The following is a 57,671-nucleotide window of genomic DNA, read 5'->3' on the forward strand; positions in this document are numbered from 1 at the left end:
ACCATGCCGCCAAGGCCAACCAAAGCCCCTATCCCTGGGCGCAGACCATCGTCACCGTGGGACTGCTCAAGTCCGTCCAGGGCCGCTGGGCCTGCGTGCCCCTGGCGTTTGCCTATTTCCTGCGGGCCAAGACCACCGTACTCCAGAACCTCTCCCTGTATGGCAGGCACCTGCGCTACCAGTCCAAGTTCCGCCAGGCCGTGGACATGATCGAGCGCATCAGCCAGGTGTTCACCGACGCCCCGGTGCTGGTGGTGGCCGATAGCTGGTTCGGTAATCAGGGCCTGATGCAGCCCCTGAGGATTGCTCTGGGCAACCGGGCCCATCTACTCTCGCGCCTGCGCGTCAACGCCGTCATGTACGATCTGCCCAAGACCCAACCGGGCAAGGCCGGACGGCCTCGCAAGTATGGGCAGCGCCCAGACCCAGACTCGCACGCCCGAGGCGGTCACCAACCACCTGCATTTTTGCATGATGGCCACCACGCTCACCTGGGTGTACGGCCAGCACCTGGAAAAGGCGCCACCACGCCGTTACGCTACCCAGGAACGGTCCGAATATGCGTTCGCCGACCTGCGCCGTGCCTTGGCGCGTGATCTCAGTAACGAGGGTTTTGGTATCCGTTGCCCGGATTCGCCAAAATCACCACAAAATACCCTGATCTCACGGCTACTGGCGCTCGCAGCGTGAGGGAAATTCGGAAACTTCAGACCTCAATTATCCTCGGTGATAGTGTGTGGATGTATTGCCCGATGCCATGCCCTGATCATGTGGGCGGGCCTGTACGGATCAGGTCTCAGGACGCAGGGCCGCCATCACCGGCCCGGTGTCGGGCTGGCAGCCGCGCCACAGGGCAAAGGCTTCCGCTGCCTGTGCCACCAACATGCCCAGGCCATCCCGGGTCCAGCCGGCCCCCTGGGACTGCCCCCAGCGCACAAAAGCGGTGGGGTTGTCGCCGTACATCATGTCGTAGCACCCCCCTCCGGGGGTGAGCAGACCGTCGGGTAAATCGGGCACCTGATCGTTCAGTCCTGCCGCTGTGCCATTGATCACCAGATCAAAATGACGGCCCTCCAGTCCATCCAGGCCACCACCGGATACCGGTCCCAGGTCAGCAAAGTCCCGGGCCAGGGTTGAGGCTTTCTCCGGGGTGCGGTTGGCCACATGCAGACTGGCAGGATGCTCTGCCAGTAGGGGGGCCAGTACGCCGCGCACCGCCCCCCCGGCTCCCAGCAGCAAAATCCGGGCACCCGCCAGGGTCACACCGGGAACGGCCTGCAGGGCGTTGACCAGTCCCGCCCCATCGGTGTTGTCACCAAACAGCCCGTCTGGCGTCACCTGCAGGGTATTGACCGCCCCGGCCCGGCGGGCCCGCTCACTGAGCCGGTCTGCCACGGCAAAGGCCTGATGCTTGAACGGCACAGTGATGCTAAAGCCCCGATAACCCTGGGCCACCAGACGACGCAGGGTGCCGGCAAAATCGTCCGGTGGCGCCAAAATGGCCTCGTAGACGAGATCCTGACCCGTTTGCCGGGCAAACAGGCTATGAATCTGGGGCGATTTGCTGTGCCCGATGGGGTTGCCAATGACGGCGTAATGATCCATGACAGGGGCTCTCTTTGGAACGATCAGTCCATCCACTCCACCGCCTGACGGGCATAGTAGGTGAGAATGCCATCGGCGCCGGCCCGCTTCATGCAGATCAGGGCTTCCAGCACACAGGCTTTTTCGTTGATCCAGCCGTTCTGACCCGCCGCCTTGAGCATGGCGTACTCGCCGCTTACATGGTAAGCAAAGGTGGGCACACCAAAGGTGTCCTTCACCCGGCGCACGATGTCCAGATAGGGCATGCCGGGCTTGATCATCACCATGTCGGCCCCTTCCTCCAGATCCATGGCCACTTCATGCAGGGCCTCGTCGGAGTTGTGGGGGTCCATCTGGTAGGTGTACTTGTTGCCGGCCCCCAGATTGGCGGCAGAACCCACCGCATCACGGAAGGGCCCGTAGAAGCTGGAGGCGTACTTGGCGGAATAGGCCAGGATGCGGGTATGGATATGACCGCCTTCCTCCAGCACTTCGCGGATGGCGCCGATGCGGCCGTCCATCATGTCGGAAGGGGCCACCACGTCGGCGCCGGCATCGGCATGGGACAGGGCCTGCTGGGTCAGCACGTCCACGGTTTCGTCATTGAGCACGTAGCCGGTGTCGTCGATGAGTCCATCCTGGCCGTGGGTGGTGAAGGGATCCAGGGCCACGTCGGTGATCACGCCCATGTCCGGCACCGCATCCTTGATGGCACGCACGGCATTCTGGGCCAGACCATTGGGATTGTAGGCCTCGGCGGCGTCCTCGCTCTTCTTCTCCATGGGGACCACGGGGAACAGGGCCATGGCGGGAATGCCCATCCGGGCACAGACACGGGCCTCCTCCACCAGCAGGTCGATGGACAGGCGCTCCACCCCCGGCATGGAGGGTACCGCCTCCCGCTCGCCCTTGCCTTCCAGCACGAAGACGGGATAGATGAAATCATCCGGGGTCAGCCGGTTTTCCCGCATAAGACGGCGGGAGAACTCATCCCGCCGCATGCGGCGGGGACGGACCAGGGGATAGTAACCTTTGAACTGGGACATTGATGGCTCCACACTATGATCTGAAGCTGGACGAATCGACCGGGCAAAGCATAACGGATTCATGCCCGTCGGGCACGGCTTCCCTGGTTCTACCGCCTGCACTAGACTGCAGGACAGTCTGAAGCGAGTCACAGCCGATGTCAGAATCCTTAACCTCCGCCGGGGATGACTACGCCGATCGAGGATATCGCCAACTCAGGGATATCGGGCGCCATGTCCTGTTGATCAATCTGGGGGGGGCGCTGACCCTGTTTTTCGGGGTCTGGGCCAGTTACGACGCCGTCAGCCAGTGGAGCGAATACTGGCCCGGCTCCACCGCCCTGCATATGGGGATACTGGCGGCGCTGCTGCTGATGGTCTTCCACGCGCTGACACTGGCCATCGGGCGCTGGCGCTTAAATCGGGTCTGGAAGCGCATCCAGTGTAATTTTCACGACAGCCTGCTGCGCATGGCACGCCTGGAACTCAAATCCGCCGCCATGGCCGAGCTGCTGGACCAAAGTGGCCAGATGGATCACGCCTTCGATGCCAGCTTGCGCACCAGCCTGATGGAAACCAGCACGGCGGCCCAGGACATCATTGGCCGGGTATTCAGTCTGGATCAGGATGCCCAGCAGTTGCTGGGGTATCTGAATCGCGCTGATATGGAAACCGCAGACCTGGAAAGGGATATTCAGGACAGCACCCGGATCATCGAGCGCATCGGCGAATTCATCCGCACCCTGCCGGAGCGACTTCAGGAGGAGCAACAAAAAATGCACCTCATCGTCGACGACATCAGTGAGCTCACCAGTCTGGTGCAGGTGATCAAGGACATCAGCCGGCGCACCAACCTGATTGCCCTCAATGCCGCCATCGAGGCGGCCCGGGCCGGGGCATCCGGGCGGGGGTTTGCCGTGGTCGCGGAGGAAGTGCGGGGTCTGGCCATCCGTTCCACCGAAGCGGTCACCCTGATCGAGGAGGGCATCGGTAAGGCCAACAGCACCGTCCAGTCACAATTTAGCGATAACTATCAACATACCGTGGACGAAGAACTGCACGAGGCCACCAGCCTGGCCAACTCGGTCAGGCGACTGCAGGAAAACTATGAGGATCTGCGCCAGTACCACAAGACCCTGTTCTCCGTGGTCACCCATCACAATACCCGGCTGTCGGATCAGATCGTGGCCCTGCTGGGGGCCATTCAGTTCGAGGATGTCTTGCGTCAACGGATCGAACGGATGCAGGATACCCTGCGCCAGCGTCTGCAGGCCTGGGAACAGGCTGCGGCCCAGTTGCGACAACCGGGCTGCGACGATTGTGGATTGGACCATGACGTGGAAACGCTGCTGACACGTTATCAGGAGGGGGAGCGCCAGCATGCCAGCGCCATCAGTACCCCGTCCGCCGAGGACAATAACAGCGGCCCGAGAATCGAGTTATTCTGATGCCTACCCCTTCCCTGGATACTGTCGTCATCCATACCGGCGACGCCCCCCGATCCTGCATCATCTGGCTGCATGGCCTGGGGGCCGATGGCCATGATTTTGAACCCATCGTACCGGAATTGTCCCTGCCGCCGGATCTTCCGGTGCGCTTTGTCTTTCCCCATGCCCCGGTGCGGCGGGTGACCATCAACAATCACATGCCCATGCGGGCCTGGTATGACTTTCTCAGTCTGGACCCAGGTCGGGGCGAGGATCATGCCCAGGTGGCCGAGGCGGTGTCCCTGATCCAGGCCATGGTGGACACGGCCCGCCAGGATCATGAGCGGGTCTTGCTGGGGGGCTTTTCCCAGGGGGGCGCCGTGGCCCTGCTGGCGGGACTGTCGGAAGGCCCGGCGGTGGACGGCATCTTTGCCCTGTCCACCTACATGCCCGACGCGGATCAGGCCGGGGTGGGTCTGTCCCAACGGGCCCAGGGGATGCCCGTGTTCATGGGCCACGGCAGTCTGGACCCGGTGATCCCGGTGGATTTTGGTCGCCATACCGCCAAACGGCTCGGCAGCCTCGGCGCCGTGGTGCAATGGCATGAATACCCCATGCCCCACAGTGTCTGTGCCGACGAGGTCCGGGATCTGAGCGGCTGGTTCGGCACGCTGCTGGCATAAGCCGCCTCAGTCATCGCTGACCTCGGGAGACCGGGGCACCGGCAGGGTGAACATGAAACGGCTGCCCTGACCAGGCTCGGTCTCCACCCAGATCCGCCCCCCCAGCCGCTGCACGATATTCTTGCAGATGGCCAGCCCCAGGCCGGTGCCCTCCGGCTTGTCGGTGAGGGCATCGCCCACCTGACAGAATTTTTCGAACAGGGTGGGCAGGGCCTCCGCCGGAATCCCTGGGCCATTGTCCTCCACGGCCACCTGTACCCCGCCATCGGCCATGGGTGTCAGGCGCAGCACCACCTGCCCTGTGTCCGGCGGGGTGAATTTTACCGCGTTGGAGAGCAGGTTGATGAGCACCTGCATCAGCCGGTCTCGATCCGTGGGCAGCCAGACCGGCTGTGCCGGCAAGGCCAGGGTCAGATCCACCTTCTTGTCCCGGAACAACTGGCCCATGGCGGCGGCGGCTTCGGTCAGGATTTCCACCAGATCCAGCCGACGGATGTACCAGCGCATGGCCCCGGACTCCAGCTTGGCCAGGTCCAGCACCTGGTTGATCAGCCGGGTCAGACGCTCGCTTTCGCTGATGATGATACCCAGAAACTCCTGGCGCTTTGCCGTCTCCAGGTCAGGATGATCATGGAGGATTTCAGCGAAGGAGCGGATGGAGGTCAGCGGGGTGCGCAGCTCGTGGGTGACGGTGGAGATGAAGTCATCCTTCATCCGGTCCAGTTGCTGCAACTGGGCATTGGCGGCCCGCAGTTCGGCGGTGGCCGCCTCCAGTTCCCGGGACTTGGCCTCCAGTTGCTGACTGTAGGTGATCACCTGGCTGGCCTCGTCGAGGATTTCCATCACGTCCTCCAGTCTGACCACATTTCCCCTGGCCACATTGGACACCATGATCCGGGCCGAGGCGGTGCCGATGGAACCGGCCAGCAGGCGCTCGCACATGAGGATCAACTCACCGTCTGCCTCCCGCATCTGCCCCATGTCCAGACCACGGGCCTGGGCGTATTGCTGGAAAGCCTGCTGTGCCCGTTCTTCCCCCACGAACCGTTTGAGCAGATCCTGCAGAGCCTTCACCGATGTGCTGCCCCCGGGTCAGGCACCGCTCTGTCATCCTCTGGTGGCAGTGGTGGCTTCACGGCCTCACACCCCCACGGCCGACCCATTGCCGTTCTGGTGGCTCAGGGTATGTTCCCGCTGGCGCAACTGGGCCGCCATGTTGGAAGAGCGCATCACCTCGCCAAAGGTCTTGAATCCCTGGGACTGCAGGCGCTCGATCAGACGCACCAGCAGTTCGGCGGTGGCCACCGCATCCCCCAGGGCGGTATGACGCCCCGAGATCTGGATGCCGTAGCGCTCCAGCAGGGCATCCAGGGAATGGTCTTCCTCCTCGTCCTCCACCATCACCGACAGCAGCAGGGTATCCAGCACCGGATTGGGGAAACTGATCCCGCACCGGGTTTCCTTCATGCTGATGAACTTCATGTCGAAGGCTGCATTATGGGCCACCATCACCGCATCCCCCACAAAAGCCTTGAACAAGGGCAACACCTCGGTGATCGGCGGCTTGTCCCGCACCTGATCATCGGTGATACCGTGGAAGCGGATGGAAGCGGTGGGGATGGGGAAGCCCGGATTGATCAGGCGCTCGAAGGTTTCTCCGCTGAGCACCCGGCCCTTGACCACCCGGATACCGGCGATGGAAATGATCTCGTCGCCCCCCACCGGGTCCAGACCGGTCATTTCGCAGTCGAAGACCACGAAGGTCAGATCTTCCAGCAGCACGTCGGCCAGTTCCGGGGTGCCTTCATGCTCGCGCATGATGCCAAAATCGTAGAACTCGGGCCGGGGCGGCAGGCGCTCCCCCTCGGGCAGGAACTGGGGTCGCTTGGGCACGATCAGGGGCAGGCGCAGCAGGGCCTCGCCGGGCAGTCCTGCCTGCTGGCTCCACAACTCGATGCCATGACGGTCCATCACATCCCGCACGGTACGGTGCTCCAGTTCCTCGCCACAGGACATGTCCAGCCACTGATCCAGTTGCTTGGCCGGCACCACCGGTCCCTTCCAGGAAAGATCCAGATAGATGCGCCGATCCCCCAGCAGGGTTTCCACATGGAAGGTGTCGGCACCGGAAAAAACGTGCAACTCCCGTAGCAGGCATTCCAGCACCCGTACCAAGGAAAGACTGTCCCCCTGTACCCACAAAGGCTGGCCCACAGGGACCAGACGCAGTTCAGGCAGGTCATCTTCCAGACGCCGGGCCACGCAACTGATCAGGTCAGCACTGAAAATGTCGGACATGGGCCAGCGTCCCAGGGCATGGCCGCGGAAAATGGCGGCCAGTTCTTCCAGGCGCCGGCTGAGTTGCCGGGCTTCGGCACACATCATCTGCTGGAACCGCTGCCGGTCTTCAGTGGTCATTTGCGGATGGGCGTCCACGGTTTCGGCGGCGGCCCGCAGGCTCCCCACTGCACTTCGCAGTTCCATGGTCAGGGCACGGCGAATGACATCCACATGGGTGATGGCTTCCACATCGGTGGAAATATCCACCAATGTGATCAGATAGGCGCTGGTTTCCCCTCTGGGATCAAGGATCAGGGCCATGCGACCCTGCAGGATACGGGTGGCATCGGTGTTGGTGCAGACGAAGGATTCCGACAAATCCGCCTGGGTTTCGCCCCGGGTACAGCGCCGCCATTCCAGACGATCCAGGGTATGCATCACCGGCGCCCTGGAAACCACCTCGAACAGGGGGCGGCCCAGGCCCACCCGCTCAGGTTCGTTGAGGATGGTGATGGCCGATTGGTTGTAGAGCAGCATCTGGTGATTGCGGTTGCACACCAGCACGCCTTCGGTCAGCCCCTGCAGGATGACTTCCAGCCAGGTTTTCTGCTCGTTGATCTGGGCCGTGGCCGAGGCCATGGCGCTGCGAATTTCCCGCCGGGAGGCCCGCAGGGCCACTGCCAGGGCGCCCACATTGCCCGGCAGGCTGCCCATGGCATGACGGGTGGGCAGGGTGATTTCCGCCTCGGCAGAGCGGGATTCCAGCAGGGCACGAACATCCCGGCTCAACATCCGGGCTGGACGAAACACCAGCCGCCGCAGGGTGAACCAGGTCAGGTATACCGGGATGGCAAAGATCAGGGTTGCCAGCAGGGGTACACCAAACCACTGGGTCGGGATCCCCCCCTGGCGCAGGGTGTCGATGTCCGCCACCACCACCATGCCCAGATAGGCAAACAGGACCAGGGACCAGAGCAGCAATGCGACCAGGGTGCGCTTGTCCACAGGATCAGCACCTCAGTCGCTACTGGTTGGCATGTAGGCACGGACCCGCTCCACCACCTCACGGGTGGAAAAGGGCTTGGTGATGTAGTCATCCGCGCCCATGGCCAACCCCTTTTCCTTCTCGATCTGCCGCCCCTTGGCAGTGAGCATCAGGATACGGATATCCTTCCATTGGGGATTGGCGCGGATGGTCTGGCAGACATCGTAGCCGTCCCGTCGGGGCAGCATGACATCCAGCAAAATCACCTGGGGTGGGTGTTGACGCACGGCTTCCAGTGCGCTTTCGCCATCGCGGGCGATACGCACATCAAATCCGGCCTCCTTCATCAAAAATTCCAACGAGAGAACGATATTGGGTTCATCGTCCACCACCAGCACGGATTGGTGCGTCATCTCATCCTCCTCCTGCGTATCATTTTTTTGAATCCGGCTCACGGGCCAGTTTCAATAATGCCTTTTTAACCTATGGCTATAAACCCAAAATAACACAGGCGAACGAGGGCGTCATGACGCGTCTGCGTCATGCCCTCTGGCAGGGAGGGCATGACGGCATGGACTTGGAAAAATCACCGAAAATCAGTCCCTGGCCAGCCGGTCCCTGGCGCTGGCGATTCGTAGCCGAACCTGCCGGGGGGCGGTGCCGCCGTGGAGGTCACGGGCAGCCAGGGAGCCTTCCAGGGTCAGCACGTCATGGACATCCGCCTCGATGATGTCGGCAAACCCCTGCAGTTCTTCCAGGGGCATGTCTGCCAGGTCCCGGCCTGTCTCTACCCCCCGGCGCACCGCCCGCCCCACCACTTCATGGGCATCCCGGAACGGCATGCCCTTGCGGACCAGATAGTCGGCCAGATCGGTGGCGGTGGCAAACCCGCGGCGGGTGGCGGCGGCCATGGCATCGGCCCGCACCTGGATATGGGGCACCATGTCGGCAAAGGCCCGCAGGCTGCCAGCCAGGGTGTCGATGGTATCGAACAGGGGTTCCTTGTCTTCCTGATTGTCCTTGTTGTAGGCCAGGGGCTGGGCTTTCATCAGGGTCAGCAGGGCGATCAGGTTGCCATTGACCCGGCCACTTTTGCCCCGTACCAGTTCGGGCACATCGGGATTTTTTTTCTGGGGCATGATGGAAGAGCCGGTGCAGAACCGGTCTGGCAGATCCACGAAACCGAACTGGGCACTGGCCCAGAGGATCAATTCCTCGGAAAAACGGGACAGATGGGTCATGATCAGGGCGCCAGCGGCACAGAACTCGATGGCAAAATCCCGGTCACTGACCGCATCCAGGGAGTTGTCGGTGATCCGCTCAAACCCCAGCAGTTCGGCGGTGTAGTGGCGATCCAGGGGGTAGGGGGTGCCGGCCAGGGCAGCAGAACCCAGGGGCAGCACATTGACCCGCCGGCGGCAATCCACCAGACGGTCATGGTCCCGCTCCAGCATCTCGAACCAGGCCATCATGTGATGGCCGAAGGTCACCGGCTGGGCGGTCTGCAAATGGGTAAAGCCGGGCATGACCGTCTCGGCCTCACGTTCTGCCAGATCCAGCAATCCCTGCTGCAGACGCCGGATTTCCAGCAACAGATGATCAATGGCCTCCCGCAGGTAGAGGCGGATGTCCGTGGCCACCTGATCATTGCGGGAACGGCCTGTGTGCAGCTTCTTGCCCACATCACCAATGCGCTCGATCAGCCGGGCTTCCACGTTCATGTGGACATCCTCCAGGCTCACGGACCACTCAAACGCTCCCCGCTCCACCTGGGCCAGGATGTCTTCCAGACCCTCTACGATGCGTTGACATTCCTCTGTTGTCAGCACGCCGACCTTGGCCAGCATCCGGGCATGGGCACAGGAACCCTGAATATCATGCCGGTACAGGCGGCGATCAAAGGCCACCGAGGCGGTGAATGCCTCCACGAAGCTGTCGGTAGGCTCGGAAAAACGGCCACCCCAGAGTTTGTCTTGTGATGCTTTGGTCTGCATATCCGCCTCTTTGAACGCTGGTCCACAGTATAAGATAATGCGTATCCCATGCGCAGACCCTCCTTGTCTACCGGCACCGGCAGTCCCACCACCGTGACCGGTTTTTTGCCCGATTTTGGTCGTCGTCAGACCCTATTGCTGGTGATCCTCAGCGGACAGGTGCTGGCTTTTCTGCTGGCCCTGGCCTCCAGCACCGATGGAACCGGCCTGTGGATCAACCTGCTGCTGATTTCCCTGTTTGTACACACTGTTGCCCTGAGTATGGTGTGGCTGCTGTGCTGGCTACGTCCCTGGCTGGCTACCCTGGCTGATCTGCTGGCGGCGGTGGCCACCTGGGGGATCATGGTTGCCATCACTGGTCTGTTTACCCTGCTGACGTTATGGCTTGACCAGTACACCGGCTGGGTCTTGTCCCGTTCCGGGCTGTCGGCGGAAGGATTCCTGTTACGCACCCTGGGCATCAGTGCCATCGTCAGTGCGGTTGCCCTGCGTTATCTGTATGTGCAAAAACAATGGCAGAACAACGTCAAAGCCGAGGCGCGATCCCGGGTTCAAGCGTTGCAGGCGCGGATTCGCCCCCATTTTCTGTTCAACTGCATGAACACCATTGCCAGCCTCACCCGTACCCGCCCGGAAGTGGCGGAAGCCACCGTGATGGATCTGGCCGACCTGTTCCGGGCCACATTGTCCACCAGGGACATGGTCACCCTGGAAGAGGACATTGCACTGACTCAAAATTACCTGCGTATCGAGGCATTGCGACTGGGGGAGCGGCTGCGTGTGGAATGGCAGGTGGCATCAACGGTACCCCTGCACGGTCCGGTTCCCAGCCTGACCCTGCAACCCCTGCTGGAAAATGCGGTTTATCATGGCATCGAACCCCTCACCGAGGGTGGGGTGATACGGGTACACATCAAGGAGATGGGAGACCGGCTGTATATCAGCATCGAAAACCCCATGCCACCAGAGCAGGAACGCCGTCGGCGGCCAGGCAATCGTCTGGCCCAGGACAACATCCGCCAGCGACTGGCCCTGGCTTACCGGGGGCGGGCGCAGATGACCACCCATCAGGCCCCGGATCGCTACCGGGTAGACATAACTTTGCCGAGATGAATTGATGAAACGATCAGTCACATTACTCTTTACCCTGCTCATGGTCCTGATGACGGGACTTACCGGATGTTTTTCCCCGTCGGATTCCGAACCGGGAGGGCAGGTTGGGGCAGATGCTGCCCTGATCGTGAAGGATGTGCGGGTCCATGACCTGGATGGCCGCCTGGCGTTTCAGGGGGATGTGGATCTGGCGCCGGAGCTGGCCCGCATCGAGCGCGGCGAGCGCGACCCCCATCGCAATGACGGCAGCGTGTTCCAGAACCGGGAAGGCAGGCTGCCGGCCAGGGAAAGGGGCTATTACCGGGAATATGTGGTGAGAACCCCCGGTATCCGGCATGCGGGACCCCAGCGCCTGGTGATCGGCCAGGAAGGGGAGGTTTACTATACGGCGGACCATTACCGGACGTTTACAAGGATACGCTGATGCAGCCCGAAGCGATTGTCGAGGCCGTCCTGCACGGCACATACCCCATCATCGAAGCCCCCCTGGAGGGAGAGCTGGAGGCCCTGATCAAGACCCTTCAGGACCGGGGCCTGCAGGTGGTGTGGGTGGACCGGGCGCCGGTGTTCGACAAGGACACCCTGCTGCATGCTCTCTATCAGAGCTGCGGCCTGCCCGCCTGGTTTGGTTTCAACTGGGATGCCCTGGCCGATACCCTCGGCGATGACGAGATCCATGAGGCAAAGTCGGTGGTCCTGGTATTCGGGCACTTCTCCCTTCTCCGGCAGAGAAGCCCCGACACCTGCGACACCTTCCTGGACATTCTGACGGAAGCCACCGACCTGCCCCACGGCTGGGTCAGGCAGGCATTGCTGCTGAACTGACCGGCAAGCTCACCCCTCCAGCCGGGCCGCCAGGGGCCGGTACTGGAGGGCGTGGAACATCTCCAGGTAGCGCCGGGTCTCCGCCCGCTCCAGGTTGGTGACGTATTTCCAGAAGCCGTAGATCCGCGACAGGGTCATCATGCGCTCAGCATAGCGTTGCCAGGTATAGCGTGCCTCCACCCGGCGCATGCCGGCCTCGGAGATCCGCGCCCAGTGGTTGGGGTCTTCGGCGCAGCGCTGGAAGAACGCCATCAGGATCCGGGCCGCCTCGTCGCCGTGGTTGGGATCGATGTGGTAGCCGGAACGGCCGTGCTCGATGATCTCCAGGGGACCGCCATAGAGGGTGGCGAAGGTGGGCAGACCGGACACCATGGCCTCGATCACCGTCAGGCCGAAGGCCTCGAACAGGGCCGGTTGCACGAACACCCCCTTGCGGTCGGCGATGAAGCGATACAACTCACCGGACAGCACCTTGTCCAGACGCACCCCCAGCCAGCGCACCTGCCCATCCAGGCCGTGTTCGTCGAACAGGTGATGCATGTGGCCGATCTGTTCCTGCTCTTCCCGATCCGACGAGCGTGAACCGTCCACATAGCCGGCGATCACCACCAGGTTGGCCTGCTCCCGCAGCTCGGGGCTGTTGGCGTACCAGGACACCAGCCCGGTGATGTTCTTGATGCGATCCAGTCGGGCCATGGTGAAAATCACCGGCTTGTCCGGGTCCGCCAACACCCCGCGCCCTTCCGGATGAGGACCGCCGAAGAGCATCTCCTCCAGCTCCTCATGCAGGCCCCGGATGCGTCGCTCGGTGTCCTGATAGGAGAAGTAGACCTCCGCGTCCGCCCCCGGCGAGACGATATTGAACCGAGGGTCGAAGACATCCACCCCCTTCACCACCCGGTACAGGTCCGGCAGGGTGAAGGCGTCGTAACTCTCGTACTGGCCGATGGCGTGGTCGGTACCAGCGATCTCCTGATAAGTGCTGGTGATGATGAAGTCCGCCGCGTTCATGGCGATCAGGTCGGCGGTGAACTGGCAGGAGAAGTGATACTGGTCCTCGTTGTCCTTCCAGTACAGGTCCGAGTAGAGGTACTTGGTCTTTTCCAGGGCGTGGGCGATGTTGCACTGGGTGACCTGCATGCGCGCGGACAGCAGGGTGGCCACCAGGTTGCCGTCGGAGTAGTTGCCCACGATCAGGTCGGGACGCCCCCCCAGTTCCGCCTTGACCCGGGTCTCCACATCATCGGCATAGCGCTCCAGATAGGGCCAGATCTCAAAGCGGGAGATCCACTGGGACACCACCTCGCCGTCCCGGTTGCGAAAGGGCACCCGCAGGATTTTGGCATTCTGGGTGCCGGAGATGGCCTCCTCCGGCTGATCGCAAGTGGTGCCCCGGGCCTCGGGAATCAGCCGGGTCATCACCAGGATGCGGGGCTGGATGTCCAGCCCCTGTTCCTTCAGGCGGCGGTGCATCTCCCGCTCCAGGGCACGCACTTGGTCGAGGATGTAAACCACCTGCCCCCCGGTGTCCGGCAATCCCAGCACGTTGGCCTGACCGAAGAAACCGTGGGGCGACAGGATCAGCATGCTGAAGATCATGGGGATGCGGGCCAAAAACCGCTCCAGGGTCTCCGGCGACGGCGCTTCCAGCAGATCCGACAGCAGTCGCAGACTTTCCAGCACTCGCCCTACATCCTTGCCCCAGCCGGGTTCCAGGCCCAGATCCTGCAAGGCGTGGGCCACATCTGCCCAGGGGGTGTCGGGGCTGTGGGTCCGCAACCGTTTTTCGGCGGCGCGAATGGCGGAGCGCAGGGCGTCCACGTCCCGCAGCCGGTCGTTGACCATCAGTTGCTGGCCGTTGCTGCGGTGCTCGCGCAAAAACAGGAACAGCTTGTGCAGCCCCACCCCATCCCGGTCGAAGAGCTGGCTGGAGAGCTTGCGATTGAGGAATTCCAGACCACGGCCAATGGAGCGGGATTCACGCATGCTGGGGAAATTGCGCTGAAAAGCGCCGATATCAAACTCCAGGGGCTTGTCATGGCATTGCCGGGGACTGACCAGATGTTCCTTGAGGGCCAGGAATTCACTGACGGTCAATGGCTCCACCGCCAGTTCATCGGCATGGATGCGCAGATACCACCAGCGCCCTACCCTGGGGCGCACCGACAGGCACACCCAGGGGGCGGCAATGATGGCCTCCTGAACATCTTCCACCAGTTGCACCAATGGGCTATGTGTCGGCGGTGGCTCGGGATGTTCTGACACCAGTGCCTGATATTCATCCTGCAGGTCGGAACGCAACACGAAGGCGCGCCCCATGCCCTGAAACCGCCGCAGCAGCAGGTAAGAAAATTCCCGGTGGGTCGTGATGTCGTTGCGCAGGGATTCCAGCATACGTGCCCCCTTCTGATTTGTGTCATTCGGTGGAGTGATGTTATTGTACAAAAACACTTTGTGCAAAAAGATCGCCTTGGCCATGGTGCAAACCGACCCTTCTGTCCCCTTTTCCCCGACTGGCAACGATGAGCGGGTCCAGCGGGTCATCCAGCATTTGCGGGTGCTGTTTCGTTCCCTGCAGGCCCATTCCCGGCGCATCAGCACCGATTGCGGGGTCAGTGCCGCCCAGCTCTGGGCCCTGTGGGAAATGCACCTGGAACCGGGTCTGAACGTGAGCGATCTGTCCCAGCGCCTGTCCATCCATGCCTCCACCGCCTCCAACCTGCTGGATAAACTGGAATCCAGAGGGTTGATGGAGCGCCGTCGGACGGGCAGGGATCAGCGGGTGGTCAGCCTGTATCTGACTGCCGACGGACAGGCATTGCTGGATCATGCCCCCGCCCCGGCCCAGGGCGCCCTGAACCGGGCCCTGCGGACCATGCCGGCGGCGGAACTGGCCCGTCTGGAAGCCGGCCTGGGCCTGCTGCTGGATGCCATGGAGGCCCGCGACCACCAGGCCGCCCTGCGTCCCATCGCCGACGACTGATCCCCCGACACCCTTTTCCGGGAGTGCCCCATGACCCATGCCCATATCAATTTCCAGCGCTTGCAGCAGGATATTCAGGAGCTTTCCGCCATTGGCCGGGATGCCGACCGGGGCATCCATCGCATGGCCTTCAGCGAGGGGGATCTGGCCGGGCGACGCTGGTTCAAGGAACGTATCCTGGCCGCCGATCTGGATTTTTATGAGGACGGCGCCGCCAATCTGCACGGTCGCCTGGACTGGGACGGCAGTCGCCCCAGCGTGATGATGGGCTCTCATCTGGATACGGTACCCGGCGGCGGCCCCCTGGACGGCGCCCTCGGGGTGCTGGTGGGGCTGGAGGTGTTGCGCACGGTCAAGGAATCCGGCATCACCCTGCGTCATCCCCTGGAAGTGGTGAACTTCACCGACGAGGAGGGGCGCTTCGGCGGTCTGTTCGGCTCCCAGGCCATGGCCGGCCAGCTCAGTCCAGCCCAGGTCCACAATGCCCGGGATCTGGACGGCATCAGCCTCACCGAGGCCATGGCGGCCTGGGGCCTGGATGCCAATGCCGCCCTGTTCGCCCGCCGCTCCAAGGAATCCATTCACGCCTATCTGGAACTGCACATCGAGCAGGGACCGGTGCTGGATCGGGGCGATATCAGCGTTGGCGTGGTGGAGGCCATCACCGGTCTGTTCAAGTGGGAGATCCAGCTCAAGGGTCAGACCAATCATGCGGGCACCACCCCCATGGACATGCGCAACGACACCTTTCAGGGGCTGGCGGAATTTGCCAGTGAGATTGGCCGTATCCTGGAAGAGCACGGCAGCCCCCACAGCCGGGCCACCATTGGCCGGGTGGAACTGCGCCCCGGTGCCGCCAATACAGTGCCCGGCCATACCACCTTTTCCCTGGATGTGCGGGACACGGACCCGGACACCCTCAAGGGGCTGTCCGATGCCTTCCGCCGCACTCTATCCGCCATGGCCCGGCGCCGGGGACTGATGTTTGAATTCGAGGTGCTCTCGGAACTGCCACCCCAGCGCTGTGATCCGGGCCTGGTGCAGTTGCTGTCGGAGAAGGCGGATGCCCTGGGCTTTGCCCATCTGCGCCTGCCCAGCGGCGCCGCTCATGATGCCCAGATCATGTCTGGTATCGCCCGCACCGGCATGGTGTTCGTGCCCAGCCTGGAAGGACGCAGCCATTCCCCCGCCGAGTGGACCAATTGGGAAGACATTGAACGGGGCGCCAACCTCATGCTGCAGGCAGTGCTGTCGCTGGCGGCCCAGGATAAAGAGACATTGCGATGAACAAAGACACTTCTGGCCGTGATCCGGTCTACGACAATATCGACCCGCTGCGGGAGCAGTACCGGGAAACCCTGATCACCAACCGGGCCCTGAACCGGGCCTTGATCTCCCATCATGCGGCCCTGCTGTGCATTGATCTGCAGTACCTGGATGCAGCCCGAGGCTGGGGGGTGTTCGCCGATGCCGAGCGCTCCGGCCTGCCGCCGGCAGCCCAGGATTACTACTTCGACCGCCTGGACCGCCTGGTGCTACCCAACGTGCGCCGGCTGCAGGATGGTTTCCGGTCCCTGGGCCTGGAGGTGATCCATACCCGCATCCAGTCCCTGACCCGGGACGGACGTGACCGGGGGCCGGGACACAAGCGTCTGGGTCTGCATGCCGCGCCCGGCTCCAAGGAAGCGGAGTTTCTGGAGACCGTGGCACCCCAGGGAGACGAGATCATCATCAACAAGACCGCCAGCGGGGTGTTCACCGCCACCAACCTGGAATATGTGCTGCGCAACCTGGAGGTGACGGCATTGTTCGTGGTGGGGGTCTACAGCAACGAGTGCGTCTCCACCGCCATCCGCGATGCCTGCGACCTGGGTTTCTACGTCACCCTGATCGAGGACGCCGTGGCCACCGTGACCCCGGAACTGGATCGGGCCACGATCCTCACCATGAAGGACCGCTATGCCCGGGTGATGAGCACGGAGCAGGCGCTGGCGGAAATTTCCAAGGTGGAAGGGGCCGCCTGAGATGGCCATGCCTTCCCCCCTCGCCCCTCGGGAGGGGGGCTTTCAAGACCCATCAGGAGATACACAACCATGGTAGTCGACGCCCAGCTGCAAAAGCCGCTCAGACCCAAGGACGGCACCGCCGGCATCGAGCGCCCCAAGGCGCTCATGGACAGCATCGCCGAAGACCCCCGGCATCTGGTGGCCCTGTCCAGTCGCCATGTGGTGTCCTCGCGCCAGTTCGACCGGGATACCCTCACCCAACTGTTCCGCCTGGCGGCCCAGTACGAGAGCACCCCGGCGCTGATGCACCTGCCCCTGCAGGGCAAGATCCTCATCAGCGCCTTCTACGAGCCCAGCACCCGCACCCGGCTCTCCTTCGAGAGCGCCTGGCACCGGCTGGGGGGCGACATCATGTCCATCACCGATCCCAAGAGCACGGGCATGGCCAAGGGAGAATCCCTGCCGGACATCGCCGAGATGTTCAACAACTATGGTGACGTGATCGTCCTGCGCAGCAACCAGGACCGGGCCATCTACGAGATGCTCGACACCCTGCGCATCCCCATCGTCAATGCCGGCAACGGCATCGACGAGCATCCCACCCAGGCCATGGCGGACCTGTACACCATCTTCAAATGGCGACCGGAACTGCTGGACCCGGAACTGCCGGCGAACCGGCGGGTTCGGGTGGGCATCATCGGCGTCCCCAACCGCATGCGGACCGTGCGCAGCCTGCTGCTGTTGCTGGCCCGGTTCTCCAGCGCCTTTAGCGAGGTGGTGATCCTCACCGACGAGGCCCAGCCCTTTGATCCGGGTCAACAGGAAGAACTGGCCGAACAGGGCCTGTCGGTGCGGGTGGCCCAGCACCTGAACGCCGAACTGCCGGGGCTGGATGTGGTGTATATCAACGCCATTGCCTGGGTGGGTGACAGCTACGAGGCCATGGGCGCGGACCTCAAGCTCTCCACCGCCTCGCCCCTCAAGCAGGAGGCCATCATCCTGCATCCCCTGGCGCGGGGGGAGGAGCTGTCCACGGATCTGGACGGCACCCCCCACAACTGGTACTTCGCCCAGGCCCGGGGGGCGGTGTTCATCCGCATGGCCCTGCTCACCTGCATCGTCCGTCGCATCAGCGAAGTGATGGACACCCCCTGATCCCGCCTTCCCGTGGGGGCCATCTGGCCCCCACGCCGACCTGGCATTCATTATTTCCAAGGAGTTGCCCTATGTGTGGTATCGCCGGCGTCATTCATGCCGACCCGCAAAAGCCCGTTGACCCCATGAATCTGGTGGCCATGGCCGCCATCCAGCACCATCGCGGCCCCGATGGTTTTGGTTACAAGGTCCAGGACGACCGGGGGGTGGGTTTTTCCCATGCCCGCCTGACCATCATCGACCTGGACGAAAACCGGGGCCGCCAGCCCTTCCTGTCCGATGACGGCAACCTGATGCTGGCGGTCAACGGTGAACTCTACGACTACAAGCGCATCCGTACCGACCTCACCTCCCGAGGGGCCAAATTCCGCACCAAAAGCGATTCCGAGATGGTGCTGCACCTGTATCGGGGCCAGGGTCTGGAAGACATGCTGCCCCAACTGCGGGGTGAGTTCGCCATCGCCCTCTATGATCGCCAGCGGGACCGCCTGATGCTGATCCGCGACCGCTTCGGCGTCAAACCCCTGTACTGGACCGAGGTCAACGGCAGCGTGGTGTTCGGTTCCGAACTGAAGGTGCTGTTTGCCCATCCGGACGTGCCGCGCCGGTTCGAGTCCCGGGGCCTGTATCACCAGCTGATGCAGACCATGGTCCCCGGCAGTACCGCTTTTGAGGGCATCCATCAGGTCAAGCCCGGACACGTGGTCACCATCGAGCGTCGTCACGGCAAGTTCCAGATCCGCGACGACCGCTACTGGGACATGGACTTTCCCCTGCTGTCGGAGCGGGGCGAGGAAAAGGACGAGGGGTTCTACATCGAAGGCATCCGGGAAAAGCTCATGGAGGCGGTGCAGTTACGCCTGGAGGCGGACGTGCCGGTGGCCTGCTATCTCTCCGGTGGCATCGACTCCTGCATCACCCTGGGCCTGTCGGCCGCCCACCAGCAGTCGGCGGTCAAAGCCTTCACCATCGGCTTCGACAACGCCGACTACGACGAGACCGCCATTGCCCAGGAGATGGCCCGCAGCGTGGGGGCAGACCAGGACATCATGCGCCTGGATGCCAGTCATCTTTACGACAATCTGGTGGAAACCCTCTGGCACGCGGAACGCACCATCTACAACACCCTGGGGGTGGCCAAGCTCCTGATGAGCCGCCATGTGAACCGGGCCGGCTACCGGGTGGTGGTCACCGGGGAGGGTTCCGACGAGCTGTTTGCCGGCTACCCCTCCTTCCGTCGGGACATGTTCCTGCATGGCCTGGACACCCTGTCTCCGGCGGAGCGGGCCAGTTGGGAACAGCTGCTGGCGGAGAGCAACCAGCTCTTCAAGGGCGCCATGCTGGCGGAAAACGAACTGCATGACCCAGCTCTGGATGCCCTGGTGGGCTTCACCCCGTCCTGTCTGCAGCCCTGGCTGGCCAGCGCCGCCCATGCCCCGGGCCTGATGGCCGTCCATCACCGGGATGCGGTCCGGGGTTACGAGCCGGGCCGCGCCATTGCCGAGGCCCTGGACGGCGACATGATCGAAGGCCGCCATCCCCTGGACAAGGCCCAGTACGTCTGGATCAAGACCATGCTGGAAGGTCAGATCCTCACCTGGGGCGGTGACCGGGTGGACATGGCCAATTCCATGGAAGCCAGGCCGCCGTTCCTGGACCATCATCTGGCGGATCTGGCAGTGCACCTGCCGCCGTCCATGCGCATCAAGGGCCGGACCGAGAAGTACGTGCTGCGGGAGGCCATGAAGGGACTGCTGCCCAAGGTGCTGTATGAGCGCGAGAAGTTCGCCTTCATGGCCCCGCCGGCCCACACGGACCCGAAGAAGTGGGCGGCGATGAAGGCCCTGGCGGACCAGTACCTGTCGGATCAGGCCATCCAGGACGCGGGCCTGCTGGACCCGGCTGGCGTGAAGGCCCTGTTCGCCCTGCATGAGGATCCCGAGACTTCTGCCTCCACCCAAGTGCAGCTGGATGCGGTGATCAATCACATGATCGGGGTGCAGGTGTTGCACAGCCACTTCGTGGCCCAGGACATCCCCGCCCTGGCCCGACGCCGGGCCGAGGCGCTGGGCTGGAGGGTCTGATCAGGGCATCTCCCCCGGGAGAAGGACCGGGGATGAGGCCCCACTGCCGTCACTCCCGCGAAAGCGGGAGTCCGGAACTTCCGGGCCGGGCTGGGACGCATCAAGACCCTGCCCATCAAGCAGTGGGAGGTGGGACGGGAGTTCCTGCGACGGGTGAAGCAGACCTTTGATGCCGAGGGCGTGGAAATCCCCTTCCCCCATCGGACCTTGTACTTCGGTGCCGCCAGCCGGCCGGAGCTGGCGCAGATTCTCAATGAAGATCACAGCCGCCAGCGCACAGGCAGTTGAGATTTCATGTGCGCCGTCAGGCATTCCACTGACTTGGACCTTAAGCCGGATCGGACCAGCATGAACAGATCCGTGGGCATGATTTCCCAGTCCGCCAGTATCCGGGCCAGTCTGCCTCGCATGATCCCGTGCCTGGGACATTCAGCAACCCAGGCCGGCAACATCCCGACGCCATATCCCCGTGCAATGCCATCGGCCAGGGTCTGCAGGGAATTAACCCGCAACCGGGCATGGGGATTGATGTACCGGGAATGCCCGGAATCCCTGTGGCGCAGATGGATGGCTTCCGATTCACCGGTCAGCTCTATCCAGGCGCAACGCTCTATCTGATCCGGATCCTCAAGGTGACAGCAGCATGCATCCGGGTCGCTGGCGGCGTAGAGACGACGCTGCCAGCGACCCAGAGGCTGACAGGCCAACCCATGGGCCTGAACCTGGCCGCAGGCCAGCCAGACATCCACCTCATCAAGCGGCGGTTGAGCGCCCGGTAGCAGCACCCTGGCTTCCAGGGAATATTCCGGATAACGGGCCAGGAAATCGTTCATCACCCAGATCGCCCATCCCCAGGCCATTTCATGGCTGATCCAGACACACAGATTGCGGCGCCTGTCACTGGACAGGGATTGCGCCGCCTCGCGTGCCTCCTCGGACAGCGAAAGAATTCTTTCCCCATAGTCCGCATAGCACTGACCCACCTCGGAAAGGCTCAGCCGGCCCCCTGACTGGCGGGTGAGCCGCAACCCCAGATCCTGTTCCAGCATCATGGTGGTATCGGCTCACTGGATCCCGATCTGCTGAAACGGGTGGAAGTGCTGGCCGGCCCGGGGGCTGACCGGGGGGCCGGAGCGCTGGGAGGGGCAATACGATTCGAGACCGTCGATGCGCAGGATCTGCTGTCCCCTGATCAGCAGTCAGGTGCAATGATAAGGGCAGGCTATTACACCGCTGACCGCTCCGATCACGGTGCCGCAACCGCATATACCCGGCTGGGCAGTCACAGTGGATTGATGGCTCATATCAAGGGCGTCAATCGCGAAGATTATGAAACTGGCGGAGGCGACAGGGTACACGGCTCCGCGGGGCGGGATCGCCATTACTTTATCAAGTTCAGCCTTCTGGAAAATGAAGGTCATTCACTCCGGCTAAGTGCTGAAAGAAGCCGAAACAGTGGGCTCTATCGCTGGGGAGCGGGTGATACCGCATATAACCCGGACGCACCACTTGAGTATCAAGTCAACGACAGGGATGCCTACGTAGTTAACTATCGATATCACGCACCGTACACACCTCTGATTAATCTATCATTGAATTTTTTCAATAATGAAAACGCCTTGAACAATCAGACTAGAAACAATGAAACCACCAGTACCGGAAAAGGTTTTGAACTGAGAAACAATGCCGTTATCGACTGGATTTCAAGCACACACAATCTGGTAACAGGCATCGACTATTACACGGAAGATGGAAAGATCTACAACAATGGCGAACGCCAGGGACACAGAAACAACCTGAACAACCTGGGCTTGTTCATTCAGGACCATGTCTATATCGGCAGACTGACACTCTCCGGCGGAGCAAGGTTTGACCGTTATGAAACCGACTACGGCCGCATCGCAATCAGTGGCAACGAAATCTCCCCCAATGCAGGTATCGAAGTCAACATTGGCAAGGGCTGGAGTACGTTTGCCAACTACGGAGAAGCGGTGCGCAGTACCGGCGTCATACCCATCGGCTGGCTGGCATCAGCCGTGGACACACCCACATTCAATGCACAAGCCGGCAAACGCAGTTTCGGTCGAAGTTTCAGACCGGAAAGCTCACAGCAGAAGGAAGCCGGCTTTCGCTATCAGGCACGGGGCCTGATTCACGATGCCGATCGTTTCGATGCCTCCCTGACCTATTTTCATAATGACATTGACAATCTGATCGTTCAGATAGGTGGTAGCCGCGGCCAGCCAGTCACGGGTTTTTATAACGATGACCGGGTCACCAGCAAGGGGTGGGAAGCCAGGACCTCCTGGCAGAGCGGTCGTTATCAGACAACCCTTTCATACCTGCATGCCAAAACGGTGGATCAGAACGGTGACCGGATCACAACCATTCGGCGCGTGGGTAGCAATACCGGCGATCGACTGGTCTGGGATCATGTCTGGCGAATCGACAAAAATATGACCATGGGGTACACCCTCGTCGCCCAGGCAGGACTGGAAGACGGTGAGATTGACCGTTCCGGCCATACACTCCATCACGTACAGGCCCAATGGCAGCCTGTAAGCATACCTGCATTATCACTATCGCTGGCAGTGAGAAACCTGTTTGATCGCAGCTATAGCGAACAGACCACCATCGGGGATGACGGCGCCACGCTGGAACCGGGGCGAGACATCAGAATGATGGCCCGTTATCAGTTCTGACATTCACTCCTTCAGGGATGTACTGAATCTTTAATTCCTGCTCAGCAGGATTCCAATGATCAGTCACAAGCCCGTGCCTCCCGCTTTCAAGGGGGGGCACGGCCGGGGCTTGCCCCGTAGTTTCCATTCTTTGGTGCTTTCTTAATCAATCACGCTCACAACAGGTGGGATTCATCCATGCTTATTTTCAACCTCCCATGCAGAAACCGGCTTTTTGGTGCATCCATCCTTCTGATGATGCTTTGTTCACCCCTGTCTCTCCAGGCACAGACACAGAAAACCGGTGGCGGACTCTTTCTGGTCAGCACAGGTACCGGAGATATCGGGCACATGACACAACGGGCCGTGGAAATCATCCAGGGCGCAGATATCATCTTCACCATGCGGCAACCACGGGAAAAATTTGAACATCTGCTCGATGGCAAGGAGATTCACGACGCCGGACACGGCCTGTTCCAGAGCCTGGCCAGGAGAGATCTGAGTGACGCGGATGCGGATGTCATGGAAAACAATGTTCGGGCCATCATTCGTGACGCCATCGCACAAGGCAAACGTGTCGTGATTCTGGATAACGGCGATCCCACCCTCTATGGCCCCCATATGGGATACGTTAAGGAATTTCATGACCTGTCGCCGGTCATCATTCCGGGCATGTCCAGCTTCAATGCCGCCAACGCCGCCATGGGACGGAGCGTCATCGGATCCGGGCGGCACGCCTCCATCACCATCACCAGCGCGCGGACTGAAGTGGAAAACCTGCGCAAACTGGCCGATGCCGGGTCAACCCTGGTGATCTTCATGAATCGGAATCTGGACGAATTCACCGACAGGCTCCAGCCCCATTTTGCCCCGGATACCGCCATCTCCATCGTGACTCACGCAGGCGATTCCGGACGTGAACAGGTGACCCATGGCACTTTGAGCAACATCGTCGAGAAGGCGGCAGACCGGATCCATGGCCCACACATCATCTACATCTGGAGCAGCCTCTGATGTCGGATGGCCACGGCTCCAGGGATGGTCTCGGGCGTGAGATCGGACTCACCACCGCAACTGTCATTGTCATCGCCAACATGATAGGCAGCGGCATTTTCACCACGTCCGGCTTCATGATGGGAGAGTTGGGTCATCCCGGCATCGTCATGGCATGCTGGGTCCTCGGCGGGCTGTTTGCCCTGACCGGGGCGCTTTGCTACGGAGAACTGGGGGCCATGATCCCCCGGGCCGGGGGGGAGTACGCCTATTTGCGGGAAGCCTTCGGGCCATTACCTGCATTCCTGTCAGGCTGGATATCCCTGATCGTGGGGTTCTCCGCCCCCATTGCGGCCGCGGCCATCGCCTTCTCCGTCTATTTTCTGGGAGGGGAAGCCATGAAGCCCTGGCTGACCCTGGACATCGGTCATCATACCCTGGTGACCTTCTCCACCGCTTCAGTCGTGGCGTGCAGCGTTATCCTGGTGCTGTCCCTGATCCACCTGCATAGCCTGAAGCTGGGAGCCGGCACCCAGAACCTGCTCACCGCCCTGAAAATTCTGTTTGTGACCACCTTCATCATTGGAGGACTGGCCTTCGGTGCGGGCAATACAGACCATTTTTCGCAAACGATCGCGGATTTCCAGTTGACCGGAGAAGGTCTGGCCGTCTCTCTGGTATTCGTCCTGTTCGCGTACAGTGGCTGGAATGCTGCCGCCTACCTGGGCGGCGAGATCAGGAATCCGGGGCGTAACCTGCCCCTGTCCCTGGCAATCGGCACCCTGCTGGTCAGTGGTCTGTATCTGCTGATCAATATCGTCTATATCTACGCGCTGCCACCGGAGCACATGAGCGGCGTGCTGGATATCGGGAATGCCGCGGCTACCGCGCTCTTTGGCGATGAAATCGGCACACTGTTCAGCCTGGGCATCGCACTGGGACTGCTGTCCGTCATCAGCGCCATGATCATGGCAGGTCCCAGGGTCTATTTCGCCATGGCGCGGGATGGTGTCTTTTTCAGGCAATGCGGCGAGGTCCACCGAACACACCGCACTCCCGCATGGGCCATTGCCTTTCAGGGCATCCTGGCCACCATCATCATCTTGACGACCAGTTACGATGCCCTGCTCATTTACATCGGCTTTACCCTGTCCATCTCATCCAGCGGGGCGGTACTCGGCCTGATGTATCTTCGGCACAAGCAGCCACAACGCCAGCGGGCCTACAGAACCCTGGCCTACCCTTGGACACCGCTGATCTTCATCGCCGGTAACGGCTGGATCATCGGATACGTTCTCTACAGCAGGCCAAGCGTGGCCCTGTACGGGCTGCTCACCATCATGGCCGGTATCCTGCTGTACTACCTGTTTGCCGGCCGCACCGTGAAATCGGACATGGATACGGAAACCTCATGAGGCCTTCCACGGATTGACGCTTCCCTGATAAAACCCCCGATCCTCCGTGGTGGCCCCGTGCAGGGTACAGACCCTGGCGGCAAAATCCGCCGCACGGGTCAGGATGGTTTCCCAGTTCCAGCCCTGCAGGATGCCGGTCAGGGTGACGGCACTGAAGGCGTCTCCGGCCCCCACGGTGTCCACCAGCCCCGTCACCGGCGGGGCTGGTCGCTGGTGAAGCTCACCCTCGCGGGTGAGCACCATCGCCCCCTCCGACGCCCGGGTGACGATCACCGCCGACAACCCGTACCGTTCCAGGGTAAGACGGGCCTGCACCAGCAGATCCGGCTCATCGGGTGCCGGGGACAGTGCCGTCAGTTCATCCTGGTTGAGCTTGACCCAGTGGGCATGGGCCATCCACCCCTGCACGGTGTCACGATCCCACCATGGGGCGCGCAGGTTCACGTCCATGAACACCGGAGCCGACAACTGCTCCCGCAGTGCTTCCAGGGTCCGCCGGGAAACAGGATCGCGCAGGGCCAGACTGCCGTGGTAGAGCACTCCGGCCTCCACGGGGGCTGCCGCCAGGGCCGGGGCCGTGTCGATGTGGTCATAGGCTTGATCAGGGAGGATATCGTAGCGGGGTTCGCCGTCCTTGAGGACCACTTTCACCTGACCGGTGGTACGACCGGTGGCCGTTTGCAGCCCTTCCTGACGCATGCCCCAATGATTCAGGGCCTGTATGACGCGGCGACCCAACTCATCATCCCCTACGGCACCGACAAACACCGGATCAATTCCCAGTCCCTTGAGATTCCAGGCCACATTGAAGGGGGCACCCCCCAGGATGGAATGATCCTCAAAGGCATCGAACAAGACTTCGCCAAAAATCACGGGTTGATTCTGGGATGTACGGGTCACAGGCGCCCTCCCTCCGTCGGTGCGTGGCCTTTCAGCTTAGGCGGGGGCATGGTCAGGTGCAACCCAGGGCGTATCTTGCCCAGGATGATTGTCAGGCGCTATGCCGACGGAGCAATCTGCGCCAGATCAGGACAGTCCACACCCGTGCCCCCCAGTCCGCAGTAGCCACCAGGATGCTTTGCCAGATACTGCTGATGATCGGCTTCTGCAAAATAAAAATGGGGCGCCGGCAGAATTTCGGTGGTGATGGTGCCCAGATTCCGGGCCTTGAGGGCCGCCTGAAATACAGCACAAGACTGTGTTGCCCAGGTTGCCTGCGCCTCTCCGTGGACGTAGATGCCCGAGCGGTACTGGGTACCTATATCGTTACCCTGACCCATCCCCTGGGTGGGATCATGGGACTCCCAGAATACCTTGAGCAGATCGATATAACGAATCACGGCAGGATCAAAAACCACCTGAACCACTTCATTGTGGCCGGTCATGCCAGTGCAGACTTCCCGATAGGTGGGGTTAGGAGTCAATCCAGCGGCATAGCCTACCGCAGTGGTATGAACGCCTGCCAGGGTCCAGAATCGACGCTCGGCACCCCAAAAACACCCCATACCGAACAGGGCCGTCTCCACGTGTTCGGGAAAGGGGGGCTTGAGTGGCGTGTTCAGTACATAATGACGCTCAGGTACTGGCATGGCTTCCGAACGGCCCGGCAGGGCCTGATCCGGGGTGGGCATGGCAGTCTTGCGCAGAAAAGAGAACATGACGGTCTGCTCGGCATGGGTTCCGTACCATCATAGTTGATATTTTTAGTCAGGAAAATGATTCTTCAGCCAGATCTGGCCGGGGGGCCAAAGTCAGAGCACTGGTATCTATCGGCGGCGGTGGTATCTGGCGCGGTTCCACAAGCACCACCCCTGGGGGGTCCAGGGTCAGGCCCGATAGATCCACCTGCAGATCGGGAGGCGGTGGCCGGTCACTCAGACGGCTACCCAGGGGGGCCAGGCCCAGGCCCGATGCTTGTTCCGTTCCGGGAGCGGCATCCGCCCTGTTGCCTGAAGCCTGGGGAAGGTCTGGTGTGTCCACTACCATTTTGGCGGCAACACCGGCTTGCTGCAGTCGCGCCAGATACCGCTGAGCGGTGGCTTGATCCATACCCTTTTTCACCACCACCGGCTTGCCTGCCAGCATCCCCTCCACCCGCGCCTCCGGCACCTGAAACAACGCCGCCAGAGCCGCCAGGGCCGTGGCCCTGTCAACACCGTCCAGTGGCACACCGGACATGACCACCCAATAGGTATTATCCATCGTCTGGTACCTGCTATCCGTTGTTGCTGTTTCCGATCCCCATGGGGCCGGCTCCCGCCAGGACCCCATGGGGCCGGCTCCCGCCAGGAGAACCGGCCAACCGAAGATGGACTCAGGTATCGCTCGTCACAGGGTCAGGTTGGGGTTTGCCTCGGGTCACTTTTCGTTGCCACAGGAACAGGACCACCGCCAGACCCAGACCCACCAGATCGGTGATCAGATCCCCGGAGATGGCCATCAGCGCACCGACAAACAGCAATACGCGGACGACCCGTCCCGCCAGACCAAAGAACCAGCCCTGAGCCGCCGCCGCCAGCATGAAGACGCCGATCATGGCAGTGGCAAAGCTCTGGGCGATCTCGGTCCACTCACCTTCCATCAGCAGGGCCGGGTGATAGAAGAAGATGAATGGCACGATGAATGCCGCCAGACCGATCTTGAAGGCGGTCACCGAGGTGCGCATGGGTTCAGACCCGGCAATCGCCGCCCCCGCATAGGCCGCCAGGGCCACCGGCGGGGTGATGGCGGAGATCACCGCAAAGTAGAACACGAAGAAATGGGCCACCAGCGGGGCCACGCCCATCTGGATCAGACCCGGCGCCACTACCGAGGCCGCCACCGCATAGGCCGCCGTGGTGGGCATGCCCATGCCCAGCAGCACGGAGATGCACATGGCAAACAGCAGGGCCAACAGCTGGCTGTTCTCCGCCACGCCCAGCAGCAGGGAGGAGAAGCGCAGACCCACCCCGGTCAGGCCGATCACACCCACGATGATCCCGGCACAGGCACAGACGGCGATCAGCTGGATGGACATGCGTGCCGCCAGCTCCAGGGCGCGAGCAGACCCGAACAGCCCGAGACGGAACGGCGTCAGCCAGCTCACCACCACGGCACTCATCAGGGCCACCGTACCGGCGCGAATGACCGAGTACCCCATGAACAGGGCGCCGATGAGGATGATGATGGGGGCGAACAGATAGACCTGACGCAGCAGCTTGCCGATCTGGGGCAGCTCCTTGGAGGGCAGCCCCTTCATGCCGGTCTTGGCCGCCTCCATGTCCACCATGAAGTAGACGGAGGCAAAGTACAGCAGGGCCGGGATCAAGGCGGCAATGATCAGGTCGGTATAGGGAATCCCCGTCACCTCCGCCATGATGAAGGCACCCGCCCCCATCACCGGAGGCATGATCTGGCCCCCGGTGGACGCCGCCGCCTCGATGGCGCCGGCGCTGCGGGGCTTGTACCCCACCCGCTTCATGAGGGGGATGGTCAGGGAGCCGGTGGCCACCACGTTACCCGCGGAGGTACCGTTGATCATGCCCATCAGGCCGCTGGCAAACACCGCCACCTTGGCCGGACCGCCACGGGCGCGCCCGGCGGCGGCAAAGGCGAAGTTGACGAAGTAGTCCCCCACCTTGGAAGCCTGCAGGAAGGCGGCAAAGGCGATGAACAGCACGATGTAGGTGGAAGACACCGCCGTGGTGGGACCGAGGATACCGTTGTCCGTGTAGATGTAGGTGATAAAGCGATCGGCATCATAGCCGCTGTGCTCCAGCACGCCCGGCAACCAGGGGCCGACGAAGCCGTAAAGAATGAAAATGCCGGCGATCACCACCAGGGCCATGCCCGCCACCCGCCGGGTCAGCTCCAGGATCAGCAGGATACCGGCGGTGGCCACCCAGAAATCGGTTTGCTCCGGGATCACCCCCATGCGGAACTGCAGCACGTCCAGGTTGGACAACAGGTAGCCGCAGACCGAGATGCTGGCCGCCATCAGGGACCAGTCATACCAGCCGATGCGGTCGGAACGGGGCTTGAACAGCCAGGCAAAGACGATGCCCAGCACCACGCTGGCCAGTAGCGCCCAACTGAAAGTCTGGAATATCCATTCAGGCAGACTGTAGGCGTCATAGCCCAGACGTAATTTCATATACAGGGCAATGGCCATGGTGGCCAGGGCATAGAGGGCCAGCCCCACGGTCAATACCATGGGTAACAGTTCCAGCATCCATCGTCGTTTTCGCGGGTCCGTCGGTGGTACACAGGCGGCCACGATGGCAAAACCGATCACCAGGGCGCCCGCCACGTGGACGATGCGGAAAGCCCAGGTTTCCATGGGAATGACGTTGAGGACCAGGAGGTGGAAACTGGTATAGGTCAGGCCGAGGAAGAACAGCAGCACCTTTTGCCAGCGGGTGAGGTTCCGCTGTGATGACATGCCTTCTTCGGCATCGGCAAGGGACGCGGCATCAATGGGGCCCGATTTTTCGGAGCTCGTCATGGGAGGATCTTCTGAACGTACAGCAGGTTGAATCAGCCGGTGTTCCGGACAAAATACCCTGGGCCGCGTTCAGCGCAGCCCAGGGCATCGAACCTGTCCGGGGTTCTCGATCAGTCCTTGTACTCGGGCGGAATCAGGTGCTCGGGCACCTCGATGCCCCGCTCCCTGTAGTAGCGCACTGCGCCTGGATGGAACCACATGAAGGTGTTGTGGACCATATTCTCGACCAGGGTTTCCTCGGCGGAGCGGTGAATGGACATCATGCGATCATTGTTATCCAGCACTGCCTTCATGATCTCGTAGACAAAGGACTCCGACATGTTCTTGTTGGCAATGGCGAAGTTCCACAGGGCTACGGTGGGCTGGTCTTCAGCCACGGTGCGATAGGTACCGCCGGGGATGACGAAGCGGCTCACCGGATGGTTCTGGGTGACCTTGGCAATTTCTTCTTCGTTGAGGGAGAAGATGTTCACCGGCTGCTGGGCTTCGATCTGGCTGAAGGCGGAGATGGGTACGCCGGCGGCGAAGGCGAAGGCATCCAGCATGCCGTCCTGCACCTGACCCACCTGGTCGGCGGCGCCGCCGTAGCGGACCCGCACGTTCAGGCCCAGGTCATCAAAAAAGCGAGGCCAGAAGACACTGGCGGTACCGCCGCGAGGGCCTACGCCAACGCGCTTGCCGTCCAGATCAGCGATGCTGTTGATACCGGAGCGGCGCAGTGCCACCACCTGCAGGGGGGTCTGATACATGGGGAAGAGGGCGCGGACATCACGGGTTTGCAGGCCACGGGCCACCTGCAGTTGACCGTCCCAACCCTCACGGGCCGGTCCCATGGTGGTCATGCCGAATTCCAGTCGGCCCTGATGCACCAGCACCATGTTCTGGGTAGGTCCCCCGGTCACCTCGGCGGAAGCATTCACCCCCACCATTTCCTGGATCAGACCGCCCCAGCCGGCGCCGTAGATGAAGTAGGTCCCCCCCTGGGATGCCGTACCGATGTTGACCGAGCTTGGCCACCCGGTCCGATCCTGTGCCGATACCGCTCCCGCGGTCAGCAACATACAGCTCAGGGCGGCAACACCCGCCCAGCGGAAATAACGTCTTAGCATGGCAACACGCCTCCTGGGATTTTGAGCAACCATCGTTGGGTTGCCTTTGGAATAATGTCTTGACGGTTTTGGATCTTTCGGGCTACCCCGAGAGACTGCCATGTCCCAGACGGCCAAGCCCGTTATCGAAGATAGCATAGACATCGGGAGGATTTTCATGCCAGTGCAAGATTTCCGTTGATCCGGGTCGTCTATCGTTCCCGTCCCTGGGGAGGACAGCCATGGGCCGGCCCTGTGCCTTCAACGGCCATGGTGGACGCCAGGGACGGGCAAGCGTTCTGGAACCAGGTATCGAGTCGCCACGAGATCCTGCCGGGTTACGCCTCTTTTGACGAACGGGCGATCTCGCTTTGGGTTTCGGCAAACGTCAGCAACATTGAGCCGATGATGTTGCTGTCCAGCCTGGACAAGGTTTCAAAGTCGCACTGGTCAATATGTGCCAGGGTACACAACTCAGATTCGGTCACCGGCATCCAGGCCATGCTCCAGTCGGGAAATAATCGCTTTGGAACATCATGTTCCAGCAGCATGTCAAGCCGACCATGCCGTGGATCCTTGGCGATACGTGCGTAGGTCTGCTGAACATGCTCCCGCTCACCTTCAAGCACCTGGATAAAGCTGTCCTGGATGAACAGCAGCATGCCGGTGATTCCTGATTGCGGATTCAAGCGCCGTGATTGCGTCAGAATGTCCTGTAAATCCTTTTTTGAATCGGTGCCTGTATATTCGCTGATATAGACCAGTTGGTAGATCATGCAACCTCCACAAGGAAATGGAACCCGATGTCTGGATGGATTCGTGCCCCATCAGCGCCGATCAAACACGCCATAGAGATCGTCCGGGCGTAGTCGATGTCGGGTTTTCAGCGGCATCTGCAGCCCGGCACCAACCCACCAGTGGTCAAAGCGAGGTGCACTGGCCACCCCGGCATTGATGTTGACAACAAGATGGGGTGACACCCGCCATGCAGCGCGGAATTCGGCATCGCCGCCCACCCCGGTGGTGCGGGACTGAGCATAGTCCTCACCAGTTAAATGCTGACCAGGAAAGCGTGGCGCCGCCGCCTCTCGTACATTGCCCCAGGCGGCTGCGCCCCGCAGTTGGGCAAGCCAATTGCGGTTGTTGCCAGTGAGGGCGTCGAATTGCAACCCGATCCGTACATCACGTTCCGGGCTATAATAGCCCCCGTGGCCAAAGGTGTGGTGATTCAGGTTATGTTGATAGCGGGTCCAGGAGACGAACGGGCCGGTACGCAGATGATACCCCCCGTCTTCTGGCCGTAGATCGTGGCTGTAGTCGATTCGCATGGCCGAGCGTTGATTCGAGGGAACGTGCCTGCCATCAAGCCAGCCGTGCTCGATGTTGAACGATACCCCCTGATGTTCGCCGGTGGCCACGTAGGGATTAAGCTCAATCCGGGTCTCCTGCACTGCGCCCCAGTGTCTGCCGGAGACCGGGTCCCGCTGCCCGGCAAAGGCCAGCAGGCTGTCCTGGCGTGCCTCGCCGATGAGGGCAATCCGGGTGGTGGTTGACTCGGTGAACCAAGTGGCCGACGCACCAAAGGTTGGACGGCCATCCACCGCCCCGCCACGGGGGCCGCTGCCGATCTCGGCCTCCAATGTGTAATCAAGCTGCTCGCGCCGCAGCCGCAGCAGCCACTCGTCGATGTTCGCCGTGCGATGGGGGCTGAAGGCATCGTTGCCCCCGTCCTGCCCGCGAAACCCCAACGCCGCATCGGACGTCGGCTTACCCCCATCAAAACGGGAACGGCGCATCCCCAGGTCCACCTGCAATCCGTCACGCACCGAACTCAGGCCGACATGGGTGCGCCCCATTCCGGCGTGGTCCAGTCCATGCGTGCCGCGACTCCCCGAGGCATCCAACCCGGTACTCAGGGTCCATTGGCGACTGTCTGTCTGCTCAGGTTCGGATAAGGTCTGGTACAGACCATACTGTCCGCGTGCAAATGCCCGTGTGGCTCGTTGTTCGCGTAAATATTGAGCCAGGGACGGCGATGATTCAGCCAGTTGATCCAGCTCCCGCTGCCGGCCTGCACGCTCGAAACTGCGCACCACACCAGGTTCCAGTCCGGTATGCATGGCCGAACCCACAAGGGACTGGAAACGGGCCGCAGCCTGGTCGTAGTCACCCACCTCAAGCAGCGCCCAGGCCATGATTTCGCTCACGTCCGGTGATATTGGCCCACGCTGCTCGATGACCCGCCCGAGTGCCATCGTGGCATCGATGTCGTGGGCTTCCCAGGCGCGATAAAATACGCTCACCCGCAAATCGTCGCACAGGGCATCCAGGCGCGCTGACAGACCGGCGTCGCAGACAAGGGCCTTGGCGCGCTCGAACTTGCCGGCGGCCTGCCAACTCAATCCACGACCATAGCGGGCCACCTCGGCATCGGCCACCAGGGCAAACACTTCATCGGCCTCTGCCCAGCGCCCACTTTCCAGCAGCGCCCACCCAATCGCCTCGGCAGGTGCTCCGCCAGCCCACTGGCTGGCGCGAATGGCTTCCATACCTGCAGGCAGGTCGCCTGCGTCGAGAATCAGCGCTCGGGCACGTTGTTCTTGTGCCAGTGCCAGCCCCTCGCGGGCGGATTGAATCTGTCCCCAATGGCGGGCGCGCTCAAACCAGGTGAGCGCCTCGTCGGCCATGCCCCGGTCCAGCGCTTGCCACCCGAAGAGCAGGGCTGCGGCACCATCCTGTCGATGTTCGGCTTCCCTGTGCAAATCCTCAAGCTGTTTTGGACTAAGCCCGATGTCGGGGTTGTCCAGCGCCTCAAGACGCAGGTGGTAGCGACGTTCCATCACCACCGAACGCCCCGCCCGACTCAATCGGCGACTTGCCAGTTCCTCGACCTGAGCGAGTTGAGCCGCCAGGGATCGGCCACGCAGCAGTTCGGCCAGTGTGCCTTGCGCCACGCCCATATCATTGCAGCGCACCAGCATGGTGATCAGCACAGCGCGGGAACCACGGGCATCACGCCACGCGGCAGCCGGATCGTCACATGGATCAAGCAGCCCATCGGCTGGTGTCTGTCCCGGCAGTTCGGCGGCCCCCATGGCGTCTTCGATGGCGCGGGCCAGATCGCCTTGCGGCGACCAGTCCGGATGGGTCGCCTGCAACCGTTGGAGCTCCAGCGTCACCATCTGGATGTTGCCCCGTTGCAGGTGATACCACAGGCTGCGCTTATCCGGACCAACCGTTGCCGGCAGTCCCTGGACCTGGTCGATGCCATTGATCACCGCAGGCGGTTCGATACGCGCCGGCTTGCGCTCGACATCCACCTGCGCCCCGGCATCAGTCGTACCGATGGACAAGGCCACGGCGAATGCACAGGCCATTAGCCGCGGACGAGACACCAGGGACGAGGGGCTGCTCACCTCGACGCCTCCTGCGCGGCGACCCGTGCGAGTAGCGCAAGACTCCATGAGAAATAACCGTCATGGTCGGAGAAATCGGGCCATTGCTCGGCACCAACCGACACCCCTGCGTCGAGGGCGCGGGTGACGAGGGCGATCGCATGTACCCCGGCCGATGCATCGTAATCCGCTTCTGTACCGGTTTCGAGGTCCACCCAAGCGGAAAAACGCCCGTCCTCGCGTGCGTCCCACCAGGCCATGAAGGGCGCCAGATCGTCGCTCTGCCAGCGGACCTGACCCCACACCAGATGCAGGGGGATACGCACCGCATTAAACCCATAGACTGGATCAAAACCTGTGGCTGGTCCAATCCATGTGCCCGAATTCAGATCAAGATCGAGCCAGTCTGGTGGCAGGTCATGGGTGCCAAAGCGGGCTTCACGTATCAAGGTCTGCCCATCTGCGGCCAGTGCCGCCCAGGGTTGTTCCGGAAAATGTTCTGCCAGCATGTCGAGGGCCGGAAACACCCAGTAGGACAGGTTGACCACCAGCCGGGCAGGGGTATCGCCGCCCCCATCGTGTACAAAGCCCTCCACGCCAGGCAGTAACAGGGTCCGGCCATGCCAATCCACCAGCGAGTGAGTGACGGTGGCCTTTGCCAGAGCATCGGCAAGCGCCAGATAGGCCGGCTCGTTCCAGCGTTGGGCGGCGCGAAGCAGTGCCCAGGCCACCAGGATCTCGCCATCGCTGGCGTTGTTTGGATCGTTCACACATTCCCCGCCCTCGATCACCGGTGTCCGTTCCATCACCTTGGCGATCTGCGCACTCTCGGCCTCGTCCGGGCACTTGCCAAAGCGCCAGGCAAGCAGGCCGTCGGCACGCAACAGATGCTTGAAGGTCCAGGCTTTGAGGGCATCGAAAGTTTCCCGATCATCCGCCGCCACCGCCAGCAACATGCCGTACCCCTGTCCTTCGCTGTGGCTGATACCGTCGTTATCCACATCAAGTACCCGCCCATCACGGACGAAGCGCGCCTTGTAATGGTGCCAGAGGGTCTGGAAGGGTGCCCCGGCATTTAAATGCTCAACATCAGGGTCTGGTGGCTCACCCCGCGGGTCGCAACCGGCGATTATGATCAATGTTGCCAGCACCAGTACGAATAGTCGTCGCCTTGGATTCATCAGTGCCTCCGCGAGAAACCCCGTCCTTCAGGGCGGGGAGGGATAGCGGCTGCGGTATTGCAGTTGACCTGCGCCACCTCAGTCTTGCATTTCGAGGCTACGGCGACGTCGCAGCAGCAGCCAGCTGGCCGATACCACCACCAGCAGCGCACCCACCACCACCAACACCAGCCAGTACCAGGGGTTGTTGGACAGCCACAGGCGAAGCAGCAGCCAGTCCGAACTATCGCCTATCTCGAAACGATCCACCACCTGGGCACTCACCACCGGGGTGTCCATATCCTGCCAAAGCATCAGACCACCATGGAGTTGCGACCACACCTGTGGCTGGATCAGAGTGTCAATCCGTGCCGTGAGGCGTGCTTCATCCTCGGCAGTGACCACCAGCACCGCACCACTGGCGCCCTGCAGCGGGTTGGACATCAGGCTGAGTCCACCCATCGGGCCAAGACCGGATACCTGTGACACATTGCCGCGCAACATATCGTCGAACGCTCCCCCGTACTCCGGCACCGGTCGCAGGCCCAGGCTGTTCACCAGCCAGGCGGCGAACCCGCCGCCGGGAGGCTGGGTGGTGCTGCGTACATCGTTGATGGCGGCGTAAGGCCAGCGTGTGACGCGACCGAAGGCGACCGACCAGCCTTCAAACAAGGGTTCGGGCAACGCCGAGGTGGGCGCGACGACAATACTGCGGCTGCTCTTGGGAAGTGCCTCCAGGTTGCCGTGCAAATGCCAGCCGTCATGGACGGCCCCAGCCACCTGAGTGATACGCCCCAGCAAGGTCAAAGCCGGGCCGAACTGCGCCTGGTGGGCAACCAACAGGTCAAACCGGGCGGCTCCCTGCTCGCTGTTGAACGGAAACCCCGTGTTACCGAACAGTCCAAGATTGGGTTGCGACGAGGCGCTGCCGAAGTTGGGCAGCTGAATGGTGGATGATCCCATGAGCTGCGCCATCAGATGGCGTCCATCGACACCGGCGCATTCACCTCCGACCACCTCGGGGCGCAGCATGAATTCAAAATCAATCCGGTTATTGCCTGGCATGAAGCGACGCGCCGGCAGCACGATCCGATAACGACGGAACATCGCGCCATGGCCCTCGTCGAGCAGACGTCCGTGAACAAAGTCACCATTGAGGAAAATATTGATAACGGAACCCGGACCCATACCGGCGCCATAGCTTAGATCGAGCAGCAATTCCACCTGGGCCGAGTCATGGGTATAAAAGTCGCCGGGCAGTCGCACCTCCAGGCCCGCACCATGGGCGCCGAATCCACGCAGACTCTGGGTGGGCAGACCCAGGTCCGCGAAACGATAGGTCTGCTCTGGGTGCAGCACCAGGCGCGCCAGCGGCGCCAAATGCGCGGGCGTCTGGTGGCGCCCAACCACGGTCAGGGTGGGCACAGGGTTGAGGGCGTCATCCATGATCGACAGCACGCGGGCAGCTTCCAATACCTCATCCGCGGTACGCCCCGAGACGATAAGTTGCACACGGGATGGCATGATCACCTGATCGTTCTCGTCGGTCACCACAGGGGTGCGTGAGATGTTCAGGGTTGGCCCTTTCACCGCCGGGGCTTCCTGACCCAGCAAGTCCTCAAGATGGGCCGCCGTGGCCACAAGAACCAGTGGTCCGGGGATGTCATCCCGCTTGGCCGGGTCATTCCATTCAACATGATCAATCAGTAGCGGCATAAAACGCCGCCGCAGGGCGAGGGATTGGGCCACCAGCGGCAGGACCATACCGCGCATCGCATCATCGGTGCCGGCTGACAGCAGCGTCACCCGCCCGAAGGCACCGATACCTGGGCCAAATAGATGATCGAGGTGGCTCAAAGTCAGTACCCCATCCTTTGGGGTCAAGGAGAATTCCAGTTGCGACTGGTGCAGGTCCAATTCGGTCCACAACTCCGGGGCAAGGCTGTCTTCACATCGGTCGGTATAGTGCTGGATGACGCCGATTGACAGATGATTAAAACCAGACTGCCACAGATCATCTGGAATCATAAAGCGCGCGGTAGCCTGCGGCTGTAACGGGTCGATGGGAATCTGGGCGATGGTGATGTCATTCATGCGCACCAGCAAAAACGAGCGTTCTGCCAGAAGCGCGATGGAATGCACAAATCGCAACTCGATACGCGCATCAGTCATCGTCACCCGACCGGACACCGGAATAAACAAATCGACCGCCGAGGCCACATCGGTCAGCCGGACTGGACCGGCCTGTGGGGTGAACGAAGACAGGCGCATCGAATCACGCTCAAGGCTTTGAGCCTGGACAGGCCCAGTCAGAAAGATCAGCAGCGCCAGACAACAGATCAGGCGGGCGCGGAGCTGAGTAAATAACGGTTTCATGGTCAATTACCCAAGAGTCGGCAGAATAAGTTGACTGTGCGGTGCGCAGAATGTCACAGGCGCCCCCTGTCGGATGCCAAGGGCGCCGAGCGTCGCCGCATCATCGCCCGCAAGTGCAGGAAGAAGGGCCGCCAGATCAGGGACAGCATCATTGTCAGCCCCTGAAAAAAGCTGACTGGGCGTGATCGGCGTTCCTGAAAATATAACCAGCGTGCAGTATCGCCGTAGGAAAGAGCCACCGCATCGTCGGTCTGCTGCGGACTCATACCTTCAAACTTCACACCCAGTTCCACGCCATGGCTTTCAGATCGGCTGCAAATACGGACGGGCAGTGAGACACGCCGGTTGAGTGGTTGGGAGTAGGTACTGAGCACCAGTTTCTCGCCGGGATCAAGCCCGTTGGTGGCATCAGGGACAGGCTTGAGCCGCGCCCCGGTGGCAGACAGATCCATGATGTCGCAGGGCACCGGTGACCCACCTGCCCCTTCAATCATCCCTATTTCCTGTGATGGCATGCGCGGTGATCCACGGCGCTGGCGACGCTCCAGCAGCGCGCCAATGGCGCCAAGCAGCGTCACAAAGTTGAATGTGTTCCACAGCAGTACAACGATGGTCATGTCTCGGGTCAGTGGATAAGCCGTGAGGCGGTAGATACCAAATGCAAAGCCGACCAGGGTCAGTACGAACAGCACATAGAACGGCCATGCCAGCGGCGAGATCGTTTCTTCGTCCAGGGTTTCACCTTTGGGCGTCACCATGAAAGCGGGTTTGCGCGGATTAAGCAGTACTTTGAAGATCGCCACCAAAGAGAACAGACATTGCATGACCTCGTACAACTCCGACACCAGCGGCCAGCGCTTGCGGCCATACAACATGTCGGCAATGATATAGGTGGCAATGACATGGGGCACGGTGTAGGCGAGGATCTGCATGATGGATGCGTTATAGATATCCATGCCAAAAATCAGATAGGCCAGTGGTGCAACCAGAAAGATGGTGCGGGAAAACGGGAACAGCCAGAACATAATCGAGCTGAGATAACCCAGCCGCTGAGGCAAGGTCAGACCAGGCGACATGAACGGGCGTTTGAGCACCAGGATCTGTACCATGCCTTGGGCCCAACGCATGCGCTGGGTGATGAAGGCACTAAAGGTTTCCGGCGCCAGACCGGCCACCATCGGACGGTCGATGTAGATCGAACGATAGCCTCTGCTGTGGAGTTCGAATGCGGTTTCTGCATCCTCGGTGATGGTATCGCCACATAGTCCGCCGACTTCTTCCAGATGCTTGCGACGCAGCACCGCAGCCGAGCCGCAAAAGAACGATGCCCCCCAGAAGTCGAGTCCGCGCTGAATGTCGCGGTAGAACATGTCGTTCTCCGACGGCATGCGGGAGAAACCCTGCAACATGTTGCGGTCGATAGGGTCCGGATTGACCATGAAATGCGGTGTCTGCACCAGGAACACGTCATCATGGCGCACGAACCACGGTACCGTGCGGTCGAGAAACTCGACCGTGGGCACATGGTCAGCATCGAGAACAACGACAAGATCACCCTGGGTATGGCCAAGGGCATGATTGAGGTTGCCGGCTTTGGCGCGCTCGTTGCGGGGCCGGGTCAGATAAGTCACCCCCAGGCGTGTACACAGGGCCTGGAGATCGGCACGACGCTGCCTGGCCGCGTTGGCGATGGCCGGATCGCCATGTGCGATACGCTGATCGGTACCGCCGTCATCCAGCAGATAGATGGTGAAGCGGTCAGCCGGGTAACGCATCTGCCGGGCGGCACGCAGTGTCACCTCAAGCAGTTCGGGATCTTCGTTGTAGGACGGAATCATCACGTCCACGGTCGGCAGTTGGGTTCCCGATGGCAGATCGTCCACACTCAGCAATGGTCGGCTGATGCGGGACACGTTGATGAACCCACCCAGAAAATGGATGCACGCGGAGTACACCTCGGCACCAAACAACAGGCACACAGCAATCAGGCTGAACAGATCGCTGCCGTACAAGGTATATCCTGCCCGCCAACTCAGGTACCGCAGGGTGATGAACCCACCCACCACCAGTACCAGCACGCGGAATATGTCAGTGCTGTCCTTTGCATCTGCTTCGACCCGTGCATAGCTGAGCAGCACCAGCAAAGGTATGATGATAACGAGTTGCGCCGTCGCGTCCATGGGCAGAACCAGCGCCACGGCAAGGCTGGCAAGTCCTGCGAACAAGGTGATAAGAAGGATTTTGTCAGTCATTGATTAAAATGGGGATGCCCGGCCCACGGCTGAGCGGCTCGAATACAGCAGCCTGCTCAGTTCACCTCAGAATGGGGGGTACAACGTCAAGGTGATCGGGTGCGGGGTGTTGGTCATCACCAACATGACTGTCACCATGATCGGAAGGAGAAGCCGAGTTGAAGGAGAAGCAAGTCGGCGACGAAGCAGAATGTAAAGAAAGAAAACATGATCGCCGACAAGAAGATCGGCAGCACATGGCCAGCATGGTCGGATGGGGGTCGTTGGTCACCACGCTGCGCCCCTCGATCCGTAGTCTTTGGGCATAGAGTTTCCTGACGATCATATGCCGCTTGGCGATGAGCCGCTTTATCCGGATGAAACCAACGCAACCCAGGACAAATCCACCCAGGACCAGCACCATCAGCATTGCCATGATGACTGGAGGGAGAAACAGGCCGGTGAAAAAACAGAACGCCAGATAAGTCAACGCGGTGGCCGACACGCCATATCCGAGCACCCGCACACGGCGAACCCGCAGCTGACGGGTATTGAGGGCCATCACCTGCCTGAGATTGAGGGCAATCTCTGCGTTGTCGTAAACCGCCGGCCCATGCCGCGATTCACCATGATGCCCGGCCCAAGCACCTCCCCGCGCTTGGGCATCGGCCTTGTGGATAGTGATGGTAGAGGTACTGGACAGTACAGGAGATTGTTTGAGCACCTAGAGATTATCTTTCTGCAAAGACATAAAATCCATGACCAATATCACCCCATGGCTGCAGAATCAGGCCGGGTCGGTACCCACCTGCTGCAATCGGGCCACGCCGGTGGCCAGATGTTCCAGAAAACTGTCCCCCTCGCCTTCCAGAAGCTTTGCCTTCAACCGGGACATCAGGTGCTCATGGCGATCATGCAGTTCCCGGGCCAGGCTCATGAGTCCGGCCCGCTCATCCTGGCGGCGGGCGGACTCCAGATCAGGGTGATCCGGGTTCAAGGTGAGGGAAAGGTCGATCAGACGCCGCAGCCGCTCGGCCCCGGCCTCCTCGGAGGCTTCGCCCAACTCCTGGGCAAAGACCTGGATATCATGGATTTCCCCCATCAGGTTCTGCATATCCTTGAGTTCGCGGACCAGGGCCTTGCCTTCCTCCAGTTCTGCCGCCACCGGTTCCAGCAGGTAGCGCAGGCGCTTGCCCGCAATACGGGCCTGATGCACGGCCTCGTCCGCTGCACCGTCATCCCCGACCACCCGCTGTAGCTGGCGGCGGAAATCCTCCGCGGACGCCAGCAGCCGGGCGGCAGTGACGGTGCCAAAGGGGGGGCTGTCATCATCCCGAATCAGATCCAGTCGTCCCTGGATGCGCTTGTTCAGACGCCGGAAGGCATCGGGCAGGGTTTCATGCAGGTCTTGGTACTCTTCCTGCAACCGCTGTTCCAGGCGGGCCATCATCCACTGATAGCCGGGCCGCTGGTGGGATTTCACCTGGCCATGCTGCTGTTTCATCCAGGCAATCTGTACTTCCGTGTCCCGGGCCAGGCCCGTCCCGGCGGCCAGTTCCTTCACCCGGCGGCGCAGTTTTTTCGGCAGCCAGGTCTTGACGAAGGTCTTGTGGGCGGCCAGCAGGCTGCGCAAGCGCCGCAGGGCGACCCGAAAATCATGCAGGGCCTCCGTATCCTGCGGGTCTGACAGCCGATGGGCGGCCTGAGCCGCCTGATCGAGATAGTTTCGGGCCAGATCACGCACCACACGGGCCGCGGGCTGGATTGCCAGGCTTTTTTTCATCATTTTGCGCGAGAAACCCAATGGTCAAAAAATACCGCCATTAACGCCCATATGGATGACATTTTTATGAATCTGGCGTTGATGATATCAACCCACGCGACCATATTCCTCCGATCCACTGAGCCAGCGCCGGATCAGCGGCTCCACGTGGTCCGGGTGCTCCCGCATCAGCCGGGTCGCCGCCGCTTTTACCGTTTCCAGCAGGTCCTGATCCCGGGTGATCTCGGCAATGCGAAACTGCATCATCCCCGTCTGCCGGGTGCCCAGCACCTCCCCCGGCCCCCGCAACTCCAGGTCAATGCGGGCAATCTCAAAGCCGTCGGTGCTGGCCCGCAGGGCCTCCAGGCGACGCTGGGCGGTGTAAGAAAGGGGAGGATGATAGAGCAGCACACAGGCGCTCTCCGCCGTGCCCCGCCCCACCCGGCCCCGCAGCTGATGTAGCTGGGCCAGCCCCAGACGTTCCGCGTTCTCGATGATCATGAGAGAGGCATTGGGCACGTCCACTCCCACCTCGATCACCGTGGTGGCCACCAGCAACTGCAGCTCACCGGCCTTGAAAGCGGCCATCATTGCCTCTTTTTCCCGAGGTTTCATGCGCCCATGCACCAGCCCCACCCGGACACCGGTCAGAGCCGCCTGCAACAGGGCGTGGGTATCTTCTGCCGCCTGGGCCTGCAGAACCTCGGATTCCTCGATCAGGGTGCAGACCCAGTAGGCTTGCCGCCCCTGGCTGATGGCATGGTGGATGCGTTCCACCACCTCTCCCCGACGGGTATCACTCACCGCCACCGTCTTCACCGGGGTGCGTCCCGGCGGCAACTCGTCGATGACCGAATAGTCCAGGTCGGCGTAGGCGGTCATGGCCAGGGTGCGGGGAATGGGGGTGGCGGTCATGATCAGTTGATGGGGCAGACGGCCATCCCGGGCGCCCTTCTCCCGCAGGGCCATGCGCTGGTGCACGCCGAATCGGTGCTGTTCGTCCACGATCACCAGGGCCAGGTCCTCGAAGCTCACCTCGTCCTGGAACAGGGCATGGGTGCCCACCGCCACCCGGGCGGTACCCTCGGCCAGCGCCGCCAGGGACTCCCGGCGGGCGCGCACCCCCTGCCTGCCGGAAAACCAAGCCACCGGAATGTCCAATGGCCCCAGCAGGGCGCGAAAATTGTGGTGATGCTGTTCCGCTAAAATCTCCGTGGGGGCCATCACTGCGGCCTGATGACCGGCCTCTACTGCCTGCAGACAGGCAGCCACCGCCACCAGGGTCTTGCCCGAACCCACGTCCCCCTGTACCAGACGCAGCATGGGACTGGGCCGCGCCATGTCCCGTTCCAGCTCCCGGATCACCCGGTCCTGGGCACTGGTGAGGGCAAACGGCAGGGACCGGCGCAGACGACCGAGCAGATTACCATCCACCCGTATCACCGGAGCAGGCCGGGCGGTGGTGCGGGTGCGCAGGCGGTACAGACTCAGGTGATGGGCCACCAGTTCCTCGAAGGCCAGACGCCGCTGGGCGGGGTGACGGCCCGCCAGCAGTGCCGCCACGGAGACATCCGGCGGTGGCCGATGCACAGTGCGCAGGGCCGATTCCAGGTCCGGCAGTCCGGCGCTATCCAATACCCCCGGCGGCAGCCAGTCCGGCAGATGATCCAGATGAGCCAGGGCCTCGTCGGTGAGACGGCGCAGGGTGATCTGATGCAGCCCTTCCGTGGTGGGGTAGACAGGGGTGAGGCAATCTTCCACCGGTAGGGTATCGTCCTGGATGGCCCGATATTCCGGGTGTATCATCTCCAGCCCACCTTGCCGACTCCCTCGCACTTCCCCAAAGCAGCGCAGCCGCACCCCGCGCACCAGATTATGTTGCTGGGCGGCGGAGAAATGGAAAAACCGCAGATTGAGGGCGCCGGTACCATCGGCCAGGCGCAGGATCAACATGCGCCGACTGCGGGACTGCACCTCGGCCAGGGCAATCTCTCCTTCCACCACCGCCTCGTCTCCGGGGCGCAGGCCACCTATGGGCAGCAGCCGGGTGCGGTCCTGATAGCGCAGAGGGAGATGAAACAGCAGGTCGGTCAGGGTGTGGATACCCAGCTTTTCCAGCCGGGCCGCCTGCTTGGGGCCGATGCCCCTGAGAGTGGTGACAGGTTCGGTCATGACGCTATCCGCTTGATTCCTTTCCCGATGATGCCATGTCCCTGGCCATGATGGCCCCTCCCCCCCAGGAGGAGGGGCCGCCGGATTCCGTCAGGACAGGTCCATGATCCCGTCCATCTCCACCTGGGCATCTTTGGGCAGGCTGGCAACGCCGATGGCGGCACGGGCCGGATAGGGCTCGTGGAAGTATTCGGCCATGACCTGATTCACGGTGGGGAAATGGGTCAGGTCGGTGAGGAAGACATTGAGCTTGACCACGTCGTCCAGGGTGCCGCCGGCGGCTTCGGCCACCGCCTGCAGATTGTCGAACACCCGGCGAATCTGGGCTTCGACAGGGCCTTCCACCATGTCCATGGTTTCGGGGATCAGGGGGATCTGGCCGGACAGGTAGACAGTGGACCCCACCTTCACAGCCTGGGAATAGGTACCGATGGCCTGTGGAGCCTTGTCGGTGGCGATAATTTCACGGGACATGAGAGATTCCTTCTGGTGTTCGATATGGAGGATCAGCCGGGCAGCAGGGTTTCCCCGGCCATCAGTTCATCCAGGGTCTGACGGCGATGGATCAGCCAGTCCCGGTCCCCATCCACCATCACCTCCGCGGGCCGGGGACGGGTATTGTAGTTGGAGCTCATGGTAAAACCGTAGGCCCCGGCGGATCGCACCGCCAGCAGGTCGCCGGCAGCCAGGTCCAGAGTGCGCGCCTTACCCAAAAAATCCCCGGTTTCGCAGACCGGCCCCACCACGTCATAGGGGATGCCCTCGCCCCCTCGGGGACGCACCGGCACGATGTCCATCCATGCGCTGTAGAGGGCGGGCCGGATGAGATCGTTCATGGCTGCGTCCACGATGGCAAAGTGCTTGTGGCGGGTGGGTTTGAGGTATTCCACCTGGGTGAGCAGCACTCCGGCATTGCCAGCAATGGCCCGGCCAGGTTCCACCAAAATCTCGTAATGGGTATCCTGCAACACCGCCAGCATGGCCTGGGCATACTGCTCGGGCAGAGGCGGATGCTCGTCCCGGTAACAGATGCCCAGCCCGCCCCCCAGATCCAGATGATGGAGGCGGATGCCTTCGTCTTCCAGGGTCCGGGCCAGATGCAAAACCCGGTGCAAGGCGTCCACGAAGGGTTCCAGGCGGGTGAGCTGGGAACCGATGTGGCAGTCGATGCCGATGATATTCAGGTGCGGCAGTGCCGCGGCCCGCCGGTAGAGCTCCAGGGCATCGGTCACGTCCACGCCGAACTTGTTTTCCTTCAGCCCGGTGGAGATGTAGGGATGGGTCTGGGCATCCACGTCCGGATTGACCCGCAGGGACACCGGCGCCGTCACCCCCAGGGCGCCGGCCTCGGCATTGAGGCGCTCCAGTTCCGCCGCCGATTCCACGTTGAAGCAGCGGATGCCCAGTTCCAGGGCGCGGCGCATCTCGTCGGTCCGCTTGCCCACGCCGGAGAAGACCACCTTGCCCGGATCACCGCCGGCCCGCACCACCCGCTCCAGTTCGCCGACGGAGACGATGTCGAACCCGGACCCGAGCCGGGCCAGCAGGTTGAGCACCGCCAGACTGGAATTGGCCTTCACCGCATAGCACACCAGATGGGGGTGATCCCCCAGGGCGCGATCAAAGGCATGCCAGTGGCGTTCCAGGGTGGCCCGGGAATAGACATAAAGCGGCGTGCCATGACGCTGGGCCAGTGTTTCCAGACTCAGCGCTTCAACGTGGAGTACGCCATGATGGTAGTTAAAATGATCCATGAAGCTATGACCGTTGCGGGGCAACAAGGAGGGTGACCCCGTGATGGGATTCTTCGGGCAGGTAAAGATCGCCCCGTTGACCACAGCTGGCCAGCAGGCTGGCGGTACCCAGGACCACAACCACGCCGATCAGCAGCAGATTGGACCAGCACAAGCGCATGGTGGTATTCCTTGTTTGCTGTTTGTTTTACCGGTGGCCGCCATGATAGCACTGGGCGGAATCCAGACCTCTGTTTATCATCCCAGGATACCCAAACGAGAACCAGTCAATGCAGATACCCGATTACCAGGGACGTTGCCTGGCCAATTTGATGACATCCCTGATCAGCGGTCTGGGGGGGACTCCATCCTGTCACAAGCCCTTGCTGGCCCTGCCCCCGGAGGAGGTGGCCCGCCATCGCCATGTGGTGCTGGTGGTGGTGGATGGCCTGGGGGATCAATTTTTACAAACCAGGCCTGCCCCCTTCCTCAATGGCCACCGTCGCACGGGTATCCATGCGGTATTTCCTACCACCACCGCCACCGGCGTCACCACCTTCCTGACCGGCGATGCGCCCGCCCAACACGGCCTGACCGGCTGGCATATACATTTTCGGGAACTGGGGGCTGTGATGGCGGTCCTGCCCGGCAAACCCCGTTACGGGGGGAGCGGGTATGACCAGGTGGCTGATCTGGATGTGCTGAACTGGCTGAAGCATGAGGTGACCTTTAACCGAATTCCAGTGGTCAGCGCTCTGGTCAGCCCTAACAGGATCGCCCATACCCCGTTCAACAAGGCCCATAAGGGCCAGGCGCGGCTGTTTCCCTTCCGCACCCTGCAGAGCATGGTGAACCGGGTGGAAGAGGTGGTCAAGAAGCGTCCAGATATTAGCTACACCTATGCCTATTGGTCGGAACTGGACCATTTGGGCCATCGCTACGGCCCGGATGCCCCCCTGACCCGCAGGCATCTGGAGACGATTGATGATGCCCTGAGTGTGCTGGCTGCCCGACTGCGGGGTACTGATACCTTGCTGATTGTCACCGCCGACCACGGCATGACGGCGGTTAACCATCAACTCCTCCTGGCGGACTACCCGGAGATTGCCGATTGCCTGATGCTGCCCTTGTGCGGTGAGCCACGGGTGGCCTGGGCCTATGTGCGCCACGGCTGGCATGAACGGTTCCAGGCTCTGGTCAAGGCGCAACTGGGACAGGTCTGCACCTTGCGTCCCAGCGCAGAACTGCTGGAAGAAGGCTGGTTTGGTCCGGGTGTACCCCATCCTGAGCTGGCGGCCAGGATTGGAGACTATGCCCTGCTGATGCATCCAGGGTGGATCATTTCGGACCAGATGCTTACCGAAAAACCCTTTGATCTGAAGGGCGTGCATGGTGGGCTGACACCTGAGGAACTGGAAGTGCCTCTGGTGGTGACCGTCTGCTGAGTCGGGCTTCCGTGGTATCATTGGCGGCCATCCACCGGCACAGGACTTTGCCATGTCAGAAGCCCTCAACCTGTTCGACAGCGCCGCCAGCCAGACCGTGGAGTTGGCCAACCGTCTGAGCGACGTGGATCCCCAGGCTGATCTGTGGGAGATTGCAGATGGCTTGCTGGCGGGAGCGGTCCACTACTGGCTCTATACCCGCCAGCCTTGCGGCGATCCCCGCTGTGAGCAATGCGCCGCCATCAGCACCGCCGAAGAGCGTCTTGCGGTTCTGCTCAAGGATCTGGAAGCATACGCCCGGGACAGCGACTATTTCCATGCCCCTACGGACGTGAATGTAGGTCGGGCCTGATGGGCCGGAAGCGGCCCAAATCCTGTTGGACACGCCGCCACAGCGTGTAAGTGACGGCGTGCCGGAGGACCGTTCAGTCTTTTTTCACCCCAGGCCCGCGTCGGGCCGGGTTGCGCCGGGGTCTTGCCGGAGCCAGCCTGGCTGACGGGGTGCGCTTGGCCCTGGCAGTTGCCCCGGCTCCCTTGGCCCCAGCAGATGGGCGGGATTTACGGGAGGCGGCGCTGGCAGGGGTACTGACCACGTCGATCTTCTCCCGGCGAGTGGTTCGGGATGCACTGGAGGAAGACTGATCCCTGGTGGCCGAAGGTGATCGGGATTCAGGGGCCGCCTTGATCCGGGGCATGGGGCCGGATGAGGCGGCGGGTTCAGGATCGGGGCTGGATTGGGTTGCCGTTGCGTCAGGGGCTGCAGCAGGGGTTCGCGCCGCAGCTTTCTGGGCTGCCCTGGCCTCAGCCTCGGTCCTGGCCTTGGCTTCCGCCCTGGCTTTGGCTTCTGACTTGGCCCTGCGTTTGGCTTCTGCCCTGGCTTTGGCTTCGGCCTTGGCTTTGGCCTTGGCCTGAATCCGGGCCTGGTTGGCAGTGATGGCGGCCTCTACCTGCGCCTTGACGGTGTCGGCCTCATGGCCCGAACGGGTGGGGATCACTGCATAGGGCAGTTCCACCTGTTCACAGACCGAGCCGAGAAACACATTGGAATCATGCAGGGCCGTCAATCCCCGGCCCGCGGCTTGCATGCGCAGGACACAGGTTACGGTCTGGTCAGACTTTTTACACAGCACAAAGTCGAAATATTCATGGGCAATACGGCGTCGGGCCGCCTCTTTGAGGGGCTGATCCGGGTTGGGCTTGAGTGTGAGGACATTGGCGGCCATCACCTTGGGAAAGACGTGATGATCAGCCCCCAGGCCCTCTGTCAGGGCTTTGAACAGGGCCTTTTCCTCGCCATTGAGTACAGACCCGGATTTGCCGTAGCAATCCGGTCGGGGAGCGGGCAGGGAAGCCCGCGCATTGTAGTACTGATAAAACAGCAGTGCGGCAATCAAAAACAGGACAACCAGGGAAAACTCCACCATTGCTGACACCTCTCCATCGTATGGGACAAACTGTTCCAGAATGCGGACGGGGCATAAAGTCGATGAAGCGTGGAAAATCCCCCACGCTCAAGGCTGGGGGGATTCCCGTTTCTGACACGTTACCGCGCTTGCGGTGATTTCGCCAGTATAGTTCGCCGGATCAAAGCGGGGGATAATCGATGTAGCCTTCCGGGCCTGGGGCATAAAAGGTGCTGCGATCCGCCTCCGCCAGGGGGCCATGACGGCGGAAGCGCTCCACCAGATCCGGGTTGGCGATGAAGGGGGTCCCGTAGACCGCGGCATCGGCAGCGCCGGAACGAATCAGCGCCTCCCCCGTCTCCTGGGTCAGACCACCGCCGGCCAGATAGGCATCGCCCTTGAATCTGGGCCGCAGCAGATCATGATAATGCCCGTGATCGCCAAACAGGGCCACATGCAGATAGGCCAGTCGAAAATATCCCAGTTGCTCCACCAGATGACAGTAGGTTTCCCTGGGGTTGTCATCGTGGATATGGTTAAACCCCATTTCCGGGGCCAGTTTGATGCCGATGTAATCGCCGCTGCGCACGGAGGTCATGGCTTCGAGCACCTCCAGAATGAAGCGGGCACGGTTTTCTACGCTGCCACCATACTGGTCGGTACGCTGATTGGTGCTGGAGCACAGGAACTGTTCCGCCAGGTAGCCAGAAGCGGCATGCAGTTCCACGCCGTCAAATCCTGCCTCGAAGGCCAAAGACGTGGCAATGCGAAAATCCTCGATCACGTCCGGGATTTCATGGGTTTCCAGGGCGCGGGGGGTGACAAAGGGTTTCATGCCTTCCTGGGTGAAGGCTTCACCCTCGGGACGCACCGCAGAGGCAGAAACGGGCAAGGCGCCGTCCGGCAAAAGATCGGGGTGGGAAATACGGCCCGCGTGCATCACCTGCATGACGATGCGACCCCCGGCAGCATGGACCGCGTCAGTCACCGCCAGCCAGGCATCCACCTGTTCTTCGGTGAACATGCCCGGAGTACGGGCATAGCCCCGACCCATGGGGCAGGGATAGACCCCTTCACTGATGATCAGGCCAGCGGTGGCGCGCTGGGCGTAATAGGTGGCCACATGGGGACCGGGAATGCCGGCATCGTCTGCCCGGGAACGGGTCATGGGCGCCATGACGATGCGGTTTTTCAGGTCCAGGGCGCCGGCATAGAGGTTGGAAAACAGATCGGTCTCTTTGTTGGGCATGGAAAGTTTGTCTCTTCTGGATTCTAAAAAGATAGGCTCATGGCCGTCCGGTTGTGACAGGGGCCGGCGATGGTGTTTTGACGGCAGGAAAATGCTCGAAAATCACCCGCCCGGCCACCAGGGTGTGAGTGACCCGGGGCCGAAAGTCCCAGCCAAAAAAGGCACTGTTATGGCCGGCGCTAAGCCAGTTGTCCGGTCCGGGTCCATAGCCCCGTTCCGGGTCCACGATAGTCACGTCCGCCCGGTCGCCTACGGTCAGGGTGCCCACCTTCAGGCCCAGAATCCGGGCCGGGCCAGCGGTGACCCGGCGTACCGCCTCGGACAGGGACAGCACGCCGTCTTCCGCCAGCCGCAATACCAGGGGCAGCAGGGTTTCCAGGGTGGACATGCCCGGCAGGGTGGCCGGGAAGGGAGCCAGCTTGGCATCGGCTTCCTGGGGTTGATGGTCTGAGCAGATGGCTTCGATAATACCGCTGGCCACGGCCTTGCGTAGCCCATCCCGGTCCCGCAGGGTGCGCAGGGGGGGGATCACATGACACAGGCTGTTAAAATCCGCCACATCCATTTCGGTCAAAAACAGTTGATGGGCACAGACATCGGCGCTGACCGGCAGACCATCTTCCCTGGCGCGACCCACCATGGCAGCTCCCCGTGCCGTGGACAGGCGGCAGATGTGGATGCGTGCGCCAGTCTGGGCGGTCAGGGCCAGCAGCACCCCCAGGGCAGCCGTTTCTGCAGCCTCCGGGATACCCGGCAGGCCCAGGCGGGTGGCGACGGCACCTTCGTGGGCACAGCCGGTACCCGCCAGAGACCAGTCGATGGGATGCAGGTACACGGTGATACCATGGCTGGCGGCGTATTCCAGGGCTCGCCGTAACAGCAGGTGACTGCCCATCGGGCGCAGGGCCTGACTCATCCCCAGGGCGCCAGCCCGTTTCAGGGCGGCCATATCCGACAGTTGCTGTCCCTTGAGGCCCGTTGTCAGGGCGCCCAGGGCATGGACCCGAACACCGCAGGCCTGTCTGGCACGACGATTGATCAGTTCGATCTGGGCCGGGGAATCTACCACCGGACTGGTGTCTGGTGGACAGACCAGGGTGGTGATGCCCGCACTGGCAGCAGCGCGGGTTTCCGAGGCGATGGTGGCCTTTTGTTCATGTCCTGGTTCCCCCAGGCGGGCGGAGAGATCCACCAGACCGGGCAGTACCCAGCGCCCCAAGGCGTTGATGCGCCGATCCGGGCTGTAATCCTCGCTGGGAGGCGCGCCCAGGGCGACGATCTCCTCACCCTGGATGTAAAGGTCCGTGACCTGATCCACCCCGTTTTCCGGGTCGATCACCCGGCCTTGTTCGATCAGCAGTTTCATGCGCCAGACCCCTGATTCATACTGCCGCCCATGATGGTGGACATGACCGCCATGCGCACGGCGATACCGTGACTGACCTGTTCCAGAATGACCGACTGGGGGCCGTCTGCCACTCGGGAGTCGATCTCCACTCCGCGATTGGCGGGGCCTGGATGCATGACCATGCAATCTGGCGCTGCCAGGGCCAGGCGTTCCTCGGTCAGCCCCCAGAGCTGGAAGAATTCGTGCTCGGAGGGCAGCAGGCCGCTTTCCATCCGTTCCTTCTGCAGCCGCAGCATGATGACCACATCCACATCCCTGAGGCCGGCGCGGATGTCGTGAAACACATGTACCCCCAGGTCCTCCACATAGGCAGGCAGCAGGGTCTTGGGGCCGATCACCCGGACTTCGCCGGTATTGAGCAAATTCAGGGCGTGGATCTGGGAGCGGGCCACCCGGGAATGGAGGATGTCGCCCACGATGGCCACCTTCAGGCGGGTGAAGTCCCCCTTGTGGCGACGAATGGTGAACATGTCCAGCAGGGCCTGGGTGGGGTGGGCATGGCGACCATCGCCGGCATTGAGCACGCTCACATGGGGCGCCACGTGGCGGGCGATGAAGTGGGCCGCGCCGCTGTCGGCGTGACGCACCACGAACATGTCCACATACATGGCCTGGAGGTTTCTGAGGGTGTCCAGCAGGCTCTCGCCCTTGACCGTGGCCGAGGTGCTGATATTGATGTTCAGCACGTCCGCCGACAAACGCTTGGCCGCCAGTTCGAAGGTGGTGCGGGTCCGGGTGCTGGCCTCGAAGAACAGGTTCATCACCGTCTTGCCCCGCAGCAGGGGCACCTTCTTCACCGCCTGGGCGTTCATGCCGGCGAAGGACTCGGCGGTATCCAGGATCTCGGTGATCAGGGCGCCGGAGAGTCCCTCGATGGTGAGCAGATGCCGTAGCCGTCCCTGGGCATTGAACTGCAGGGAGGGAGGCAGGGGTCCGGCGGCAGGCCGGAATCGGGCCGGGCTATCCTGATCGATCATGACGCGGGTTCCAGTTTGACGATGTCCAGACGCAGGGGATCGGGTCCCCGCAGCTTCACCTGCTCGTCGCTTCGAAGCTTGAGATGCTGGCCCACCACCTGGGCCTGGATCGGCAGCTCCCGTCCGTCCCGTTCCACCAGCACCGCCAGCATCACCGAGGCCGGACGGCCATAGTCGAACAGTTCGTTCATGGCGGCGCGGATGGTGCGGCCGGTGAACAGCACATCGTCCACCAGCAGGATGTGGCGATCATCCACGGCGAAGGGCAGGGAGGAGGGACGCACCTGGGGATGCATGCCCATGCGGCTGAAGTCATCCCGGTAGAAGGAAATATCCAGTTTACCCAGAGGCTCGTTCAGATCCAGGCGCTGGTGCAGTTGCTCGGCCACCCAGACTCCGCCGGTATGGATACCCACCAGGGCGGGGGCGGTGATGTGCTGTGCCGACAGGTGGCGGCGCAGGGCATCAGCCATGCGGTCCAGAAGGGTGCTGACAGGTTCGGTCATTGAGAAATCTCTTGGGCAAGCCAGTGTTCCAGAAAGATGGCCGCTGCGACGGCGTCGATGTCCTCCTTGCAAATACGTCCACGACGGCCTTCCTGGCGCCGGGATTTGAGCTGGGATGTGGCTTCGGCAGAACTGAACTGTTCGTCCACCCATCGCACCGGCAGGGTATAGCGGGCTCGCAGACGATCACAAAAAGCCTGGATGCGGCGGGCCAGAGGGTGCTCGCTGCCGTCCGGGGTGCCGGGCAGGCCCACCACCAGCAGGGCCGGTTGCCATTCCCGGATCAGGACATCCAGGCGGGGCCAGTCGGGGATGCCGTCCCGGGCGCTCAGGGTGTCCAGGGGGGCGGCGGTGCGGGTGATGCCATTACCGACGGCCACGCCGATGCGTTTTTCCCCGTAGTCCAGTCCCAGCACTGTATCGGGTATGCCCATGTCCCGGATTTTTTTCTCGCGCCGGGCGCGGGTATCAGGCATGACCGGCCTGACCACTCATGAGGGACAAGTCTACGCCCAGTTGTCCAGCGGCGGCTTGCCAGCGTTTGTCTGGTGGTTCTTGAAACAGAACATCTGCCGCTGCCGGGCAGGTGAGCCAGACGTTGTCTCCGATTTCCTGTTCCAGTTGTCCCGGTCCCCAGCCGGCATATCCCAGGGCAATGAGATAACTGGGCGGGCCGGCGCCCTCGGCCATGGCTTCCAGGATGTCCCGGGAGGTGGTGACGGCAATGCGGTCGCTCACTCGCATGGTGGAGGTCCAGCGTTGTCCGGCTGGATGGAGGATGAAGCCTCGATCCGGCTGTACCGGGCCGCCGTTGTAGACGGGAATGCGGTGGGCGGGCACCTTGGCGGTGATGCCCATATGTTCCAGCACCACTTCCAGAGTCAGGTCTGTGGGGTGATTGATGACGATGCCCATGGCCCCCTCTTCCGTGTGCTCGCACAGATAGGTGACGGCATGGAAAAAGTTGGGGTCCGCCAGGGTGGGCATGGCGATCAGGAACTGGTCTGTGAAGTTCGCGCTGCGCATGGGTATCGGGGTCGCGGCTGCATTCGATGGATCTAGTGTACACCTTCCCCCGATCCGGTCGTAGGGCTGGTGCCTTTGGGCGGCAGCAATCACTAATTTATCAACGTTCCTGGCTATGCAGATGGGTCTGGTTGCCCTGAAATACCCAGGTACGGGTGATCATGAGTTGATCATAAGCGTGACGCATCTCGGCAGGGAAGGGGGCAAAGGGGCCAGCCAGGGTCACAATGCGGCGGGCGGCGTCATCCAGAACCGGTTTGCCGGAACTGGCGCCGATCTGGATATTGACGACCTGACCTTCCTGATCGATCAGAACACTCAGCACTAGGCTGCCCCCCAGTTGCTGGCGCCGGGCTTGATCCGGGTAATTGAGATTGCCCACCTGTTCCACCTTGCGTACCCAGGCCGCCACATAGGCAGCCTCCACAGCGGACTGGGTGCTCAGGGCATCCACATAATGGATGCGTGGCCGAGGGGCCTGCTGTTGTTCCCTGGGGGCCAGTTCAGTACTGAATCGGGCCATGTTCAGGTGATGTTCCATCCATTCCTGGTCAGTCAAGTGGTGTTCGGGAATGGCGTTTTGGGACGGCAGCTGTCGCTGCGCTGGCACAACAGGATTAATGGCCGTGATCACCTCGGTATGGTGCCGGGGGACCGGCTGGGGCACTGCCGCCGTGGCCTGTCGCTGATTCAGGTCATCTGCAGGTACGGGGAGGGGTTGGGTCATCGGGCTCACGGGCCGACCGTCGGGAGCATCCTGGCCACTGGCCTGCTGATCCACCTGGGCCTTGACCTGAGCCTTGGGGTCGGGGGTATCGGTGCGGGTATGCACCAAAATCACCTCAACGGCTGTCCCTTCCATCCGGGGCGCGTTGGGGGACAACTCAAATCCCAGGCCAAAGATGACCAGCCCGTGCAGGGCCAGGGCCAGCAACAGGGCCGGAACCAGAGCATCGACGGCGATGGAGGAGGACGCAAGGGGCATCAGGACAGCGCCGAAGGTTGGGATACCTGCCGATACATGACGGCCGCTATTGTACCGCTCATCAGGCCGAATACCAGAGCAAAGGTCAGCAATACCGGCAGCAGTTTGAGCAAGGCGGGATGGGGGATAAACAGCCACCAGGCCAGCAGGAACTGCCCTGTCATGTGGGCCAGGGCCGCCAGTACACACAGGCCCAGGGGGCTGAGTCGGGTGCCTGCCAGCCGATGGGCCAGTCCCAGAATGGCCAGACTGCAGCCGGCACCTGCGGCACTGAGTAAAAAAGCAGGACTGAGAAAGGTGCCGATCACCAGACTGCCCGCCAGCACCCGCAATACAGTGACCCAGACCGCCATTCGCCAGCCGAACAGCATCAGCACCAGCACCGTGATCACATTGGCCAGCCCTGGCTTGACGCCGGGCAGGGGGCTGGGGATGGCGGCCTCCAGGATGTGCACGGCAATGGCCAGTGCGGCCAGCCAGGCGATGCGGTGATCTTCCCGGGTGGTGGGCAGCTGCTTGACGTCCTCCCCGCCCTGAAGGACGGGGATTCCTAGTTGTCGCCTTCCAGGTTCCTGCTTCATGGTCCGTTGCTCTTTGGGATTGCCCGCAGAGGCTTACACAGACTCCACAGGCTTAACCTCCCGTGCGCCCCACGGTAGTTTTCTCGTGCTCTCGCAGCTTGTCGGCTCCGGCCAGAATGGCCTTGCCTGCTTTGAGGATGTTCTTTGCAGCGTTCACATCGCGGTCGTGACCGGCTCCGCAGGCGGGGCAGTCCCAATGTCGAACTGATAGCGCCAAGGTGTCGGAAAGATGACCACAGGCGTGGCAACGCTTGCTGGATGGGTACCACCTGTCGATCTGAACAAAATCTCGTCCGTACCACTGGGCCTTGTAGGTCAGCATCGACGTCATTTGATGCCATCCCACGTTGCTTATGGCTTTTGCCAGCGAGCGGTTCTTGAGCATGTTCTTCACTTGCAGGCTTTCGGCAGCTACGACTTGGTTCTCGTGAATGAGCTGCGTGGTCAGCTTGTGTGCGAAGTCTCGGCGTTGGTCGGCAATCCTGGCATGAATGCGTGCGACCTTGAGTTTTGCCTTGGCCCGGTTGGCTGACCCTTTCTCCTTACGTGACAGGCTGCGCTGGGCGCGAGCCAGTTTCTTCTCGGACTGCTTGAGATATTGGTGGTTGTTGACCTTCTGTCCGCTGCTGGTGATGACCGCGTGAGTGAGGCCGAGGTCGATGCCCACCTCCTGCTTGCTGAACGGCAAGGGCGCCACATATTCCTGGACGAGAATTGAGATGTGGTAGCGCCCCGCTGTATCGCAACTGACCGTGACACTGGATGGTGTGCCGGTGAAGCGACGGCTCCATCGGATATTCAGCGGCTCCTTGTGCTTGGCTAGCTTGATCTGCCCGTCGCGGTACGAGAAACCACTGCTCGTGTAGCGAGCGGACTGGCAGGCGTGCTTTTTCTTGAAGGTGGGGTATTTGGCACGCCCCAGGAAGAAGTTCTTGAACGCCGTGTCGAGGTTGCGCAGTGCCTGCTGCAAGCAGACGTTCGACACCTCCTGAAGCCACAGCGTTTCCGACTGCTTTTTCAGCACGGTAAGCTGCTTGGCTGTGTCGTTGTAACCGACCCGCTCCTGTTGCTCGTACCAAGCGTCGGTGCGCACTTTCAGGAAGTGGTTGTAAACGTACCTCGTACACCCGAATGTCCGGGCAAGCTGTTCGGCCTGCTCGGGCGTCGGATAGAATCGGTATTTGTAGGCACGCTGCACGGTATTCATGCTGCGTATCTTAACGCCTTATTTATACCGCGTCAAACAAGAACCGCTTCGCGGTTCGCGCTATCCTTCCCCGCCCTGAAGGGCGAGGTTTGCCGCGCAACTGATCAATAGTTCACGCTATCAAATGCCCATTCATCTCCCAGTACCTCGATGATGACCCGGTTGGGCAGGCTGACAGCCATGTCGCCGGCCTGGCGCAGCCAGCCCGCCTGCTGACAGATACCCTGGGAGCCGGGGGAGGCGGCGCAGCGGGCAGCGCCGTCACGGATTTCCACCACGGTGATGCCGGCGGGGCCGGTGACTTCCAGTTGCCGGGGCTGATCCAGGGGCAGTCGGGCGATTTCCCGATCCCCGGCCACCACCCGGACCTGGGTGGCGGGGGTGGCCGGGGTCCACAGCCAGACATAGCTGCCCATCACCAGCAGTATGGCCAGCAGGATGACCAGTCCGTCGGCGCGGGTCATTATGGCAAGGAGGTAATGCGGCGGGTGGGTGTTCCCTCGAAAGTCACCCGCTTTTCCATGGCCGGCGTCAGGTGAATGACACCGGCCTCATCCACCAGCATCACCTTGTCGATACCCAATCGGGCCGCGACGGCGGGCCAGTGTTCGGGACCGGCGATAAACAGGGCGGTGCTGGCCACATCGGCGGTGGCTGCATGGTGATGGATCACAGTCACAGCCCGGGTGCCCCGAGCCGGGTATCCGGTACGAGGGTCCAGAATATGATGGTAACGTTCGCCCTCGTGGCGGTAATAACGCTCATAATCCCCGGAAGTGAATACGGCCTCCTCCCCCTGAATCCTGATGGCGGCCAGCACCCCCTGGCCATCGGGAGCGCGGACCCCGATCCGCCAGGACCGATTGCCGGGTCGGCCAATGGCCAGCAAATCGCCACCGGCATTGAGGATGGCATGTTCCACCCCCAGGTCACGCAGATGGGCCATGGCCTGCTGGATACCATAGCCTTTGGCATAGGCGCCAAGATCCAGTTGAACTGCCGGATTGTGGCTGCGCATACGAATACCGTCGATCTCGATGTCGGCCATGCTGGGCGCCTGTTCCAGAATGGCCCTGATCTGCTCCGGTGTTGGTGGCGGCCCCTGGGGATCGTCTGTCTGAAAGCCCCAGAGGGCAAACAGGGCGCCCAGGGCTGGATTGAACAGCCCTTCGCTGGTTTTGTAGAAACGTTGAGCCTCCAGAATCAGAGGCAACACGGAAGGATCGGCAGAAAAAGGCAGTCCGGTGGACA

General features: G+C 61.9%; 52 protein-coding genes and 1 pseudogene (1 of these 53 running past the window's edge). 17 read left to right on the forward strand and 36 right to left on the reverse strand.

Annotated features, from left to right (window positions below; all coding sequences use genetic code 11):
* Positions 1-596, forward strand: a 596-nt coding sequence (locus BMX62_RS02880) for a transposase (RefSeq protein WP_202906189.1), incomplete at its 5' end; no start/stop codon positions are given.
* A 193-nt stretch (positions 597-789) separates the two neighbouring features.
* On the opposite strand, the gene aroE is transcribed toward BMX62_RS02880, so the two are convergent.
* A complete protein-coding gene (gene aroE / locus BMX62_RS02885; RefSeq protein WP_090203887.1) occupies positions 790-1,605 on the reverse strand; it encodes a shikimate dehydrogenase in 816 nt (271 codons plus the stop codon).
* A 23-nt stretch (positions 1,606-1,628) separates the two neighbouring features.
* On the reverse strand, positions 1,629-2,630 hold the full coding sequence (hemB, locus tag BMX62_RS02890) for a porphobilinogen synthase (protein ID WP_090203890.1): 1,002 nt from the start codon (positions 2,628-2,630) through the stop codon (positions 1,629-1,631).
* Positions 2,631-2,767: 137 nt separating this feature from the next.
* Here hemB and BMX62_RS13225 point away from each other — a divergent pair, with 137 nt between their 5' ends.
* A complete protein-coding gene (locus tag BMX62_RS13225) occupies positions 2,768-4,057 on the forward strand; it encodes a methyl-accepting chemotaxis protein (protein ID WP_090203893.1) in 1,290 nt (429 codons plus the stop codon).
* Positions 4,057-4,719: an alpha/beta hydrolase gene (locus tag BMX62_RS02900; protein ID WP_090203897.1), complete on the forward strand. Its 663-nt coding sequence runs from the start codon at positions 4,057-4,059 to the stop codon at positions 4,717-4,719. The genes BMX62_RS13225 and BMX62_RS02900 overlap by 1 nt, the downstream gene beginning before the upstream one ends.
* 6 nt (positions 4,720-4,725) lie before the next feature.
* Here BMX62_RS02900 and BMX62_RS02905 read toward each other — a convergent pair whose 3' ends face one another.
* The 4 genes from BMX62_RS02905 to argH form a co-directional block, all read right to left on the reverse strand.
* On the reverse strand, positions 4,726-5,793 hold the full coding sequence (locus BMX62_RS02905) for a sensor histidine kinase (RefSeq protein ID WP_238375826.1): 1,068 nt from the start codon (positions 5,791-5,793) through the stop codon (positions 4,726-4,728).
* A 66-nt stretch (positions 5,794-5,859) separates the two neighbouring features.
* Positions 5,860-8,004, reverse strand: a complete 2,145-nt coding sequence (locus tag BMX62_RS02910; RefSeq protein ID WP_090203900.1) for an exonuclease domain-containing protein — start codon at positions 8,002-8,004, stop codon at positions 5,860-5,862.
* 12 nt (positions 8,005-8,016) lie between these two features.
* On the reverse strand, positions 8,017-8,397 hold the full coding sequence (locus BMX62_RS02915) for a response regulator transcription factor (protein WP_090203904.1): 381 nt from the start codon (positions 8,395-8,397) through the stop codon (positions 8,017-8,019).
* Between the two features lie 183 nt (positions 8,398-8,580).
* Positions 8,581-9,978 carry an argininosuccinate lyase gene (gene argH, locus BMX62_RS02920; protein ID WP_090203908.1) on the reverse strand — a complete coding sequence of 466 codons (1,398 nt, stop codon included), beginning with the start codon at positions 9,976-9,978 and terminating at the stop codon, positions 8,581-8,583.
* 48 nt (positions 9,979-10,026) lie between these two features.
* Here argH and BMX62_RS02925 point away from each other — a divergent pair, with 48 nt between their 5' ends.
* From BMX62_RS02925 to BMX62_RS02935, 3 genes are read left to right on the forward strand one after another with little or no spacing between them, the layout of a single operon-like run.
* Entirely contained in the window at positions 10,027-11,091 is a 1,065-nt protein-coding gene (locus BMX62_RS02925) for a sensor histidine kinase (RefSeq protein WP_090203911.1), read from the forward strand.
* Between the two features lie 4 nt (positions 11,092-11,095).
* A complete protein-coding gene (locus BMX62_RS02930) occupies positions 11,096-11,515 on the forward strand; it encodes a guanyl-specific ribonuclease (protein WP_274377150.1) in 420 nt (139 codons plus the stop codon).
* Complete coding sequence (locus BMX62_RS02935; protein WP_090203917.1) at positions 11,515-11,916, forward strand: barstar family protein; 402 nt, start codon at positions 11,515-11,517, stop codon at positions 11,914-11,916. Before BMX62_RS02930 ends, BMX62_RS02935 begins: the two co-directional genes overlap by 1 nt.
* 9 nt (positions 11,917-11,925) lie before the next feature.
* On the opposite strand, the gene BMX62_RS02940 is transcribed toward BMX62_RS02935, so the two are convergent.
* Positions 11,926-14,310: a sucrose synthase gene (locus BMX62_RS02940; RefSeq protein WP_090203920.1), complete on the reverse strand. Its 2,385-nt coding sequence runs from the start codon at positions 14,308-14,310 to the stop codon at positions 11,926-11,928.
* Positions 14,311-14,392: 82 nt separating this feature from the next.
* Here BMX62_RS02940 and BMX62_RS02945 point away from each other — a divergent pair, with 82 nt between their 5' ends.
* The 6 genes from BMX62_RS02945 (at position 14,393) to BMX62_RS02970 (ending at position 20,432) form a co-directional block, all read left to right on the forward strand.
* The gene (locus tag BMX62_RS02945; RefSeq protein ID WP_090204212.1) at positions 14,393-14,899 is read left to right on the forward strand and encodes a MarR family winged helix-turn-helix transcriptional regulator; all 507 of its coding nucleotides are present in this window, start codon (positions 14,393-14,395) and stop codon (positions 14,897-14,899) included.
* Positions 14,900-14,929: 30 nt separating this feature from the next.
* Positions 14,930-16,186: a Zn-dependent hydrolase gene (locus BMX62_RS02950; RefSeq protein WP_090203923.1), complete on the forward strand. Its 1,257-nt coding sequence runs from the start codon at positions 14,930-14,932 to the stop codon at positions 16,184-16,186.
* A complete protein-coding gene (locus tag BMX62_RS02955) occupies positions 16,183-16,923 on the forward strand; it encodes a cysteine hydrolase family protein (RefSeq protein ID WP_090203926.1) in 741 nt (246 codons plus the stop codon). Before BMX62_RS02950 ends, BMX62_RS02955 begins: the two co-directional genes overlap by 4 nt.
* A 69-nt stretch (positions 16,924-16,992) precedes the next feature.
* Positions 16,993-18,060 (forward strand): aspartate/ornithine carbamoyltransferase family protein, encoded by a 1,068-nt coding sequence (locus tag BMX62_RS02960; RefSeq protein ID WP_090203929.1) that lies wholly within the window; start codon positions 16,993-16,995, stop codon positions 18,058-18,060.
* Positions 18,061-18,131: 71 nt separating this feature from the next.
* Positions 18,132-20,144, forward strand: coding sequence for an asparagine synthase (glutamine-hydrolyzing) (gene asnB, locus BMX62_RS02965; RefSeq protein ID WP_090203931.1), 2,013 nt, complete (start codon positions 18,132-18,134; stop codon positions 20,142-20,144).
* A gap of 129 nt (positions 20,145-20,273) precedes the next feature.
* Entirely contained in the window at positions 20,274-20,432 is a 159-nt protein-coding gene (locus BMX62_RS02970; protein WP_420795799.1) for a hypothetical protein, read from the forward strand.
* Here the strand turns inward: BMX62_RS02970 and BMX62_RS02975 are convergent.
* Positions 20,405-21,196 carry a LysR family transcriptional regulator gene (locus tag BMX62_RS02975; RefSeq protein WP_090203935.1) on the reverse strand — a complete coding sequence of 264 codons (792 nt, stop codon included), beginning with the start codon at positions 21,194-21,196 and terminating at the stop codon, positions 20,405-20,407. The two genes, BMX62_RS02970 and BMX62_RS02975, sit on opposite strands and share 28 nt — an antisense overlap.
* Positions 21,197-21,235: 39 nt before the next feature.
* On the opposite strand from BMX62_RS02975, the gene BMX62_RS02980 reads away from it, so the two are divergent.
* The 3 genes from BMX62_RS02980 (at position 21,236) to BMX62_RS02990 (ending at position 25,233) form a co-directional block, all read left to right on the forward strand.
* Complete coding sequence (locus BMX62_RS02980) at positions 21,236-22,846, forward strand: TonB-dependent receptor domain-containing protein (protein WP_090203938.1); 1,611 nt, start codon at positions 21,236-21,238, stop codon at positions 22,844-22,846.
* Between the two features lie 237 nt (positions 22,847-23,083).
* Positions 23,084-23,839: an SAM-dependent methyltransferase gene (locus BMX62_RS02985; RefSeq protein ID WP_274377151.1), complete on the forward strand. Its 756-nt coding sequence runs from the start codon at positions 23,084-23,086 to the stop codon at positions 23,837-23,839.
* Positions 23,839-25,233: an APC family permease gene (locus BMX62_RS02990; protein WP_090203944.1), complete on the forward strand. Its 1,395-nt coding sequence runs from the start codon at positions 23,839-23,841 to the stop codon at positions 25,231-25,233. Before BMX62_RS02985 ends, BMX62_RS02990 begins: the two co-directional genes overlap by 1 nt.
* Here BMX62_RS02990 and BMX62_RS02995 read toward each other — a convergent pair.
* From BMX62_RS02995 to lptM, 16 genes and pseudogenes are all read right to left on the reverse strand, one after another.
* Complete coding sequence (locus BMX62_RS02995) at positions 25,228-26,133, reverse strand: carbohydrate kinase family protein (RefSeq protein WP_238375827.1); 906 nt, start codon at positions 26,131-26,133, stop codon at positions 25,228-25,230. The two genes, BMX62_RS02990 and BMX62_RS02995, sit on opposite strands and share 6 nt — an antisense overlap.
* 98 nt (positions 26,134-26,231) lie before the next feature.
* On the reverse strand, positions 26,232-26,891 hold the full coding sequence (gene msrA / locus BMX62_RS03000) for a peptide-methionine (S)-S-oxide reductase MsrA (RefSeq protein ID WP_090203946.1): 660 nt from the start codon (positions 26,889-26,891) through the stop codon (positions 26,232-26,234).
* A 49-nt stretch (positions 26,892-26,940) separates the two neighbouring features.
* Positions 26,941-27,435: a hypothetical protein gene (locus tag BMX62_RS03005; RefSeq protein WP_090203949.1), complete on the reverse strand. Its 495-nt coding sequence runs from the start codon at positions 27,433-27,435 to the stop codon at positions 26,941-26,943.
* A gap of 112 nt (positions 27,436-27,547) precedes the next feature.
* Complete coding sequence (locus BMX62_RS03010) at positions 27,548-29,716, reverse strand: TRAP transporter permease (protein WP_090203952.1); 2,169 nt, start codon at positions 29,714-29,716, stop codon at positions 27,548-27,550.
* A gap of 110 nt (positions 29,717-29,826) precedes the next feature.
* Complete coding sequence (locus BMX62_RS03015) at positions 29,827-30,825, reverse strand: TAXI family TRAP transporter solute-binding subunit (RefSeq protein WP_090203954.1); 999 nt, start codon at positions 30,823-30,825, stop codon at positions 29,827-29,829.
* Positions 30,826-31,142: 317 nt separating this feature from the next.
* Positions 31,143-31,580, reverse strand: coding sequence for a BLUF domain-containing protein (locus tag BMX62_RS03020; protein WP_090203958.1), 438 nt, complete (start codon positions 31,578-31,580; stop codon positions 31,143-31,145).
* A gap of 51 nt (positions 31,581-31,631) precedes the next feature.
* Complete coding sequence (locus BMX62_RS03025; RefSeq protein WP_162273490.1) at positions 31,632-34,181, reverse strand: cellulose synthase subunit BcsC-related outer membrane protein; 2,550 nt, start codon at positions 34,179-34,181, stop codon at positions 31,632-31,634.
* 35 nt (positions 34,182-34,216) lie between these two features.
* Complete coding sequence (locus tag BMX62_RS03030; RefSeq protein WP_090203964.1) at positions 34,217-35,380, reverse strand: family 8 glycosyl hydrolase; 1,164 nt, start codon at positions 35,378-35,380, stop codon at positions 34,217-34,219.
* 78 nt (positions 35,381-35,458) lie between these two features.
* Positions 35,459-37,735, reverse strand: a complete 2,277-nt coding sequence (locus BMX62_RS03035) for a cellulose biosynthesis cyclic di-GMP-binding regulatory protein BcsB (protein ID WP_090203967.1) — start codon at positions 37,733-37,735, stop codon at positions 35,459-35,461.
* 53 nt (positions 37,736-37,788) lie between these two features.
* Entirely contained in the window at positions 37,789-39,987 is a 2,199-nt protein-coding gene (bcsA, locus tag BMX62_RS03040; protein ID WP_090203970.1) for a UDP-forming cellulose synthase catalytic subunit, read from the reverse strand.
* A 61-nt stretch (positions 39,988-40,048) separates the two neighbouring features.
* On the reverse strand, positions 40,049-40,690 hold the full coding sequence (locus tag BMX62_RS03045) for a hypothetical protein (RefSeq protein WP_090203973.1): 642 nt from the start codon (positions 40,688-40,690) through the stop codon (positions 40,049-40,051).
* A 63-nt stretch (positions 40,691-40,753) separates the two neighbouring features.
* Entirely contained in the window at positions 40,754-41,752 is a 999-nt protein-coding gene (locus BMX62_RS03050; protein ID WP_238375828.1) for a CHAD domain-containing protein, read from the reverse strand.
* Between the two features lie 84 nt (positions 41,753-41,836).
* Positions 41,837-43,945, reverse strand: a pseudogene (recG, locus tag BMX62_RS03055) (ATP-dependent DNA helicase RecG); the annotation flags it as partial.
* Between the two features lie 45 nt (positions 43,946-43,990).
* On the reverse strand, positions 43,991-44,374 hold the full coding sequence (locus tag BMX62_RS03060) for a RidA family protein (protein ID WP_090203980.1): 384 nt from the start codon (positions 44,372-44,374) through the stop codon (positions 43,991-43,993).
* Positions 44,375-44,406: 32 nt separating this feature from the next.
* A complete protein-coding gene (gene lysA, locus BMX62_RS03065) occupies positions 44,407-45,654 on the reverse strand; it encodes a diaminopimelate decarboxylase (RefSeq protein ID WP_090203983.1) in 1,248 nt (415 codons plus the stop codon).
* Positions 45,655-45,658: 4 nt separating this feature from the next.
* Positions 45,659-45,814, reverse strand: a complete 156-nt coding sequence (gene lptM / locus BMX62_RS03070) for an LPS translocon maturation chaperone LptM (protein ID WP_090203986.1) — start codon at positions 45,812-45,814, stop codon at positions 45,659-45,661.
* A 109-nt stretch (positions 45,815-45,923) separates the two neighbouring features.
* Here lptM and BMX62_RS03075 point away from each other — a divergent pair, with 109 nt between their 5' ends.
* Positions 45,924-47,078, forward strand: a complete 1,155-nt coding sequence (locus BMX62_RS03075; protein ID WP_090203989.1) for an alkaline phosphatase family protein — start codon at positions 45,924-45,926, stop codon at positions 47,076-47,078.
* A gap of 52 nt (positions 47,079-47,130) precedes the next feature.
* A complete protein-coding gene (locus tag BMX62_RS03080) occupies positions 47,131-47,430 on the forward strand; it encodes a hypothetical protein (protein WP_090203992.1) in 300 nt (99 codons plus the stop codon).
* A 73-nt stretch (positions 47,431-47,503) separates the two neighbouring features.
* On the opposite strand, the gene BMX62_RS03085 is transcribed toward BMX62_RS03080, so the two are convergent.
* The 12 genes from BMX62_RS03085 to BMX62_RS03140 form a co-directional block, all read right to left on the reverse strand.
* The gene (locus BMX62_RS03085) at positions 47,504-48,502 is read right to left on the reverse strand and encodes a DUF2726 domain-containing protein (protein ID WP_090203995.1); all 999 of its coding nucleotides are present in this window, start codon (positions 48,500-48,502) and stop codon (positions 47,504-47,506) included.
* A 160-nt stretch (positions 48,503-48,662) separates the two neighbouring features.
* Positions 48,663-49,730, reverse strand: coding sequence for an alkene reductase (locus BMX62_RS03090; protein ID WP_090203998.1), 1,068 nt, complete (start codon positions 49,728-49,730; stop codon positions 48,663-48,665).
* A gap of 37 nt (positions 49,731-49,767) precedes the next feature.
* Positions 49,768-51,096: a dihydroorotase gene (locus tag BMX62_RS03095; protein WP_090204001.1), complete on the reverse strand. Its 1,329-nt coding sequence runs from the start codon at positions 51,094-51,096 to the stop codon at positions 49,768-49,770.
* Positions 51,093-52,115 (reverse strand): aspartate carbamoyltransferase catalytic subunit, encoded by a 1,023-nt coding sequence (locus tag BMX62_RS03100; protein WP_090204005.1) that lies wholly within the window; start codon positions 52,113-52,115, stop codon positions 51,093-51,095. The genes BMX62_RS03095 and BMX62_RS03100 overlap by 4 nt, the downstream gene beginning before the upstream one ends.
* Positions 52,112-52,621 (reverse strand): bifunctional pyr operon transcriptional regulator/uracil phosphoribosyltransferase PyrR, encoded by a 510-nt coding sequence (gene pyrR, locus BMX62_RS03105; protein ID WP_090204010.1) that lies wholly within the window; start codon positions 52,619-52,621, stop codon positions 52,112-52,114. Before pyrR ends, BMX62_RS03100 begins: the two co-directional genes overlap by 4 nt.
* On the reverse strand, positions 52,618-53,097 hold the full coding sequence (gene ruvX, locus BMX62_RS03110) for a Holliday junction resolvase RuvX (protein ID WP_202906190.1): 480 nt from the start codon (positions 53,095-53,097) through the stop codon (positions 52,618-52,620). Before ruvX ends, pyrR begins: the two co-directional genes overlap by 4 nt.
* Complete coding sequence (locus tag BMX62_RS03115; protein ID WP_090204014.1) at positions 53,090-53,647, reverse strand: YqgE/AlgH family protein; 558 nt, start codon at positions 53,645-53,647, stop codon at positions 53,090-53,092. The genes ruvX and BMX62_RS03115 overlap by 8 nt, the downstream gene beginning before the upstream one ends.
* Before the next feature lie 100 nt (positions 53,648-53,747).
* Positions 53,748-54,632 (reverse strand): energy transducer TonB, encoded by an 885-nt coding sequence (locus BMX62_RS03120; RefSeq protein ID WP_090204017.1) that lies wholly within the window; start codon positions 54,630-54,632, stop codon positions 53,748-53,750.
* Entirely contained in the window at positions 54,632-55,213 is a 582-nt protein-coding gene (locus BMX62_RS03125; protein WP_238375829.1) for a Gx transporter family protein, read from the reverse strand. The genes BMX62_RS03120 and BMX62_RS03125 overlap by 1 nt, the downstream gene beginning before the upstream one ends.
* Before the next feature lie 52 nt (positions 55,214-55,265).
* A complete protein-coding gene (locus BMX62_RS03130) occupies positions 55,266-56,420 on the reverse strand; it encodes an RNA-guided endonuclease TnpB family protein (protein ID WP_090204019.1) in 1,155 nt (384 codons plus the stop codon).
* Between the two features lie 104 nt (positions 56,421-56,524).
* Positions 56,525-56,884, reverse strand: coding sequence for a NusG domain II-containing protein (locus BMX62_RS03135; RefSeq protein ID WP_202906191.1), 360 nt, complete (start codon positions 56,882-56,884; stop codon positions 56,525-56,527).
* Positions 56,884-57,671: the 3' portion of an FAD:protein FMN transferase gene (locus BMX62_RS03140; protein WP_090204025.1), read on the reverse strand. 259 nt of this gene lie beyond the right edge of the window; 788 of the gene's 1,047 nt are visible here — the last part of the coding sequence; its start codon lies beyond the right edge, outside the window; the stop codon is at positions 56,884-56,886. The genes BMX62_RS03135 and BMX62_RS03140 overlap by 1 nt, the downstream gene beginning before the upstream one ends.

Source organism: Ectothiorhodospira magna, from assembly GCF_900110965.1.
Taxonomy (GTDB): domain Bacteria; phylum Pseudomonadota; class Gammaproteobacteria; order Ectothiorhodospirales; family Ectothiorhodospiraceae; genus Ectothiorhodospira; species Ectothiorhodospira magna.

Excerpts from the sequence above, each read along its gene's own strand:
- aroE (WP_090203887.1), bottom strand. The coding sequence starts at position 1,605 with ATGGATCATTACGCCGTCATTGGCAACCCCATCGGGCACAGCAAATCG.
- hemB (WP_090203890.1), bottom strand. The coding sequence starts at position 2,630 with ATGTCCCAGTTCAAAGGTTACTATCCCCTGGTCCGTCCCCGCCGCATG.
- BMX62_RS13225 (WP_090203893.1), top strand. The coding sequence starts at position 2,768 with ATGTCAGAATCCTTAACCTCCGCCGGGGATGACTACGCCGATCGAGGA.
- BMX62_RS02900 (WP_090203897.1), top strand. The coding sequence starts at position 4,057 with ATGCCTACCCCTTCCCTGGATACTGTCGTCATCCATACCGGCGACGCC.
- BMX62_RS02915 (WP_090203904.1), bottom strand. The coding sequence starts at position 8,397 with ATGACGCACCAATCCGTGCTGGTGGTGGACGATGAACCCAATATCGTT.
- argH (WP_090203908.1), bottom strand. The coding sequence starts at position 9,978 with ATGCAGACCAAAGCATCACAAGACAAACTCTGGGGTGGCCGTTTTTCC.
- BMX62_RS02925 (WP_090203911.1), top strand. The coding sequence starts at position 10,027 with ATGCGCAGACCCTCCTTGTCTACCGGCACCGGCAGTCCCACCACCGTG.
- BMX62_RS02930 (WP_274377150.1), top strand. The coding sequence starts at position 11,096 with ATGAAACGATCAGTCACATTACTCTTTACCCTGCTCATGGTCCTGATG.
- BMX62_RS02935 (WP_090203917.1), top strand. The coding sequence starts at position 11,515 with ATGCAGCCCGAAGCGATTGTCGAGGCCGTCCTGCACGGCACATACCCC.
- BMX62_RS02940 (WP_090203920.1), bottom strand. The coding sequence starts at position 14,310 with ATGCTGGAATCCCTGCGCAACGACATCACGACCCACCGGGAATTTTCT.
- BMX62_RS02945 (WP_090204212.1), top strand. The coding sequence starts at position 14,393 with ATGGTGCAAACCGACCCTTCTGTCCCCTTTTCCCCGACTGGCAACGAT.
- BMX62_RS02950 (WP_090203923.1), top strand. The coding sequence starts at position 14,930 with ATGACCCATGCCCATATCAATTTCCAGCGCTTGCAGCAGGATATTCAG.
- BMX62_RS02955 (WP_090203926.1), top strand. The coding sequence starts at position 16,183 with ATGAACAAAGACACTTCTGGCCGTGATCCGGTCTACGACAATATCGAC.
- BMX62_RS02960 (WP_090203929.1), top strand. The coding sequence starts at position 16,993 with ATGGTAGTCGACGCCCAGCTGCAAAAGCCGCTCAGACCCAAGGACGGC.
- asnB (WP_090203931.1), top strand. The coding sequence starts at position 18,132 with ATGTGTGGTATCGCCGGCGTCATTCATGCCGACCCGCAAAAGCCCGTT.
- BMX62_RS02975 (WP_090203935.1), bottom strand. The coding sequence starts at position 21,196 with ATGATGCTGGAACAGGATCTGGGGTTGCGGCTCACCCGCCAGTCAGGG.
- BMX62_RS02985 (WP_274377151.1), top strand. The coding sequence starts at position 23,084 with ATGCTTTGTTCACCCCTGTCTCTCCAGGCACAGACACAGAAAACCGGT.
- BMX62_RS02990 (WP_090203944.1), top strand. The coding sequence starts at position 23,839 with ATGTCGGATGGCCACGGCTCCAGGGATGGTCTCGGGCGTGAGATCGGA.
- msrA (WP_090203946.1), bottom strand. The coding sequence starts at position 26,891 with ATGTTCTCTTTTCTGCGCAAGACTGCCATGCCCACCCCGGATCAGGCC.
- BMX62_RS03005 (WP_090203949.1), bottom strand. The coding sequence starts at position 27,435 with ATGGATAATACCTATTGGGTGGTCATGTCCGGTGTGCCACTGGACGGT.
- BMX62_RS03010 (WP_090203952.1), bottom strand. The coding sequence starts at position 29,716 with ATGACGAGCTCCGAAAAATCGGGCCCCATTGATGCCGCGTCCCTTGCC.
- BMX62_RS03015 (WP_090203954.1), bottom strand. The coding sequence starts at position 30,825 with ATGCTAAGACGTTATTTCCGCTGGGCGGGTGTTGCCGCCCTGAGCTGT.
- BMX62_RS03020 (WP_090203958.1), bottom strand. The coding sequence starts at position 31,580 with ATGATCTACCAACTGGTCTATATCAGCGAATATACAGGCACCGATTCA.
- BMX62_RS03025 (WP_162273490.1), bottom strand. The coding sequence starts at position 34,181 with ATGGCCTGTGCATTCGCCGTGGCCTTGTCCATCGGTACGACTGATGCC.
- BMX62_RS03030 (WP_090203964.1), bottom strand. The coding sequence starts at position 35,380 with ATGAATCCAAGGCGACGACTATTCGTACTGGTGCTGGCAACATTGATC.
- BMX62_RS03035 (WP_090203967.1), bottom strand. The coding sequence starts at position 37,735 with ATGAAACCGTTATTTACTCAGCTCCGCGCCCGCCTGATCTGTTGTCTG.
- bcsA (WP_090203970.1), bottom strand. The coding sequence starts at position 39,987 with ATGACTGACAAAATCCTTCTTATCACCTTGTTCGCAGGACTTGCCAGC.
- BMX62_RS03050 (WP_238375828.1), bottom strand. The coding sequence starts at position 41,752 with ATGATGAAAAAAAGCCTGGCAATCCAGCCCGCGGCCCGTGTGGTGCGT.
- BMX62_RS03060 (WP_090203980.1), bottom strand. The coding sequence starts at position 44,374 with ATGTCCCGTGAAATTATCGCCACCGACAAGGCTCCACAGGCCATCGGT.
- lysA (WP_090203983.1), bottom strand. The coding sequence starts at position 45,654 with ATGGATCATTTTAACTACCATCATGGCGTACTCCACGTTGAAGCGCTG.
- lptM (WP_090203986.1), bottom strand. The coding sequence starts at position 45,814 with ATGCGCTTGTGCTGGTCCAATCTGCTGCTGATCGGCGTGGTTGTGGTC.
- BMX62_RS03075 (WP_090203989.1), top strand. The coding sequence starts at position 45,924 with ATGCAGATACCCGATTACCAGGGACGTTGCCTGGCCAATTTGATGACA.
- BMX62_RS03080 (WP_090203992.1), top strand. The coding sequence starts at position 47,131 with ATGTCAGAAGCCCTCAACCTGTTCGACAGCGCCGCCAGCCAGACCGTG.
- BMX62_RS03085 (WP_090203995.1), bottom strand. The coding sequence starts at position 48,502 with ATGGTGGAGTTTTCCCTGGTTGTCCTGTTTTTGATTGCCGCACTGCTG.
- BMX62_RS03090 (WP_090203998.1), bottom strand. The coding sequence starts at position 49,730 with ATGCCCAACAAAGAGACCGATCTGTTTTCCAACCTCTATGCCGGCGCC.
- BMX62_RS03095 (WP_090204001.1), bottom strand. The coding sequence starts at position 51,096 with ATGAAACTGCTGATCGAACAAGGCCGGGTGATCGACCCGGAAAACGGG.
- BMX62_RS03100 (WP_090204005.1), bottom strand. The coding sequence starts at position 52,115 with ATGATCGATCAGGATAGCCCGGCCCGATTCCGGCCTGCCGCCGGACCC.
- pyrR (WP_090204010.1), bottom strand. The coding sequence starts at position 52,621 with ATGACCGAACCTGTCAGCACCCTTCTGGACCGCATGGCTGATGCCCTG.
- ruvX (WP_202906190.1), bottom strand. The coding sequence starts at position 53,097 with ATGCCTGATACCCGCGCCCGGCGCGAGAAAAAAATCCGGGACATGGGC.
- BMX62_RS03115 (WP_090204014.1), bottom strand. The coding sequence starts at position 53,647 with ATGCGCAGCGCGAACTTCACAGACCAGTTCCTGATCGCCATGCCCACC.
- BMX62_RS03120 (WP_090204017.1), bottom strand. The coding sequence starts at position 54,632 with ATGCCCCTTGCGTCCTCCTCCATCGCCGTCGATGCTCTGGTTCCGGCC.
- BMX62_RS03125 (WP_238375829.1), bottom strand. The coding sequence starts at position 55,213 with ATGAAGCAGGAACCTGGAAGGCGACAACTAGGAATCCCCGTCCTTCAG.
- BMX62_RS03130 (WP_090204019.1), bottom strand. The coding sequence starts at position 56,420 with ATGAATACCGTGCAGCGTGCCTACAAATACCGATTCTATCCGACGCCC.
- BMX62_RS03135 (WP_202906191.1), bottom strand. The coding sequence starts at position 56,884 with ATGACCCGCGCCGACGGACTGGTCATCCTGCTGGCCATACTGCTGGTG.